Source organism: Methylohalomonas lacus (assembly GCF_024808875.1).
Lineage (GTDB): Bacteria > Pseudomonadota > Gammaproteobacteria > Methylohalomonadales > Methylohalomonadaceae > Methylohalomonas > Methylohalomonas lacus.
Map to the genome: position 1 here is coordinate 1 of NZ_JANUCT010000006.1, position 57671 is coordinate 57671.

A 57671-nucleotide genomic window follows, 5' to 3' on the forward strand; every position below is an offset into this window, starting at 1 on the left:
ATCATGGCCGTGATGAGTTTGTGCGTGACAAAGCCCACATCAATGGCATTGAGGGCTTCTGGGGCTTTGCCAAGTCGCGGCTGACCCGCTTTCGGGGCATGAAAAAAGCAACGTTCTACTTGCATCTCAAAGAATGTGAGTTCAGGTTTAATCATCGGGGCCAAAACCTTTATCCGGTACTGCTGATACTGTGCCGAAAACGGCCTCTTAACTAGTCATGACCCATGTTTAAAACTGCCCCGGCAGTGCAGGAGATTGCGGTGGCGGGCGTTTGCGGCAACAATCAGGCTTACAGGGAGTATGTCTGCATACCGGCGCAAAAAAGTATGCGCAACGCAAACGGCGTGGCGATTCCAGATAGAACACCGGGGGAATATGAAATCATTCCTGAGACAGTTCGGCCAGAACATGATTGAGTACATCATCATCGTGGCACTGATTGCCATCGCGGCCATCGCGGCCTACGGCTTTTTTGGCAACACGCACCCGGGTCAGCATGGTACCGACGTGCGTAAAGCAGCCGATGCTTCTGCCAACACCACCAAACAACAAGGCGAAATAGACAACAAGCTGAACAGCTATACCGGCAACGTCAGCGAGTAATGCCGCGTCGAGCTTTACCCTGGCTGTTCTATTCTCAATCGGTACATACCTTCGGTATACGTTATGCGCTGGATCTGGCGCATCTGCGGCGCGACTGAACCATCCGCAAACTGGTTCACAACCTGGCGCCACGATGTTTGTTGTTCTGTTCGGGTGCAGCCATGGTCATCGCAATGCCTGCTGGCCGGGTAAGGGCACCAGGTTTACAGTCCTATTAGCAGTTACGCCGGAGAATTAACTTGAAGTACGCGTTGACGACAATCAATCGAAACATGGCCCTGATGCTACTGGGTCTGCTGTTGTTGGGCGGTTGCCAGCCACAGAACCTGCGCCCGGACGCCACAGCGAGCGAAACGACGGCGACCAATACCCAGGAACTACGGGAAAAGGCCGTCCAGGCCTACAACAAGGGCGACTGGGAGACGGCCGAGCGCGCCTATGTCCAATTGACCGAACAGGTTCCGAAGGAAGCCGACTCGTGGTTCCGGCTGGGCAACATCTACGCGCGCCAGGGTCGTCCCGCCGACGCGATCGCCGCCTACCAGGAAACCCTGGTACGCAAGCCGAAGCACGCCAAGGCCTGGCACAACATGGGCATCGTCCAGCTGCGCCAGGCAAGCAACAGCTTCATGTACCTTGAAGACGTCACCGAACCGGACGATCCGCTGCATGAACGCGCCACCCTGCTGCTGGATACCATGACCCAACTGCTGGAATCGGATTTCGGCGGCACGGCAACCGCGCCCCCGGCAGAGGCGGCGGCGAACTAGCGTACCGACACGATGCCGGCAATGCGCTTACATAACCGCTTCCCGAGGCGACACCAGCCGGGCCAGAGCATGGTCGAGTTCATCATCGTCACGCCGGTGATGTTTCTGCTGGTATTCGGAGCCATCCAGTTCGCCCTGCTCTACCAGGCCAAGACGACCCTGAACTACGCCACCTTCGAGGCCGCCCGCGCCATGGCAGCCATGTACATGGATATCAGCGAGGATCCCGGCGTCGATCGTACCGCCGCGGCGCGCGATCTTGTCCGTGCCGAGATCACCGGCTCCGACACGGAGCCAGCGTTCGCCGAATTCCAGTTGATCAACCCGAGCGACGATTCCTTCCGCGACCATGGCATCGATGTTGACGGCACCTGCCAGATACCCAGTGACAACCTCATGTACCGTGACGCCGCGGTCAAGGGCGCCTCGCAGCAAACCGTTCAGGACGCCAACCTGCTCAAGCTGCGGGTGGTGTACTGCTACCCGCTGCACGTACCGTTCATCGATCGCATGCTGACGACGATACTCACCCAACTGCCGGACGACATGTGTCCCCACTGCATCGGCACCTATGGCAGCGGCGACAGCATCGAGCGCACCTGCCTGACGAACAACCGTTTTCCGCTCAACGCCCAGGCGATCGTGCGCTTGCAGTCGCCGGCCACCCGCCAGGGTGCCTGTCCGTAATGCATATGGTGGCCCGTCGGCGCTAAACTGATGGCCATGAGCACCACCGGCCAACACACCCCGTCGCACACCCCGGTCATGCAGCAGTACCTCGGTCTCAAGGCCGAGTATCCGGACAAGCTGCTGTTTTTCCACATGGGCGACTTCTACGAACTGTTCTACGACGACGCCCGCAAGGTCGCCCGTCTGCTGGACATCACCCTGACCCGCCGCGGCAGCTCGGCCGGCGAACCGATCCCGATGGCCGGGGTGCCGATCCACGCCGTGGAAAGCTATCTCGCCCGCCTGGTACGGCAGGGCGAATCGGTCGTGATCTGCGACCAGATCGGCGACCCGGCGCAGGCCAAGGGACCGGTCGAGCGCCAGGTCACGCGCATCGTCACGCCCGGCACACTGACCGACGAGGCGCTGCTCGATGCGCGCAGCGACAACCTGCTGGTTGCCGTGCAGCCGCCGCGAAAGGACACGGAAACCTTCGGTCTGGCCACGCTGGAGCTGTCCAGCGGCCGTTTCATGCTGTCCGAGCCGGACAACGCGGCGACGCTGCTGGCCGAACTCGAGCGCTTGCAGCCGGCCGAGCTGCTGTATCCGGACGCCGCCGGTGCAGCCGCCGGCGAGTTGCCCGTCGCCGCGAATGAACGCCCCGGCTGGCAATTCGACAGCCAGCGCGCGCGGCCGCGACTGTGCCGGCAGTACGGTGTCGACAGCCTCGCCGGTTACGGCTGCGACGCGGCCAACCAGGCGCTGGCCGCCGCCGGCGCGTTGCTCCACTACCTGGAAGAAACCCAGCGCAGCGCCCTGCCGCACCTGTTGCCACCGCGGCTGGAACCGGCCAGCGACAGCATCATGCTGGACGCCGCCTGCCGCCGGAACCTGGAAATCGAGCAGGATCTGTCGGGACGCCGTGACCACAGCCTGCTGCGGGTCATGGACACCACCGCCACGCCCATGGGCAGCCGCTGCCTGCGCCGCTGGCTGACACGGCCCCTGCGTGACCGGGATTGCCTGCGCGCGCGCTACCAAGCCGTTGCCCGCCTGCTCGACGACCGCCACTACCGGCCGCTGCGCGAAACCCTGGGCGACATCGGCGACGTCGAACGCATCCTGGCCCGCATCGCGCTCGCCAGCGCGCGGCCACGCGACCTGGTCCAACTGCGCCATGGTCTCGCCTGCCTGCCACCACTGCGCGCGGCGCTTGAGCCGCTGTACAGCCCGCTGCTGGACGAACTCGCCGATCAACTGCAGGTCGATCCCGGCTGGCACGAGCTGCTGGTACGCGCCGTCGCCGACGAGCCCGCGGCTTTCGTGCGCGACGGCGGTGTCATTGCCGACGGCTACGACAGCGAACTCGACGAACTGCGGCGCCTGAGCAGCGACGCCGGCGACTTCATTGCCCGGCTCGAGCAGGCCGAGCGCGAGGCTACCGGCATCGGCACGCTGAAGGTCGGCTTCAACCGCGTCCACGGCTATTACATCGAGGTCAGTCGCGCCCAGGCCGCGGCCGTGCCGGCGCACTACCAGCGCCGCCAGACCCTGAAGGCCGCCGAGCGTTACATCACGCCGGAACTCAAGGAACATGAAGACAAGGTCCTGAGCGCGCGCGAGCGCGCGCTGGCACGCGAGCGCGAACTCTACACCGGTCTGCTGGAACAGCTCGGCAGCGCGCTGACACCGCTACAGACCGCCGCCGCCGCGATCGCCGCGCTGGACGTGCTGGCGACGTTCGCCGAACGCGCCGAAAGCCTCAACCTGGCAGCGCCCGAACTCGGCGATGCGGCCGGCATCGATATTCGCGCCGGCCGCCACCTGGTGGTCGAACAACTGCAGTCGGAAGCGTTCGTGCCGAATGATCTCGTGATCAATGACGAGCGCCGCATGTTGATCATTACCGGACCGAACATGGGCGGAAAATCGACCTATATGCGGCAAACGGCGTTGATCGTGCTGCTTGCGCACGCCGGCAGCTTCGTCCCCGCCGAGACCTGCCGCTGCGGCACCATCGACCGCATTTTCACCCGCATCGGTGCCAGTGACGACCTCGCCGGCGGCCGTTCCACCTTCATGGTGGAAATGACCGAAACGGCCACCATTCTCAACAACGCCACACCGCAAAGCCTGGTACTGCTCGACGAGATCGGCCGCGGCACGAGCACCTTCGACGGCCTGGCGCTGGCCTGGGCGGTGGCCGGCCGGCTGGCCGACGAAACCGGCGCACTGACACTGTTCGCCACGCATTACATGGAGCTGACCACACTGCCGCAGGACCATGCCGGCGTCGACAACGTCCACCTGGACGCGGTCGAACACGGCGACCGCATCGTCTTCCTGCACAGTGTCGAACCGGGGCCGGCGGATCGCAGCTACGGCCTGCAGGTCGCGCTGCTCGCGGGCGTACCGGCAGCGGTGGTCGACCGCGCCCGCGAACGCCTGCAACAGCTGGAATCGCAGGCGCTGCCCGATGAACGCGCCCAGCCCGACCTGTTTCAGCCGACCGCTGAACAGAATACGGCGGACAAAATCACCACGACACTGGCCGCCGTCGACCCGGATACAACCAGCCCGCGTGACGCCCTGCAGCTGCTTTACCAGCTGCGCCGCATGCTGGACGAAGAGCGCTGAAACGACCGTCAACGGGGATTTATTCTTTATTTATGGGCGGCGCGCACGGTATCATTACGCGTTTAGTTGATATTATAAATCTAAGCCATTTTATCGTCAGGATACGCACATGACATTTGTCGTTACTGAAAGCTGCATCAAGTGCAAGTACACCGACTGCGTTGAAGTCTGCCCGGTGGACTGCTTCCATGAAGGTCCGAACATGCTGGTCATCGACCCGGACGAGTGCATCGACTGCACCCTGTGCGAACCGGAGTGCCCGGTCGACGCCATCATGTCCGAGGATGATGTGCCCGAGGATCAGCAGAAATTTCTCGAGCTCAATGCCGAGCTGGCCCAGCAATGGCCGGTCCTCAACGAAATGAAAGACCCGCCGGATGACGCCGACGAATGGAAGGACGTCAAAGACAAACTCGAATATCTCGAACGCTGAATCCGGCCCGCAAGAGCCCCTGCCCTATCAGGGGCTTTTTTGATCCGCCCTCCCAATCCCGCACCGCCATGCAGCGAGCGACCCTGTTCACCCTGCTGTTGCTGTTACCGATCGGCGCCGGCGCCGAAGTCTACAAGTGGGTCGATGAGCAGGGCCAGGTCCATTACGGCGACAAACCGGCCACTGGCAGCGCCCAATCGCTGGACATCGACCGGACACCGGCGGCGCCGGACCCGGAGCGCGAACAGCGCCGGGAAAAACGCGACCGGCTGCTGCAACAGTTCGCTGATGAACGCACGACCGCCCGCCGCAAAGCCGAGGAACAGGCGCGGCAAAAAAAAGAACGTGAACGCCGCTGCGAACAGGCCCGCCAACAGCTGTGGCGCTACGAGCACTCGCAGTACCTGTACGAGGACACCGCCAGCGGCGAGCGCCGCATACTCGATGACGATGAACGTGCCCGACAGGAACAACAGCTGCGCGATTACCTCGATGCCGAGTGTCCCTAGCCGGCGCCCGGTTCGACCGATAGAACCCTGAAAAAAAGCAGTGTAGTATTGTTTCGGGGGCTACCACTCATAACCACAACAAAAGCGAAGCGGCCATGAAAAGGGGATTCTGGCAACGTGACTGGTTTCTGGCACTGGTCATCATCATTGCGTTTTTACTGCTGGCCCGATCGGCGCTGATCGAGGGCTTCGAGCGCAGCGCCTACGATCTCGGCGTCAGACTGTCGCAGCAGTCACCCGGGGACCAGGTCGCCGTGATCGCCATCGATGACGAAAGCATCAGCAATCTCGGCCGCTGGCCGTGGCCGCGTGACCGCCTCGGCAACATGATCGAGAAACTCGCCGACGGCGGCGCCGACGTCATCGGCAACACCATCCTGCTGTCGGAACCCCAGATCGACCCGGGACTGCGTCACATCAACGATCTGGTCAGCACGTTCGAGGAATGGAACCTGACCGAATACAGCTTGCCAGGGCTCGGCGAACTGGAACAGCGCTTGCTGGACGCCCGCCAGTCACTCGACACCGACAGCCAGCTCGCCTCGAGTATGGATCGGGCCGGTAACGTGGTGCTCGGCATGCAGTTCGACCTGTCGCGCAGCGGCGTGGTATTGAGCCGGCCGGAATCCGGGCTGCCCGAGTCCATCCGCCGCAACCAGGTCGCCGCCAGCGGCAATCCGGACGCTGGCAGTCCCTGGCCGGCGGAGTCGGCTACCCCGCCGATCGCGCCGCTGGCCGACACTGCCGACGCCATCGGTCATATGAATACCTGGTGGGACGTCGACGGCGCGGTGCGCTCGGAGCTATTACTGGTGGACTACAACGGCAACTACTATCCGTCCCTGGCCCTGCAGATTGCCGCCCGCAGCCTCAACCTGTCCCCGGAGGACATTCAGGTCGAACTCGGCGAGGCGGTCCGGCTCGGTAACCTGGAAATCCTGACCGACCCGATCAGCCGCATGTACCCGTTCTTCTACCAGGATAACGGCGGGCGCCCGGCGTTCGAGGTCGATTCCTTTTACGATGTCGCCGAAGGCAAAATCCCGGTCGACAAGTATCAGGACCGGATCGTGCTGCTCGGCGCCACGGCATTTGGTGTCGGCACACCGTTCCAGACGCCGATCGCCGAGGGCATGCCACCGGTACTGGTGCTGGCCAACGTCGTTGCCAGCATCCTCAACCAGGACTTCTTCACCCAGCCGCCGTGGGCGGACTGGGCCAGCCTTGGCGCTTTCATGCTTATCGCCCTGTTCCTGCTGCTGGCGTTGCCGCGCATGACTGCCGGCATCGCCGCCATCTCCAGCGTCGTACTGTTGCTGGCGCTGTTCGGCAGTAGCCAGTATCTGCTAATCCAGGAATCATTGTGGCTGCCGCTGATGTGGCCGACGGCGCTGCTGGTCACCGGTTACCTGCTGCTGTTCACCAAGCGCGTACTGGTCACCGAGTGGGGCAAGCGCCGCGCCGACGAATCCTCGGCCGAGAGCAACCGCATGCTGGGGCTCGCCTTCCAGCAACAGGGCCAGCTCGACATGGCCATGGAGAAATTCCGCAAGTGCCCGCTGGACGAGCACATCATGGATCCGTTGTACAACCTGGCACTGGACTACGAGCGCAAGCGGCAGTTCAACAAGGCGGCGTCGGTCTACGAGTACATGGCAACGTTCGACGGCAACTACAAGGACATCAAGGACCGCCTGGCGCGCAGCCGCAACATGCAGGACACCTTCATCATGGGAGCCGGTTCCAGTGGTCCGACGGCGACGCTGATCGCCAGCACCGACGGCGTGTCCAAGCCCATGCTCGGACGCTACGAAGTGGAGAAGGAGCTTGGCAAGGGCGCGATGGGCGTGGTTTACCAGGGCCGCGATCCGAAGATCAACCGCGTCGTCGCCATCAAGACGCTGGCGCTGTCGCAGGAATTCGAGGGCGACGAACTCGACGAGGCCAAGGACCGTTTCTTCCGCGAGGCGGAGACCGCCGGCCGTCTGACCCATCCGAATATTGTCACGATCTACGACGCCGGCGAAGAACACGATCTGGCCTATATCGCCATGGAATTCCTCAAGGGCCACGACATGATGCGTTACACCAAGCCGGATGCACTGTTGCCGGCGCGGCGCGTGCTCGAAATCATGGCCGCTGCCGCCAGTGCGCTCGACTACGCCCACAGCAACCAGGTCGTACACCGCGACATCAAACCGGCCAACATCATGTTCGAACCGGACAGCGGTCAGATCAAGCTGACCGACTTTGGCATCGCCCGCATTACCGACTCCAGCAAAACCAAGACCGGCGTCGTGCTCGGCACACCGTCGTACATGTCACCGGAGCAGCTGGCCGGCAAGAAGGTGGACGGCCGCTCGGACCTGTTTTCGCTCGGCGTCATGCTCTACCAGATGCTGGCCGGCCGCCTGCCGTTCAAGGGCGACTCAATGGCGACATTGATGTACATGATCGCCAACGATCCGCACCCGGACATCGGTCAGGTCAAACCCTCCGTCCTGCAGGAAGCCCCCTGTGTCGCGGCCATCATCGACCGGGTCCTGAACAAGAACCCGGATGAACGTTACCAGCGTGGTAGCGAACTGGCGGCCGATCTGCAACAGTGTCTGGGGACACTGGACTGACATCGCATGGGCATGAGCGGCCGGGTAGAAATCGCAAACTTCTCCGATGTCGGCCAGAAACGGCCGCATAACGAGGACAGCACCGGCAGCGATGAAAGCCTCGGTCTGGCCATCCTCGCCGACGGCATGGGAGGGTACAAGGCCGGCGAGGTCGCCAGCGCCATAGCCGTAACCTCGATCATGCACAATGTCCGCACCGGTTTACCCAGGCTGCGGCGCAGCGGCCAGACCGCCGGTGACAGCGGTTACCGCGACGAGTCGCTGCTGCTGAAACAGGCGATCAGCGACGCCAACCACAGCATCTTCAAAATCGCCCAGAACGAGGCCAGTTGCCGTGGCATGGGCACCACTGTGGTCGTATTGCTGATGCGGGGCGACCAGCTGAGCATCGCCCACGTCGGTGACTCGCGCCTGTACCGCCTGCGCGATGCCCGGCTCGAGCAGATCACCGCCGATCACTCCCTCATCCAGGAGCTGGTCAGCCGCGGTCTGTACACCGAGGAGCAGGCTGTCGCCCACACGCCGAAGAACCTGGTCACCCGGGCCTTGGGTATAGAATCCACGGTCGAGGTGGATATACTGGAAGAGACGGTCCGGGAGGGCGATATCTACCTGCTCTGTTCGGACGGCCTCAATGATATGGTAAATGATGAAGAAATTCGCTTAACCCTAAGAAAATATAGTGCTAATCTTGTACAGTCAGCTCGCGAACTGGTGCAGCTGGCGAACAGCAAGGGCGGTCGGGACAACGTCTCCGTGATCCTGGTCCGTAAACTGGGGGCATCAAACCGGAAAGGGAGCATTACCCGAAGACTGCTGAATTGGTTTAATTAGTACGTCTGGATTGGGTAAAGGATATTGCTATGTCAAAGCTGGTCTTGAGCATGAACGGGGCCGTTCAGGGCGAGTATGAACTCGACAAGGAACGGGTCACCATCGGACGCAAACCCGAGAACGATATCCAGATCGATAATCTGGCGGTCAGTGGCAAACACGCCCTGATCATCACGATTCTCGACGACTCTTTCCTTGAGGACCTGGGCAGCACCAACGGCACCTACGTCAACGGTAAGCTCATCAAGAAACACGCCCTGAAGGATGGTGACGTCGTTGCCATCGGCAAGCACGAGCTCAAGTACATCAACGAGCACGCCTCGGCTGACGACGACGAATTCGAAAAGACCATGATCATCAAGCCGGGCTCGGCCAGTGCCGCCGTAGCCGCGGCGCAGGCCGCGGAAAAGGCCGCCGGCACCGCCGCCGGGGTCAGCACCTCGACCGAAAGCGCGGCGAAAAGCACGACCACGGCACCGGGCAGCATGCCGCTGGGCCGCCTGACGGTGCTGAACGGCCCGATCGCCGGCAAGGAACTGGAACTCTCCAAGGCACTCATTACGCTGGGCAAGCCCGGCACCCAGGTGGCCGTGATCTCGCGCCGGCCACAGGGCTACTTCCTCACCCACATCGAAAGCGACGGCGACGGCAAGCGCTACCCACTGGTCAACGGCGAGGCCATCGGTCCCAAGGCCTACGCGCTGAAGGACAACGACATGATCGAGCTGGCCGGCATCAAGATGGAGTTCTCGTCGGTTCAGTAGGCGGCCGCCCGGGCCGAATGCCCTTTTAACAGCCCATTCGCGGCGGGGTCGCCGCTCCTACGATTCCAGAATCAATCTTCGTAGAAGCCGATTGCGATCGGCGAAACATGATCTAAAGCATTCGCGGATTTTAATCCGCTCCCACCGGAGTCAGGCCAGCCAATCACTCATCACCAATCAACCCGTTAACCAATCCTACTTGCTCGTGTGCGTGAACACGCCGTCCCAGTCGTCGCCCGGCGGCTGCTGGCGGAAAAACTGAATCCGCTCGATATACACCGCGTACAGTTTCAGTGCCGTACGTTGCTGCAAATTCAGTAGCTGCATCTCGGCCAGATCCCAGTCCTGGTTGCGGTATAGCCGCAACGCTTCCTGGTACAGCTTCAACTCATCGCGTACGCCCGGATCGAGTTCGGCTTTCGCTCCCAGCGGCTCGTAGATGGTCAATGGCTCGTCGCGACCCTTGACCCGCACCCGGTCGATCTCGCGGAAGGCATGATCCGGTACGGCCTCGCGGGTGAATTCGCTGACCAGGATGTCGACGCCATAGTTCTTGGTCAGACCCTCCAGCCGCGCCCCCAGATTCACTGCGTCACCCAGCACTGTATAGGCACGACGGAATTCCGAGCCCATGTTGCCGACGCTCATGTCACCGCTGTTGATGCCGACGCCGACCCGGATCGCCGGCCAGCCGCGCGCCTGGAACTCCGCCTGCAATTCATGCATACGCGCAACCATTTGCAGGGCCGCCTCGACGGCATGGCGGGCATGATCCGGATCCGGCAGCGGTGCGCCCCAGAATGCCATGATGGCGTCACCCATATACTTGTCGATGGTACCGCGCTGGCCATGGATCACCCGGGTCATCGGTGTCAGCAGACTGTTCATCAGATCGGCCAGCTCGGCCGGCGCCATTGACTCGGAAATCGTGGTAAAGCCGCGCACGTCGGAAAACAGCACCGACATTTCGCGGTTTTCCGCGGCCAGTGAATAAGCCTGCGGGTTGGCGCTCATCTCGTCGACCAGTTCCGGCGGAATGTACTGGCCGAACAGGCCGCTAAGCTGGCGCTTGTTGCGCTGCTCGAAAAAGAAGCCATAGGTCATGTTGAGCACGAACATGAGCATTATCAGTACCAGCACGCTGCCGATCGGCAGGACCAGGTCGGCGGCATTCCAGACCCACAGGTTGAGGCCGGCCGACGCCAGCAGCAGCGCGGCAAATCCGGTCGTTGCCAGCAACGGCGACAGTAATGGCAGAGCCAGCATGATCAGGCCGGCCAGCAACAGGTGGATGAACTCGGCACCGAGCGTATACGCCGGCCGTTCCATGATACGGTTGTCGAGTATGCCGGCGACCAGGTTGGCATGGATCTCGACACCGGGATACTCGCTTTGCACCGGTGTCGAGCGCAGGTCGAACAGGCCCGGTGCCGAGGTGCCGACCAGGACGATGCGATCGTGCAGGACCTCGTCAGGGACAGCGCCGGACAGCACGTCGGCGGCGGAAACGTAGGGGAAGCTGCCGTAGCGACCGCGGTACGGTACCAGCGCGCGCAGGCGCTCATCGACGGGTATGCGTAAACCGCCCGCCTGCAACCATTCCAGACCGCTGTAACCGCTGTCGCCGAACGGGCCGGACCCGGCATAGCCGGGTTCGACCCGGTCGGCACCGACGATGCGGCGGGCCATGGCCAGTGACAGCGACTCGTAGTAGTCGCCCTCGAACTCGAACAGCATGGGCACCCGCCGAACCACGCCGTCACTGTCGATCTCGGGATTGAAATGGCCGCCGCCGCTGGCGGCTTCCTGGAAAATCGCCAGGTTGGCACCATAACCGTTGGCTTCCAGGGCATGGGCACTGTTCGGCCGGAAATCCGCCGCGCTCAGCACCGGCGGTGGCAAGGCGCCACTGCGGTTGTTGGCCTCGGCTTCGTCGCGCCGGAAGTAATATCCCAGCAACACCGGCCGCCCGCGCAGACTGGCAGCGAAACGCTGATCGTAGTCAAGTTCGTCACGCAGGTTTGCCAGCTCGTCGTGGAACGCCGGTTGATCGGCCAGTTCGTCGGCGGCGAGCCGTTCCAGCACACGCAGACCGGAACTGTCATCCGGCTCGGCAAAGACAACGTCGAAACCGACCAGGCGGGCCTGGTACTGGTCGAACAGCTGTTCGACCATCAGCTCGAGTTTGTCGCGACCCCAGGGCCAGCGCCCGACCTCGGCCAGACTGTCCTCGTCGATGTCGACGATGACGATACGATCGTCCCGGTCCGCTTCCATGGTCAGCAGCATGCGGCTGTCATAGGCCAGGTTTTCGATCGTATCGATGAATGACCAGTGCAATGCGCTGCCCGCGGGGCTCAGTACATGCAGCAGGCCCAGCACCAACACACACAGGTTGATGGCCAGCAGGGGCCAGAGTCGCTTGAGGCGGTTAGGCATGGATCTCGGTTTCGTGGTACTGGACTCAGCCGGTCGCCGGCCGATTATTCCTGCCGTAGCCGTTCACTCGCCACCGGCCGCGCATCGGCGAGGAAACGTTCGTAGACTCGCTCCAGCGCCCGGCCAAAGGCGTTGACCAACGCCGGCATGGCGGCGTCGCTGACCGGCTCACGCTCGCTATAGGTCTTCACCAGTAACGGCCTGGCTTGCGCCCCGTGCCGTAGCTGCAGTTCCAGCGTGACGACAACATATTCCGGACCTGCCTTTCCGAATTGCATGAACTCCCCGAGATAGCCGGCGATCACGAATTCGGCCGGCACATCGGCTGCACGTGTCACCGTGGCTGCCGTCTGGCAGTCACGCAGGTAATTCAACAGATGGTCGCGTACCAGGTCAGCCGGGGCCTGCTGCCACAGATGGTAGTCATGTTTTTTCAATTCCACACTATCGTTGCTATCGCTGTAGACGATTCCCCGTTCGTGCAACAGCCCGTCGGTGCGAAACGCCGCGACACGCAAGGTGTCCGCGGTCAATTGACCGTTACAGTGCCCGGCATCCGCAGCCGGCAGACGGTAAAAGTGGTCCTCGGGTGCCGGCGACGGCGCCGCACACCCCACCAGACCGATCAATAGCGCAAGTGCCGCTTTTTTCACTGACTGTCCTCCTCGGCCGCGTCTTCGGCTGCCGTACCGCGCAGCAGGACACCCGGGTTGGCACGCAACTGACGACTGAATTCATTCATATTGCGGCTGGTCCCCTGCAAGTGGTAGGTGATGGCATCGATATTGGTGGCTATCGTTTCCAGAGCGCTGCGCAGCTGATTGACAGAGGTCTGCAAATCGGCCCTGTTATCAGTCACCAGGCCGTCGACCCCGGCGAGTACACCGTCCATGTGGACGCGGGTCTCATCGATATTGGTCAGCAGCGTATTCAGGCTGACTGAGGCCGACTGCAGGTTGTCAAGTGTGTGCGCCACATGTTGCTGGTTCGAATCGCCAAGCATCTGTTCGAGATTGTCGGCCGAGCGATTCAGCGTTGTGATCAAACGATTGGTTTCATCAATAAACTCGGTCCGGTCAAGTTTATTCTGCAGATCACTGAACAACGGCCGCAGATCCTCGCGGGTCAGGGTCAACAACTCACCGGTCAAGCGGTCGACATCACGCGTCAGGGTGTCCAGCAACGGCCTCAGGCTGTCCTCGGACAGTTGCTGAAACTGGGCCGCGACGTCGTTGACCACCGCAAACAGGCTGGCCGCCTCTCGGCCGGCAATTTCGTTGCCCGGTTCCAGCATGACGTCACTGTCGCCTTCCTCGATCTCGATGGTCATGGATGACAGCAGTCCGGAAGCGACCACCCTGGCGACGCTGTCACTGGGAATATGCCAGTCGCGCTGCACGCTCAGGGTCAGCTCGTAGCGCATGCCGCCGTCGCTTCGCATCGGCTCCAGCGCCTCCACCTGCCCAACCTGATAGCCCTCGTAGAGCACCGGCGTGCCATACTTGATACCGGCGACATTGTCGTAAACCACCGTGTATTGATCACTCGGTCCGCTGCGGCCAGTCAGCTGGTAAACCACGACCAGCAATACGGCAAACAGGCCGAGGACGAAGCAGCCGACGACAAAATAGTTGATGTTGTCACGTTTCATAAATCAGTGTGTCCGCCTCTAACCTGCCGTCAACCGATCCATGTAGGCATCAGCTTCCAGGCGTTCCTTGCTGGGTGTTCGATTGAGCAACGACTGAATGCGCTCGTTATCCGAGGCGCGCAGCGCCGTCACAGTGTCGGTGATCAGTATATGGCCGCGATCCAGCACGGTAATGCGATCGGCGATCTTGAAGGCGCTGTCCAGCTCATGCGTAACCACGACAATGGTCATGCCCATGGCATCACGCAGGCGCAGGATCAGTTCATCCAGTTCGGCCGCAACCACCGGATCCAGTCCGGCCGAGGGTTCGTCGAAGAATAACAGTTTCGGGTCCATGACAATCGCCCGTGCCAGTGCGGCGCGCTTGATCATGCCACCCGACAGTTCCGCCGGCATCATATCCTCATAGCCGCCGAGATTGACCACCTCGAGTTTCATACGCGCCATGATGCGCATGGTCTTTTCGTCGAGCTTGGTGTGTTCGCGCAACGGCAGCATGACGTTCTCGACCACACTCAGCGATGACAATAGTGCACCGCCCTGAAATGCCACGCCCATATTCCGGCGCAGCTGGTACATCGCGTCGGCATCACAGCGCGTGATGTCCTGGCCAAGCAAACGGATACTGCCGCTGGTGGGTATGCCCAGGCCCAGCAGATACCGCAGCAGCGTACTCTTGCCGGAGCCGCTGCCGCCCATGATGATCATGATCTCGCCTTCGTGTACCTCGAGATCGATGCCGTGCAGGATCTCGGTAGTGCCGTAATGCGTAACGAGCTTGTCGATCTCGATAACCGGCTGGTGCAGTGTTGCGTTCATCAGCGATTCAGGAAATAGGTAAAGATCATGTCAGCGATGACGATGTAGGAAATCGACAGCACCACCGCGCGGGTGGTGACGCGACCGACGCCCTCGGCGCCGCCGCTGACCTGGAAACCGTTGCTGACACCGACCAGGGCAATGATCGTGGCAAACACACCGCTCTTCACCAGCCCCTGTGAAAGATCATTCACGCTCAGCGCCGCCAGGCTGCGATCCAGGTACGCCGTATAGCTCAGACCCAGCTCCACCGAGGTGTAGACCGCACCGCCGAACAGCCCGGCCAGATCGGCCAGGAATGTCAGCGTTGGCACCATGACGAGCATCGCCAGCAGGGCCGGCGCAACCAGATAGCGTACCGGGTTGATACCCATCACCCGCAACGCATCGACTTCCTGCGAGACCTGCATGGTGGCAATACGCGCAGCCAGCGCCGAGCCTGAGCGACCGGCCACGAGAATACCGGTGATCAACGGTCCGAACTCACGGGTCACCGACAGCGCGATGCCGACGACCACCTGTGATTCGGCACCGAAGGTCTTCAGTGAATGAATGCCCTGGATGGCCAGCATGACACCGATGGCAAACGACAGAATGAAAATGATGGGTGCCGCGGCAATGCCAATCGACATCATCTGGGCAAACACGGCCGGCACGCTGATCGGCTGGCGCTTGAACGGCCCGATGATTATCCAGTAAAGACTTTCGATCAGTAATGCGCCGGTATAGCCGAGCTCCTCGACCGTGCGCACACTGAGCCGGCCCAGCTGTTCGACGCCGGAGTGGGCTTTCGCCGGCCAACTGGTGGAAGCTTCAGTCATCCTGCTGGAAGTAGGCGTCGACGCTGGCGTAGATCGGAAATACCTGGTCCAGACGTGCCAGGCTGAGTACGCTCATGGCGCTGTTGCTGACCGCAACCAGTGCGAACTGCCGCTGGTTTTTGCGTGCCGCCTGATAGCCCTCGACAAGACTGGCGACCCCGGAGCTGTCGATATAGCTGACCGCAGCCATGTCGACCAGCAGATCCTGGCCGGACTCGATGACGCCGAGAATCTGCTGACGCGCTATCGGTGACTGCGACAGATCGATCTCGCCGCTCAGCTCGATGATACTGACACCTTCGTGCTGGCGCTGGTTGTATGACATGAACCTGACTCTCCCCGTGTCAGAAACGCCGCTATAACTTTTGCATCCCCATGCTATAGCGCTAGCTTGCGTTCTCGCCGCTGATTTTACGACGCATCTCGAGATAGTTGCCATCACCACCCTCAAGATGGCCGATCCGGCATTCATCCATGATTTCACGAATGAAATGCGTTCCCAGACCACCCGGCTTCACATCGCCGAGTGCACGTGGCTTGATCCGCTCCAGATCCACCGGTCGGGCAAAGTCGCGCAGGTGGAAATGTATGCTGTCCCCATTATTGAAAATTTCGAGCACAATTTCACCCGACTCATCGCCCTGGTAGGCGTGCTGCATGATATTCATACAGGCCTCGTTGACGGCAAGCACCAGTTGTTCACTCAGCTGGTCATGGCAACCGGCAAGCTGGGCACTGCGCCTGACCAGCACCCGCACCAGGCACAGCCGGTCCGGGTGCGAGGGAATGCGCAGTTCCAGCAGCTTGTGCATCAGCGCGGTGGACATCCGATCAGCATCAGCGTCGTATCATCATGCGGCGACTGGTCGCGCATAATATCGTTGATCAGGTTCATCAGGCGCTGCGGCAACGACTTGTCGGCGTGCGCGCGGATGATGTCCTTGAAGCCCCGCACCTCCAGCTGCGCACCAAGCAGGTCACGGCTCTCGGTAACGCCATCGGTATACAGATACAGGCAGCCACCGGCCAGCTGCAATGTCTGGGTCGGAAACTCGCTGTCGGCGAGCACACCCAGTGGCGGCACGGCGGCTGCGTACTCGTGGAAATGGCCGTCGGCATCCTGGAACAGCGGCGGCAGGTGGCCGGCATTGGCAAAGCTGACACTGCCATTATGCGGATTGAAAAAACCGCTGACGATAGTGATGAACATGCCGTGCGAGGCGGTCTCGCACAGCGCCTCGTTGGCCAGTCCCAGAATGCGGCCGGGGTCGGTCTCCGTCTTTGCCAGGTAATGCAGCAGGCTGCTGGCCCGGGCCATCAGCAGCGCCGCATTCATGCCCTTGCCGGAGACGTCGGCGAGATTGAAGTAGATGCGGCCGTCCGCGAGCTGGAAATAGTCGTAAAAATCGCCGGACACCGCCTGCGCCGGCAGGTTCACCGCCTGCACGGGAAACGTGTCGCCGGCCGCTGGCGGCAACAGACCGACCTGGATCTCGCGCGCCAGTTCGAGCTCCTTTTGCAGCCGCTGCTGCTCGATCAGCGACTGCGCCATGCGGCTGTTGTGAATCGCCAGCGCCGCCGCCGAGGCCAGCGCCGCGGTCAGATGACGATCGCTGTCGGCAAACAGGCCGTCGCCGGTCTGCTTGTTGAGCAATTCGAGCGCACCGAGGCATTCGCCACGCACCATCAGCGGCGCACACAGGATCGAACGGGTCTGGAAGTCGCTTTGCTGGTCGGCCTGGTGATAGAAGTCCGGATCCTGGCTGACGTCGCGCACCATCTGGCACTCGTGCTGGCTGACGGCGCGGCCGACGATGCCCTGGTTCGGCGTCAGCCGCAGGCCGGTCACATCGACCGGGCCAACACAGCCGCGGCAGACCAGTTCGCGGCCATCCTCCTCAAGCAGGAAGATCGCTGCACCCTCGGCATTCAGGTATTTGAGGAACTGGCTGAGGGCGTTCTGCAGCGCCTCGTCGATATCCAGCGAACTGGCGAACGACTGGCTGATCTCGGCCAGAAACCCCAGCTGACGCTGGATGGAATGGTCGTCACTGCCCTCGAACAGATTGAGTACCGTTGCCCCCATGTCACCAACCGCCACCTGGTAGCGGCCCCCCGGTCAGTTAATCAACTGTATCAGCAGCTTGCTGGCAGTGCAGCATGCCAGTGCCGTAGGCTCCAGTGTAACTGAAACCGCGGCGGCCGGCTGCAGTATCAGCCGGCTGCGGCCATGAACTGGTGCTTGTCCGACCATTCGCACAGGTCGTTGATAACGCATTCGCCGCAAGCCGGGCTGCGCGCCTTGCAGACGTAGCGGCCGTGCAGGATCAGCCAGTGATGGGCGTGCTGCATGAATTCCGCCGGGATAATGCTGACCAGGCCCTTTTCGACCTCCAGCGGCGTCTTGCCGGGCGCCAGACCGGTGCGATTACCGATGCGGAAAATATGCGTGTCGACCGCCATGGTCGGCTGGCCGAAGGCGATGTTCAGCACCACGTTGGCAGTCTTGCGGCCAACGCCGGGCAGCGCTTCCAGCGCCGCCCGATCGGCCGGCACCTCGCCGCCGTGCCGGTCAACCAGCTGGCGGCAGGTCGCCATGATGTTCTTCGCCTTGCTGTTGTACAGACCGATGCTCTTGATATGTTTCTTCAGTCTGGCCAGCCCCAGGTCGAGGATCGCCTCGGGCGTGTTGGCTACCCCGAACAGTTTCGCCGTCGCCTTGTTCACGCCGGCATCGGTCGCCTGCGCCGACAGGATCACGGCAGTCAGCAATTCGAACGGCGACGAGTAGGCCAGCTCGCCCTGCGGCTCGGGCTTTTCCTTGCGCAGGCGTTCGAATATCTGCCGGGCGCGACGCTTGTTCACGCCTGCTTCTCCCCCGCCCGGACAGCGCCACCCGGACCACCGGTAACGCCGGACCGCAACACAGCAAGCGGGCTGGCCGCCGATATCGGCGCCAGGCCCGGCAAACGACATGGTAGTGGTGACGATGAAGTCGACAAGATGGTTCGGGTACAATGATTCAAAAAGACAATAACCGCACAACAGGCTGTAAAACATGAAGCTTATTACATTCCGTAGTGGTGAGACCACCGCCATCGGTGCCGTGGTCGATGATCAGGTCGTCTGTGCCGACAGCAGCCTGCCCGACAACCTGATCGATTTTCTCGCCGCCGGCCCGGCGGCACGCACGGCCCTGGAGAAACTGGCGGTATCAGGTGGCCGGCGCCTATCGCTGGCGGAAGTCGAGCTGCTGGCGCCGGTGCAGAACCCGCAGAAATTCTTCGGTGTCAGTCTCAACTACGAGGACCACGTCCAGGAAACCGGCCTCGAGCGACCGGAATACCCGACCGTGTTCAACAAGCAGTCGAGCTGCATCATCGGCCCCGGTGCCGCCATTCATCGGCCCAGGGTCTCGGAAAAACTCGACTACGAGGGCGAACTCGGCGTGGTCATCGGCAAGCGTTGCCGCCAGGTACCGCGCGAGCGGGCGGCGGACGTGGTCGGCGGTTACCTCGTCGTCAACGACGTGTCGGTGCGCGACTGGCAGATGCGTTCGCACACCTGGACGCTGGGCAAGTCATTCGATACGCACGGCCCGATCGGCCCGTGGCTGGTGACACCGGACGAAGTCGGCAACCCGCATGCGCTCGACCTGAAAACCTGGGTCAACGACGAGCGGCGCCAGTCGACCAATACCCGCCACCTGATCTTCGACTGCTACGACCTCATCGAGTACCTGTCGAGCGTAATGACCCTGATGCCCGGCGACATCATCGCCACTGGCACCTCCAGCGGCGTCGGCGTGAAGATGAAGCCGCGCGGTTACCTGAAACCCGGCGACACCGTCAGCATCGAAATCGACGGCATCGGACGCCTGAGCAACCCGGTGATCGAGGAACCTGATGATATCGCGGTGTACTGAAGAAGAGGACCGCAAATGAACGCGAATTCACGCGAATACTAACTAGAAGCAAACTTTTCTGCAGTGATCTGAAGGCAGAAGGTACCCTTCCCCCATCGGCAGGTTCCTCCTTGCCTACCTATTGGTTAAAGATAGCTAAACGGACTCAAGTGGGTGGTTGCCTCATGAATGCAGCGTGCAAAGGCGTATTCAATTTGCGTGAATTCGCGGTCTTTAAGCGGTCTTTAAAATAATTACTCTCCGGCGTGCTCGTCGACCGCCTGCACCACCGCGGCCAGCGACTGCAGGCGTAGCAGAGGATCCGGTTGCGCCAGCAAGGCCTGGCTCTGCCCGGGCTGCAGGGGCAAACACTCGGCCAGCCGATAGCCGACCCAGGCGGCGTCACTGAAGCGCTCGCCCGCTTCAGCACGGTCCGGCTCGACGCGTTGCAGCAACTGCCACAGGAGATCCGCCAGCGGCGTGTATTCGGCCGGCAGGGCTTCGGGTTCGTCGGCCAGCCATTCGACTTCGCCCAGCAGCAGGTTGTCGGCCTGCGCGCGGCTGCCGGCAATGCGAAAGCGCCGCTCGCCATGCACGGTCAGCGCCAGCAGGCCGTCGTCGTTGCGATCCCAGTCAACGATGCGGGCCTCGGTGCCAATATCATGGGGCAGCGCCGGCGCGCCGGTGTCGCGGCCTTCACGGATCAGGCAGACGCCGAACGTGCCGTCGGTGCGCAGGCATTGGCTGACCAGATCCAGATAGCGCGGCTCAAAAATGCGCAGTCCCAGCCGGCCCTCGGGAAACAGCACTGTGCCCAGCGGAAATAGTGGCAGTTCAGTCATTTTCCATCTCCAGCTGCAGGCGGCTGGCGAGCCGGCCATGCAGACCCTCGAAACCGCCGTTGCTCATGATGACGACGTGATCGCCGGGGCCGGCCAGTTCGGCGGCGGCATCGATCAGTGACTCGGTATCGGTCAGGATTTGGCAGCGATCCGCCAGCGCCGTGGTCACGGCACTCAGATCCCAGTCCAGTCCAGACGGCTGGTATATCAGGATGGCGTCGGCATCGGCCAGGGACGCGGCCAGTTCGTCCTTGTGCACGCCCAGTTTCATGGTGTTCGAACGCGGCTCGAGGATGGCGATGACGCGCGCCGCCCCCACCCGCCGCCGCAGGGCACCGAGCGTCGCGCGGATCGCGGTGGGATGATGGGCGAAGTCGTCATACAGGGTGATGTCGCGAATGCAGGCGTATTGCTCGAGGCGCCGGCGTACGCCCTGAAAACGGCTCAGCGCTTCACAGGCCGCGGCCGGTTCGACGCCGACATGGGCGGCGGCGGCAATGGCGGCCAGGCCATTCTCGACGTTATGACTGCCGAGCAGCGACCAGCAGACGTCGGCCTGTACCTCGCCGGCCCGGCTGACCGCAAAGGCGCTGCCGTCGGCGCTCAACAGGCGCGCCTGCCAGTCGCCCTGCTCGACACCGAAACGCGCCAGCGGCGTCCAGCAACCGCGCTCGAGCACGGCATCGATTTCGGCGTCACCGGCGCGTGCCAGGATCTGCCCACGGCCCGGGACGATCCGGATCAAGTGATTGAACTGGCGCCGGATATCCTCCAGATCGCGGAAGATATCAGCATGATCGAACTCGATATTGTTAATAACCAGCGTATCCGGGCAGTAATGGATGAATTTCGAGCGCTTGTCGAAAAACGCGCTGTCATACTCGTCCGCCTCGATGACGAAATAGCGGCCGCCGCCGGCACGGGCGGAAATGCCGAAATCCTGCGCCACACCGCCGATCAGGAAGCCCGGCGCCAGTCCGGCCGACTCCAGGATCCAGGCCAGCATGCTGGTCGTTGTCGTCTTGCCGTGGGTGCCGGACACGGCCAGCACGTGACGTTCGTGCAGCAGGGTCTGCGCCAGCCACTGCGGCCCGGAAACGTAAGGCAGACCCTGGTCGAGAATGTACTCAACCGCCGGGTTGCCGCGCGACAGGGCATTGCCGACCACGACCAGATCCGGCGCCGGCTGCAGGTGCGCCGGCTCGTAACCTTCCTTCAGCGTAATGCCGGCCGCCTGCAGCTGCGTGCTCATGGGCGGATAGACCTGTGCGTCCGAACCCTCGACCTCGATGCCGAGCTCGCGCGCCAGCAGCGCCAGCCCGCCCATGAACGTACCGCAAATGCCAAGTATATGTATGCGCATCAGTTAGCCGCCGGAATCGGAATCAACCAGTTGATGAACACGACCGAGGCCGAGTAATAGACCAGGGCCGCGAGAATGCCCAAGGGTAGCAAGGTCGACAACGCGTGTCGGAAAATATGGCCGAGCACCATCAGGTTCCAGATGATGATGCCGTAAAATAGCAGAATCGGTAGACCGGCCGCCGCCGACTGCGCCTCGGCGGCCAGGATCCAGGCGAGTAACGGCAACGCCAGCAGGATCAGGATAACGCCGGTGCCGGCAATCGCGGTCACGGTCTGTTGCCAGCGTGCCGCATGACCGCGCGCCCACAGCAGCAGGTAGACAGCCATGCACATGAACAGGGCCTCGGCCACGGCCGACAGCACCGCCATGGACAGCGTCAGGCTGGTTGCGGCGATAACAATACTGCCCACGACGGAGGCCAGCAGACACAGCACCAGCAGCGGGGTCGACGCCGGCAGATCCTGCGGACCGCGCCGGAACAGGCAGATCTGCAGAAATTCACGAAATAATGTAAGCAACAAGTTTCAAGCTCTCCCTGGTGGATCACAAACCCTGCTGGCCGCCACCCGCGCGGCGTGACAGGATACCCGAGCCGCGCCGCTGCTCGCATGCAGCGCTGCAGGCACTGGCACAAGCGGCGCCCGGCCGGCCGTCTTTGCCGGAACATAGAGCTTAACTATCGCTCTAATAAAAACAATCATTTATCGTAATAATAAACAAGCCGTTACTATGACGACAGCATCAAGGCAGTACACGCATGAGGAGAAAGACATGAAGATCGACATTGGCATCAATGAGAAGAACCGCGAACAGATCGCTGAGGGCTTGTCGCGTCTGCTCGCCGATTCTTACACGCTGTATCTGAAAACGCACAACTATCACTGGAACGTGACCGGGCCGATGTTCAGCACCCTGCACAACCTGTTCGAGCAAGAGTATACCGAGCTGGCGACCGCGGTCGACGAAATCGCCGAGCGCATTCGTGCACTGGGCTTTCCGGCGCCGGGTTCGTACAAGGACTTCTCCAGGCTGTCCTCGATCAGCGAGGAGACCGGCGAGCCGCCGGAAGCCAAGGAAATGATCAAGCGCCTGGTGAAGGCACAGGAGCAGGTCGTCAAGACCGCGCGCGAGGCCTTTCCGGCTGCCGAGGAAGCGCACGACGAACCGACTGCCGATCTGCTGACCCAGCGTATGCAGGTGCACGAGAAAAACGCCTGGATGCTGCGCAGCATGCTCGACTAGATGCGCGAGTCAGTGCACCATGCTTCCGCCGGAAGCTGGTGCACTTGGCGGGGGCAGCAGGCACTGCCTCCCTGTACGCAGGTCCCATTTTCAGTTGACCAAGGCGATATTGATGAAAAAAGTACACCGAACGAACGCATCCGCTGCCGGCCTGGCATTCGGCCTGTTGCTGTCATGCACAGGGCTGCCCGTCGCCGCACAGGCGAGCGACGATCAGGCTGAAGACGTCAGCAGCCATCTCGAGATATACAAGGAATTCGATGGTCGCTGTCAGGGCCTGCGACGCGGGGATGCGCGCATGATTCGCAACAACCATCCGGACAAGTCCATCAAGTATCGCATGGTCCGGGTCCTTAACGGCAAACGTCAGGCTAGCATCATTCAGGATACGATAGCGCCGGGCGAGGAGAACGGCCAGAAACTGGGCTGTGAAAAGGTGTCGGATCGCGAGCAGAACTGGCGCGTCATCCGGGCCGAATTCGTCGCCGAATAATAACCGTCCAATACGAGGAGTCCGTTTGTCATGTCGAAATATCTGCTAGCGACCCTGTTACTGCTGCTGTCGGCACCGCTGGCCGCCGAAGAGGATTACAAGACCCCGGCCAACATGTCGCCGGAGGACCGGCGTGACCTGATGGCCGCCAGCGACGCCTACGAAAGCTGCGTCAGGGAAGAACTCAATGAACGCGCCGCCGACATCGACGATCCACGCGCACTGGCCGATGCCGCTATGGCCGCGTGCAGCAAAATGCTCACCACCATGGCCGAGGAAATGGCGGCGGACAACTATCACCCGGACTTCAGCAACTACTACATCGGCAAGGTTAAGAACCGCGTCGCCAATGACGCCGTGCGCCAAGCCATGGTCTTTGCCTCACAGAAACAGTCACAGTCGGCTGAATAACCGCCGGCGCAGACCGCCTGTCAAAACAGGCGCTGGTCCTTGTTGCCGCCCAGCCAAGGCAGCATGAAAGGCGCCAGTTCTTCCAGCGCTTTTCTGTAGACGTCGCGCTTGAAGGCGACGACCTCGCGTACCGGCTTCCAGTAATGCACCCAGACCCAGTGATCGAACTCGGGCTTGGGTGAGTAGGACAGATCAACCTTGGTGTCGTCGGCAGTCAGCAACAGCATGAACCAGATCTGCTTCTGGCCAATACACACCGGTTCGGAATGGTGGCGGATGAACCGCTTCGGCAGCTGGTAGCGCAGCCAGTTCTTGGTGCTGGCCATGATGGTGACATCCTCCGGCGCCAGCCCCAACTCCTCCCGCAGCTCGCGATACATCGCCTCTTCCGGATTTTCATTGCGCCGGATACCGCCCTGCGGAAACTGCCAGGCATCCATGCCGATACGCTTGGCCCAGAGCACCTGGCCAAAGACGTTGCTCAGCACGATACCTACGTTATGGCGGTAACCTTCAGCGTCTATCATGATCCTGACTCAATACCTCTGCGCAATTGGAGAGCACCGACTCTTCGTCACCAATTTTTCCACACACCCGGTAGACCGGCAAATCCGGCCGCTGTTTTACCCGCCGGCCGCCTTGCCCTAGACTACGCGGCTTTCCAGGCAAACAGGATCCGACCGGAATGCAGTTGGCGATTTTCGACCTCGATAACACCCTGATTGGCGGTGACAGTGACTATCTCTGGGGTGAATACCTGTGTGAAAACGGGCTCATCGACAGCGACGGCCACCGCGACGCCCACGAGCAATTCTACGCGGATTATCGTGCCGGCACGCTGGACATTGACGCCTTCCTGCAATTCCAGCTCAAACCCCTGGCCGATAACGACCTGGATGACTTAACACGCTGGCGCGATGCCTACATCCGCACCAAGATCGAACCGATCATGCTGCCGAAGGCACGCCTGCTCGTCGATGACCATCGTCGGCGCGGCCATACACTGATGATCATTACCGCTACCAACCGCTTCATCACCGAGCCGATCGCCGCGGCTCTGGGTATCGAGCACTTGATCGCCACCGAGCCGGAGTTTGTCGACGGCCGTTACAGCGGCCGCGTCAGCGGGGTGCCGTCCTACCGGGACGGCAAGATCACGCGCCTGCACGACTGGCTGGCCGAACGCGACCAGCGGGCCTGCGAGCGCTGGTTCTACAGCGACTCGCACAATGATATCCCGCTGCTCAGGGAAGTCGATCACCCGGTCGCGGTCGATCCGGACGACCCGTTGCGCAGCTTTGCCGAACAGCAGGACTGGCCGGTCATCAGTCTGCGCTGAGCGCGCCGGCAACCGGTACCACGCGACTCAACCGCCCGGCTGCGGGTCATTCAGCAGGCGTACCTCACGCTGCGGGAACGGAATTTCGATACCGTTATCCCTGAGCGCCTGCCAAATCATCAACAGCAGATCGGCACCGACGCGGTTCTTGCCGTCGTCGATACCCTCCATCCAGAACTCGACCAGGATATCGATGCCGGAATCGCCGAAACCGCTGATTTCCGCATCCGCCAGTTCCTCGATGGGCGTGTCCGGTTCGTTGATCACCTGCGGGTGCGAGCGCACGGTCTGTTTCACGATATCCAGCATCTTCGGAATATCGGTGCTGTAGGCCACCTGAAATTCCAGTGAATAGCGCTGCTTTTCGTTGTTCTGGGTCCAGTTGATAAAACGTGTTGTCACGAACTGTTCGTTCGGCACCACGACATCCTTGCCATCGAAAGTCTCGAGAAACGCCGAGCGCATGTTCAGCTTGCGTATCCTGCCCTTGTTGCCGTCATCCAGCTCGATGTAATCACCGACCTTGATGGAGCGATCCAGCAGGATGATGATGCCGGAAATGAAGTTCGAGGCGATGGCCTGCAGACCGAAGCCGAGACCGACACCGAGGGCGCCGCCGAAAACCGCCAGTGCCGTCAGATTCACGCCGAGAATCTGCAGCAGCAGGACGAAGATAACCATGAACAGCAGCACTTCGAACAGCTTGGCAAACACCTCGCGCGTACCCAGATCGAGGGTTTCCTGCTTGCGAATGATCTGCTGGCCGACGTTATTGGAAATGCGCCCGAGCCAGAACAGGATCGAGCCGAAAATGAATACCCGCAGCAGACCGTAGGCGGAAAGCCGGATATTACCCAGTTCGAAGTCGATACCATCGAGAAAGGCTGTCACATCGTCCAGCCAGTCGAAGATGTGCAGTATGGCGATCGGGATCAGGACCCACTTGAACAGGGTCTTGATGAACGGGCTGGGCACGAAGCGCGTGATGATCGAATAGAACAGAAACACCACGGCCAGCCCCTGGCAGACGCGTACCAACCAGACTTGGGCAATGACCTGCTGGCTGATCTCTTCAACAATACCCAGTGCCAGCAGCACCAGTAACGGAAACAGGAGTTCACCGGCCTGGTAGACGAGTTTCTTCAGCGGCAGCCAGGCACCGGTGGTTGGCGCCCGCATCAACAGCGGTGAGTAATTCCTGAGCAGGTGGGCAAGCCAGTAGGCCAGCAGCAGGGCGACGAGCACGAGGCCGAGCTGCACGTAAAACGGCGGACTGGACAGGGCATTCAGCGCCACGACCAGTACCTGATCGAATTGCAGCTCGAGCGTGGTTAAATCCACTGCCAGTCTTCCTCGGTTATGCGCCCGCGGCGCTGTTCAAGACTAGCCGGCGAGCATGCCCTTGACCGCGTCGCGCTCCTCTTCCAGCTCCTTGAGTGACGCCAGCATGCGCGCGCGGCTGAATTCGTCAATGCTCACATTCTGGGCAATGGTGTAATGACCACCGCCAACATGCACCGGAAACGAGTAGACGAGGCCCTCGGGAATATCGTAGCTGCCATCGGAGGGTACGCCCATGCTCAACCAGTCGCTGGATTTGCCAATTGCCCAGTCACGCATGTGCTCGAGCGCGGCATTGGCAGCGGAGGCAGCGCTGGATGCACCGCGCGCTTCGATGATCGCGGCACCACGCTGGGACACCGTAGGGATGAAGTGGTTCTCGACCCAGTCCTGATCCACCAGGTCGCGAAATGGGCGGCCATTGACCGTGGTGTGGCTGACATCCGGATACTGGGTGCTGGAATGATTACCCCAGATGCAGAAATTCTTAATCGTGGTGACCGGCGTGTGCGCCTTGGCGGCAATCTGGGCCAGGGCACGGTTGTGATCCAGGCGGGTCATTGCGGTAATGCGTTTCGGATCGACGTTTGGCGCGCTCTGTGCCGTAATCCAGGCATTGGTATTGGCCGGGTTGCCGACCACCAGCACACGGATATCGCGACCGGCGACCTCATTGAGCGCGCGCCCCTGCTCGATAAATATCTTCGCGTTACCCTGCAGCAGGTCCTTGCGTTCCATGCCCGGTCCGCGCGGCTTGGCACCCACCAGGAAGATGTAGTCCGCACCGTCGAAAGCCTGGCGTGGATCCGAGTTTACCGTTACCCCCGCCAATGTCGGGAAGGCACAGTCCTCCAGCTCCATGACCACGCCCTCGACCGCCTTCACGGCGTCCGGGATTTCCAGTAACTGCAGAATGACCGGTTGCTTCGGCCCCAGCATTTCACCGGCAGCAATACGGAACAGTAAGGCATAACCAATCTGACCGGCGGCACCGGTCACGGCAATCCGAACGGGCTGCTTCATCGCTCCTCGCTCCTTTTTATCTTCAGGTGTGACTTCACTGCAAGATTAACCTGAACGGCGCAGAGCGGGAACCCATCTGCACCGTTATTGTACCTGCGGGTAAAAATTAATTACCGGCGCAATCAGCCGCGCTTGTCGATCGGCACATAGTCACGCTGCTGGGAACCGGTATACAACTGCCGTGGCCGACCGATACGGAAGTCGGCGTCTTCCATCATTTCCAGCCACTGGGAAATCCAACCGGCCGAGCGACCGACCGCAAACAGCACGGTGAACATCGACATCGGGATGCCGAGGGCCTGCAGGATAATGCCGGAATAGAAATCGACGTTTGGGTACAGCTTGCGCTCGATGAAGTATTCGTCCTGGAGCGCGATTTCCTCGAGCCGCATCGCCGTCTCGAACATCGGCTGATTGACCGTATCCATCTCGTTCAGCAGATCGTGGCAGGCCTTGCGGATAATTTTGGCACGCGGATCGTAGTTCTTGTAGACCCGGTGACCAAAACCCATTAGGCGGAACGGGTCATCCTTGTCCTTGGCCTTGGCAATGTACTGGTCGATGTTCTTCGGATCGCCGATCTCGTTGAGCATGTGAATGACCGCCTCGTTGGCGCCGCCATGCGCACGCCCCCACAGCGTGGCGATACCGGCGGAAATGCAGGCGAACGGGTTGGCTTCGGCACTGCCCGCCAGACGCACCGTGGACGTGCTGGCGTTTTGCTCGTGATCGGCATGCAGAATCAGCAGCTGATCCAGCGCGCGGATGGCCACCGGGCTCGGCTGGTACGGCCGGTGCGGCACGGCGAAGATCATGTTCAGCAGATTTTCTACGTAGGTGAGCTCGTAGCGTGGATGCACGAACGGATGGCCCATGGCGTACTTGTAGCAGTGCGCCGCCAGTATCGGCATCTTGGCGATGACGCGGTGCGCGGTCAGGAGGCGGTCTTCCGGATCCTGGATATCCATCGCCTCGTGGTAGTACGACGACAGCGCGCCGGTCACACCGACCATGATCGACATCGGATGGGCGTCATAACGATAGCCGGTGTAGAAACGATCGAGGTGCTCGTGCACCAGCGAACGGCGGTTCAGATTGTCCTTGAAAGTCTCCATTTCCTGCTGGGTTGGCAATTCGCCATTCAGCAGCAGGTAGCAAACCTCCAGGTAGGAGCTGTGCTCGGCGAGCTGCTCAATCGGATAGCCCCGATGCATCAATACGCCCTGCTCACCGTCAAGATAGGTGATCGCGCTGCGACAGGCGGCGGTATTCACATAGCCGGGGTCGAGCGTGAACATGCCCAGCTCTTTGTACAATTCCTTGGTGTCGATAACGGGGGGGCCATACACGCCCCGGACAATGGGGCATTCGACCTTGTTGCCCGTCGTGTTATCGATGATCGTGACGGTATCGGTCATCGAATTTCTCTCCCTATGGGGGGTTGCAAAGAAATGCCTGCAGGGCAGGCTTGATATTGTTATTTTCTGTAGAATACATTTGTCTGGTGCAGTGCGGCAAGACACAGACTCGAGGGATGCCCGGGTTTTCCGCTTAAGTGCATGACAAGTGGGAAAAAATGTTTACATCTACAGCGCGGTCACCGCCCCCTGTCGGCCCCGGTAACCGCAATGTGCGCGTCCCTTGAGCCGTGACCGGCGAACCGGTCGGCCGCAATATCGTCAGACGACATTCATTGAGGGCCCGCGCGCCAAGTTATAGATTATGAAGAAGCTGTCCAACGCCTGTCTCTACAGTGCCAACGCCGATTTCATCGAGCAACTCTATGAAGCCTATCTGTCCGACCCGGACAGCGTAGACGCGGACTGGCGGCAATATTTCGACGCATTACGCGCCGACGATCACCTGCGGCAGGAGATTCCGCACGGCCCGGTACGCGAGAAATTCGCCCGTCTGGCGCGGCAACGCCCGGCCCCGGCAACTACGGCTGGCAGCGCACCGTTATCGCCGCAACAATCGGCACACAAGCAGGTCTCTGTCCTGCAGCTCATCAATGCCTATCGTTTCCGCGGTCACCGTCAGGCGGAACTGGACCCGATCAAGCAGTATCAGCGGCCCAACGTCCCGGAACTGGAACCGGGTTTTCATGGCCTGTCCGAGGCCGACCTGGATACCGAGTTCAACACCGGTTCTCTGGTTGCACCCGATTCACTCAAGCTGCGTGACATTCTCGAGCAGGTTCGTGCCACCTATTGCGGCCCGATCGGCGCGGAATACATGCACATCAACGAAACCGAGCAAAAACGCTGGATCCAGAAACGGCTTGAGGGTTCGCGCGCCACACCACAATACAACCGTGAACAGAAACACCGCATCATCGGCCGCCTGACCGCGGCCAAGGCGCTGGAAGAGTACCTGCACAACAAATATGTCGGCCAGAAACGCTTTTCCCTGGAAGGTGGCGAGAGCTTGATTCCGCTACTCGACAATATTGTCCAGCGCGGTGGTCGCGCTGATTTGCATGAAATTGTCATCGGCATGGCCCACCGCGGTCGCCTCAACGTGCTGGTCAACATTCTCGGCAAGATGCCGAGCGAACTGTTCGGTGAGTTCGAGGGCAAGCAACCGGAAAACAACAACGGTTCCGGTGATGTGAAATACCATCTCGGCTATTCCTCCGATATCGCCGTCGACAATGGCGCCCTGCACCTGACCCTGGCTTTCAACCCGTCACACCTGGAGATCATCGACCCGGTCGTGGAAGGCTCGGTACGTGCACGCCAGGATCGGCGCCGTGATGTCGAACGCAACCAAGTGTTGCCGCTTTTGATACACGGTGACGCGGCTCTGGCCGGCCAGGGTGTGGTGATGGAAACCCTGAACCTGTCACAGACGCGCGGCTATTCGACCGGCGGCACCATCCACGTCGTCATCAACAACCAGATCGGTTTCACCACCTCGGATCCGCTGGACTCACGCTCAACGCTCTACTGCACCGACGTCGCCAAGATGATCCAGGCGCCGATCCTGCACGTTAACGGCGACGACCCGGAGGCGGTCGTATTCGCCGCCGAGTTCGCGCTCGACTACCGTACCGAATTCAACAAGGATGTGGTCATCGACCTGGTCTGCTACCGGCGGCACGGTCACAGCGAGGCCGATGAGCCCGCCGCCACACAGCCCGTGATGTACCGGAAGATCCGCAATCATACCGACGCGCACCGCCAGTACAGTGATCGCCTGATCAGGGAAGGCACCTTCAGCAAGGAAGACATCCAGATGCTCGAGGACGACTATATCAAGGCACTGGAAGAGAACCAGCCGGTTTCGGCACCGCTGATCAGCAAGGCGCAAAGGGAATATCTGGTCAACTTCGAACCGTTCAAGAACCATCGCTGGGATGAACCGGTCGACACTTCGCTGGACCGCGACACCATCGCACGCCTGACCGAGAGCTTTACCCGGGTGCCGGAAGACTTCCAGCTGCACAAGACAGTGGAAAAGATCATCCATGCACGCCGGCAAATGGGCCAGGACGAACAGCCGTTCGACTGGGGCTACGCCGAGATGCTGGCCTACGCCAGCCTGCTCGACGCCGGCTACCCGATCCGCATATCCGGACAGGACAGTGCCCGCGGCACCTTCTTTCACCGGCACAGCGTGATTCACAACCAGGAAAACGGCGACACTTACCTGCCCTTGCAGCATCTCAAGGCGGAGCAGCCGAGCTTTCTGATCATCAATTCCATTCTGTCGGAGGAAGCGGTGCTTGCATTCGAGTACGGCTACTCCAGTTCACAACCGAACGGCCTGGTCATGTGGGAAGCCCAGTTCGGTGACTTCGCCAATGGCGCGCAAGTGGTTATCGACCAGTTCATCAGTTCCTCGGAAGCCAAGTGGGATCGCTATTCCGGCCTGGTCATGCTGCTGCCACATGGCTATGACGGCCAGGGCCCGGAGCATTCCTCGGCCCGACTGGAGCGCTACCTGCAACTGTGCGCCGAGGACAACATGCAGGTATGTTTCCCGAGCACCGCCGCGCAGATGTTTCACATGCTGCGCCGGCAGGTATTGCGTCCCTACCGCAAACCGCTGATCGTCATGAGCCCGAAAAGTCTGCTGCGCCATAAACTGTCGACGTCGACGCTGAGTGACATTACCGATCACGGTTTTCAGCTGGTCATCGATGAAATCGATGATATCGACAAGCACAAGGTCAGGCGACTGCTGATCTGTTCCGGCAAGGTATATTACGATCTGCTCGACGCTCGTCGCGATAACGACATCGACAATATTGCCATCGCCCGTATCGAGCAGCTGTACCCGTTCCCGAAGCGGGAGCTGAGCGAACTCGTTGCCAGCTATCCCAACGTCGAGGACGTCGTCTGGGTACAGGAAGAACCGCGCAACCAGGGCGCCTGCGCCTATCTGCTGGAAAGCCTGAACCTATTCGGTTCACTGAATAACAACCAGCAGTTGCTGATCATCGCCCGGCCCTATTCCGCCTCGCCGGCAGTCGGTTCGCCCAGCCGTCACCTGGAACAGCAGCGTCAGCTGGTGCAGGAGGCGTTGCTGCTCGAAGCACAGGAAAGCAGCGATGACAAAGCCCGGAAATCCGCCTGAACGGCCCCAACCCTTAAAGTAAACACAAACGACACGCATGATTATTGATATCAAAGTACCGCAACTGGCCGAATCGATCGCCGAAGCCACCCTGCTCGCCTGGCAGAAACAGGCCGGTGAGGCGGTCAGCCGCGGCGATAACCTCATCGACATCGAAACCGACAAGGTCACGCTGGAAGTCACCGCCCCGGATGACGGCGTGCTCAAGGAGATCGTCAAGGAAGAAGGGGCCAGTGTCGGCAGCGACGAGGTCATCGCCCGGCTCGACACCGGGGCAACCGCCGACAGCGCTGCCGCGGCTAGCAGCGAGCCGGAACGCACGGCCGAAGCGGCATCCGCGGACGACCGGGCCAGCGCAACAGAAACGGACAGCGAAGCAGCCGACGACGGCAGCGCCCGCAAGCAAAGCCCGGCCGTGCGCCGGTTGCTGGAAGAACACCAGCTCGATGCTGACAGTATCCCGCCGAGCCGCGCCGACGGCCGCCTGACCAAGCAGGACGTGCTCAGCTACATCGAATTGCGCGACAAGGAAGCCGCCGAACCGGAACAACCGCAACCGACGGCGGCCGACGGTACGGAGCAGACCGCCAAAGCACCGCCGGCACAGCCTGCGGGTGAGCGCCCCGAGGAGCGCGTACCGATGACGCGACTGCGCAAGCGCGTCGCGGAGCGACTGCTGTCGGCACAGCACGATCATGCCCTGCTGACGACGTTCAACGAGATCAATATGGCGCCGCTGCAGACATTGCGCGAACGTTACAAGAAGACGTTTGAAGACAGCCACGGTGTCAAGCTCGGCTTCATGTCGTTTTTCACCAAGGCGGCGGTCGAGGCACTGAAACGCTTCCCGGTGATCAATGCATCGATCGATGGCGAGGACATCGTTTATCACGGCTACTTCGACATCGGCATCGCGGTCAGCTCGGAACGGGGCCTGGTCGTACCCATCGTGCGCGATGCCGATCAGTTGTCGTTCGCCGACATCGAAAGCACAATCCGCGACTACGGTGAGCGCGCGCAAAGCGGCAAGCTGAAACTGGAAGAACTGACCGGCGGTACGTTCACTATCACCAATGGCGGCGTATTCGGTTCGCTCATGTCGACACCGATCATCAACCCGCCGCAGAGTGCGATCCTCGGCATGCACGCCATCCAGGACCGGCCGGTGGCGGAAAACGGCGAAATCGTCATCCGGCCGATGATGTACGTCGCGGTATCCTACGATCACCGCATCGTCGACGGCCGCGAGGCGGTGCAGTTCCTGGTCACGATCAAGGAAATGATCGAGGACCCGGCGCGATTATTGTTGGAAGTATGAATATGACCACGAATAAACGCGAATCAACGCAAATATGACAGAAATCCCTGAACAACCCGTTATTGCGGGCACAAACAGGTGTCATTGCCACTATTCAGGTATGACCGATCGCTTCGTCACCTTGGTTACTCAAGGTGACGCTTTATGATTTTATTGGCGTTCATTGGCGTTCATTCGCGGTTCATACATAAATAAGAGATATCCCATGAACAAGTACGATGTTGTTGTCATTGGCGGCGGGCCGGCGGGTTATGTCGCCGCCATCCGCTGCGCACAGCTGGGTCTGAAAACCGCCTGTGTCGAGAGCTGGCAGACGCCAGCCGGCAAGGGCGCGCTCGGCGGCACCTGCCTGAACGTCGGCTGCATACCGTCGAAGGCACTGCTCGATTCGTCGCACCACTTCAGCTTTCTCGGCAAGCAGGCCGCCGAGCACGGCATCCAGGTGGACAATGCCACCATCGACGTCAAGAAAATGATGGCGCGCAAGGACAAGATCGTGAAGGCACTGACCGGTGGCGTCGCCTCGCTGTTCAAGAAGCACAACATCGACTGGCTCCAGGGCCATGGCCACCTGAGCGGCGAGAAGCAGGTGCATATCACGCCCAATGATGGCAGCGACAAGCAGACCGTCGAGGCTGACCAGATCATCATCGCCACCGGCTCGGTCCCAGCCGGTATCGGCCAGGCCGAGGTCGACAACAGCGGTCCGATAGTCGATTCGACCGGAGCACTGGCGCTGGCCGAGGTACCGGCCAAACTCGGCGTCATCGGCGCCGGTGTTATCGGCCTAGAACTCGGCAGTGTCTGGAAGCGGCTTGGTGCCGAGGTCGTTGTGCTCGAGGCGCAGGACAGCTTCCTGCCGGGCGTCGACGCCCAGATTGCCGCCGAGGCGCACAAGAGCCTGAAAAAACAGGGCCTCGATATCCGCCTGGGCGCGCAGGTCAGCGCAACAAAGAAAAACCGCAACGGCGTCAGGGTCAGCTACCAGGACAGCGACGGCGAGCAGACGCTGGATGTCGACAAGCTGATTGTCGCCGTCGGCCGGCGGCCGAACACCGACAGCCTGGGTGCGGAAGCCATTGGCCTGAAGCTCGACCAGAGCGGTTTCATCCAGGTCGACGATCACTGCCGCACCAACGTCAGCGGCATCTGGGCAATCGGCGACGTCGTGCGCGGCCCGATGCTGGCGCACAAGGCCATGGATGAGGGGGTTGCGGTCGCCGAACGCATCGCCGGCCAAACCGCCCACATGGACTACGACACGATTCCCTGGGTCATTTATACCTGGCCGGAGATCGCCTGGGTCGGGCGTACCGAGGAAGCGCTCAAGCAGGACGGCATCGACTACAAGAGCGGCACATTCCCGTTCATGGCCAGTGGCCGGGCCCGCGGCATGGGCGACACCGAGGGTCTGGTCAAGGTGCTGGCCGACGCCGGCAACGACACCATCCTCGGCGTGCACATCTTCGGCCCCAGCGCTTCCGAGCTGATCGCCGAGGCGGTCACCGCCATGAGTTTCGACGCCAGTAGCGAGGATATCGCCCGCACCATCCATGCCCATCCGACGCTCAGCGAAGCCCTGCACGAGGCCGCACTGGCAGTCGACCAGCGCACCCTGCACCTCTGATCCGGTGGTCCCGGCCGGCGCTCGGGGCCGCGCCGGGACGCTGGAGTCGAACTCGTGTTTCTGTTACTATCTTCATAGTTTTGTTGCACTGCAACGAAAAATGGCGGCGCTGCATAAGCTCAGAACAAAGCCAAGCGTGACGCCCTAATTCAAACATCCGGAGAAACACATATGACGGAGAATGTCGTTATTGTGGCTGCCGGCCGTACTGCCATCGGAGCATTCAATGGCAGTTTGGCGAGCCTTTCCGCCAGTACCCTGGGCGCCAGGGTCATAGCCACCCTGCTCAAGGACTCCGGCGTCAGCCCGGACCAGGTCAACGAGGTCATTTTCGGCAACGTGCTTACCGCCGGTGCCGGCATGAACCCGGCACGCCAGGCCGCCATCGGGGCCGGCCTGCCGGACTCCGTACCGGCGATGACCATCAACAAGGTCTGCGGCAGCGGTCTGAAATCGGTCGCGCTGGCCGCCCAGTCGATCCGCGCGGGCGACGCTGACATCGTCGTCGCCGGCGGCCAGGAAAACATGAGCCAGGCCCCGCACGTACTACCGAACTCACGCAACGGCCAGAAGATGGGTGACTGGAAGCTGGTCGACAGCATGATCACCGACGGCCTGTGGGATGCATTCAACAACTACCACATGGGCGTCACCGCCGAGAATATCGTCAAGAAATACGGCATCTCGCGCGAGGAACAGGACCAGTTCGCCGCTGCCTCGCAGAACAAGGCCGAGGCCGCCATCAAGGCCGGTAAATTCAAGGACGAAATCATTCCCATCGAGATTCCGCAGCGCAAGGGCGACCCGCTGGTCTTTGATACCGATGAGTTCCCGCGCGCCGGCGTCACCGCCGAGGGTCTGGGCCAGCTGAAACCGGCTTTCGACAAGGAAGGCACGGTCACCCCCGGCAACGCTTCCGGTATTAACGACGGTGCCGCGGCCTGCATTGTCATGAGCGAGAGCAAGGCCAAGGAACTGGGACTGACGCCAATCGCCCGCATCAGTGCCTACGCCACCGCCGGCGTTGACCCGACCATCATGGGTACCGGCCCGATTCCGGCCAGTCAGCTGTGCCTGAAGCGCGCCGGCTGGAGCGTTGATGATCTGAACCTGATTGAAGCCAACGAAGCCTTCGCCGCCCAGGCGATCTCCGTAAACCGTGACATGGGCTGGGATACCAGCAAGGTCAACGTGAACGGCGGCGCTATCGCGCTGGGCCACCCGATCGGCGCTTCCGGCTGCCGCGTGCTGGTCACGCTGCTGCACGAAATGAAGCGCAGCGGTGGTGGCAAGGGGATCGCGACGCTGTGTATCGGCGGCGGTCAGGGTGTAGCACTGGCAGTGGAGGTTTAAACAATGGAAGTCACATTAAAAGGCAAAGTCGCGCTGGTTACCGGCGGCACCCGCGGTATTGGTTCCGCGATCGTCAAGCAATTCGCCGCCTCCGGTGCCACGGTCGCAACCAACTATCGTAACCAGGAACAGGCCGAGAAATTCCAGGCGGAAATGAAAAAAGCCGGGGTCGATATTCACATCTACCAGGCCGACGTCAGCGATTTCGATGCCTGCAAGCAACTGATCGAGACTGTCGAGAAAGACCTCGGCCCAATCGATATCCTGGTCAACAATGCCGGCGTTACCCAGGATACAACGCTGCGCAAGATGACCAAGGACCAGTGGGACACGGTCATGCGCATCAACCTCGACAGTGTTTACAACATGTCTCGCAACGTTATTGAGGGCATGCTGGAGCGCGGCAGCGGTCGCATCATCAACATCTCCTCGATCAATGGCCAGAAGGGCCAGATGGGCCAGAGCAATTACGCCGCCTCCAAGGCCGGCATGCACGGCTTCACGATGGCACTGGCACAGGAAGTCGCACGCAAGGGTATTACCGTGAATACCGTATCACCCGGCTATATCGGCACTGACATGGTCATGGCTGTACCGGAGGAGACGCGTAACAAGATTATTGCGCAGATTCCGGTATCCCGCCTTGGCAAGCCGGAAGAAGTCGCGGATCTCGTGACCTTCATCGCCTCCGACAAGGCCGGTTTCATCACCGGTGCCGACATATCCGCCAATGGCGGCCAACACATGATGTAAAGCTGGCTGCCCGTACAGTGAGCCAACGGACGAGTTGATGATCCATGAGCGAAACCAGAGTCATAAAAAAATACCCGAACCGTCGCCTCTATGATACCGAGGTCAGCAAATACATCACGCTCGAGGATGTACGCCAGCTGGTACTGGAAGGTGTCGATTTCTGTGTCAGGGACGTGAAATCGAACGAGGACCTGACCCGCGCAATACTGTTGCAGATTATTTCGGAGCAGGAGCACGGTGGCGAACCGATGTTTTCCACCGACATGCTGACCCATATCATTCGTTTCTATGGGGACTCCATGCAGAGCGTGGCTTCCGACTACCTGCGCCAGTCGCTGGAAATGTTTGTCCAGCAGCAAAAGGACTTCCAGAAGAACCTGACCGATGCGGTTACGTCCAATCCGATCAATACCATGACGGAAATGACCGAGCGAAACCTGAAGCTGTGGCGCGAGGTCCAGGACAACTTCTTCCAGGCGGCCAGCAATAAATCCAAAAAGAATACTGGCGAGTGATAAGCCCAGTGTGTGAATTTCAAGCGACTTCTTAGGGAGCCTCCTTATGGCCAAGTCCAAAGCAACACAAAAACCGGCGGTCAATGAGTCTGCCGAAGCCATGCAGAGCATGCATGAACACTTGTTCAATCAGTGGCAGCAATCGTTGGACATGACTTTCAACTCTTTCATGCGCATGACCGAAGCAGCCAGCGAGGCAATGGAGACCGCCTCGCGTCAGCAAAGCCAGGCCATGAGCATGGTCATCGACCCCTACGTTAACCAATTCAACATGGTCTCGCAGCTGTTCGGTGAACCGAACATCCAGCCGCGCCTGGGCCAGCGCGTGGCGCTGGTCACCGGCGGGATCGGCGGTATCGGTAGTGCCATTTGCCGACGCCTGGCTGATGACCATCATTACGTGGTCGCTTCGTATATACCGGCCGAGGCGGAACTGGCAAGGGAGTGGCAGCGGCAACAGCGTGCCGATGGCTATGACTTTGGCATTGTCGAATGCAATGTTGCCGATTACGATTCATGCACGGCCATGGCTGAACAGCTGGACAAGGAATGTGGCCGCGTCGACGTACTGGTGAATGCTGCCGGTATCACCCGGGACTCGACCCTGCGCAAGATGGATCCGGAAAACTGGCACGCGGTCATGGATACCAACCTCGACAGCATCTTCAACGTCACCCGGCAGCTGGTCGACATGATGGTCGAGCGTGAATACGGTCGCGTGATCAACATCTCCTCGGTCAACGGTCAGAAGGGTCAGCTGGGTCAGACCAACTATTCTGCGGCCAAGGCCGGCATGGTTGGTTTCACAAAATCACTGGCGCTGGAACTGGCCGAAACCGGCGTTACCGTAAACACGGTCTCGCCCGGTTACGTCGCCACGAAAATGGTTGAGGCCATTCCCGACGAGGTCAAACAGCAAATCATCAGCAAGATCCCGGCCGGGCGACTTGGCAAGCCGGAAGAGATCGCCGCGGCGGTTGCCTACCTGGCGCGTGAGGACAGCGGCTATATCACCGGTTCCGATCTCGCCGTCAATGGCGGCCTGTATACCGGTTATCGCTAGACTCAGCCGGCAGGTAGCGTTCACGAAAACCGCGACGGCCAAACCGTCGCGGTTTTTTTATGGCCGGCCGTCACTGCGCCGTATCCGCTTTACCAGGCATGTCGCGAGTTGCATCGCCGGGAACTTCCAGACTGTAAATCAGTGCTGCCAGTTCACCGGGGTTGGCGCGGGCAACAAGCTTCAGGTCACTGTCAAAAATCAGAAAGCCCAGCTCTTCCAGGTCATCGTATTCCACAGCCAGCGGGCGCAGCATGTTGCCGTGCGCCGACATCACGACATTGCTGTCGGCGCGCAGCTGCTCGCGAAAGAACTGCCGCAGACGCTTGCCGTGGCGTTCGATATCTGCCTCGTCGCCGTAGTTGTGATGGACGAAAGAGAGTACCTCGACACGCTCGTCGACCCGGTCAAATGCCAGCCTGGCCGTCTGTACGGCGCGGCAGATGGGACTCGAGTAAACCGCACCGATCGGAATGTCCAGCTTGGCAAACAGCTGCCCGAGTATCTTGGCGCTTTCCTTGCCGGCTTCGGTCAGACAGTGACCGGGCATATCATCCGGTGGCTTGTCGACGCCCGGCACGTGTTCCGCCAGGTCGATCAGCTCCATGGCCGGGATACCGAGCTCGCGTTCGCCGTGGCGTAGAAAGAGGAGATATCCGCCCTCGCGCAGGGCCTCGATATGTGCTTCTTCCAGTGGCAGCGGCCGGTGTTCCGCGTCATCCCCGGCGCTTTCCCCGGCCAGGCTGACCGGCACGGGCGAAAACGCCACCAGGGCCAATGCCATGGTCATAACTCTATGAAGTTTAGATGATAATTTGTACTTCATGGGGGCTGGTATTGCACTCCCGATGTTTTCCGACTGACTTATTTTCGACCGGTGACGCAGCCGTAGGTTGCGTCCGTGACTCAAACATAAGTTAGCACTCACTATTATTTTTGATCGAAACGCAAATATCCTCCACCACCACTTGACACACACCGTGGCGAGAACTATGCTGCACAGCAACAATGTTGCAATGCACAAATGGATCCCGAAGGAGGAAACCATGAACACGAATGACTACATCAAGACCGTAACCGAGTACAACAAGAAGTCCTACGAGAGCATGAAAGAACTGGCTTCCATCAATAAGAAGTCGCTGGAGCAGATCGCCGAGCAGCAGATGGCCCTGTTCAGCCTGATTATGGACAGCAACACCAAGTTCCTCGAGACCGTCGGCAAGGCCAAGGGCTACAGCGAAGTTCTGAATGCCCAGTCCGAACTGAGTGCTGATTTCAGTGGCAAGGCGCTGGGCATTGCCCGCAACACCGCTGACATTCTGAGCGAGTCGAAGGACGAGGTCAGCTCCTGGGTCGAAAAGCAGGCCAAGAACATCCCGGCTGCCACGTCGTTCACCAAAGCGGCTGCATAAGGGTTCTGTCGCCGCGGCCCTAACACGGCTGTTGTAGACTGATAAAACGACCCACCCTGCTCAGGCAGGGTGGGTTTTTTATTGTCTGCGTCAGCCACCGGCTAGTGTCACAAAGCGGTCAGAATAATTAGCACGGCATGGCTCCCGTCCGGCGTTTGCATTAAAATTCGTAACCCATAACCGTCAATGTGAATACCTTGAAAGACCATACACAGACAGCCAGCCTTTTCCAGCGCCTGCTACCAGGCCTGCTCCTCGTCGCTTTAAGCATCCTGACTCCGCCAGCCGTTGCTGAATCCGACGCCTCGGCACCGACACTGGAAGTCTTCCGTAGCCCGGACTGCAGCTGCTGTCATCGCTGGATAGAACATCTGCGCGACAACGGTTTCGAGGTCAGGGACAACAAACGCAGTGATCTTGCGGTTATCAAGCAACAGCTTGGCGTACCAAAGCAACTCGCCTCCTGCCATACAGCAAAAGTCGGCAATTACGTTATTGAAGGCCATGTGCCGGCGAACGACATCAGACGGCTACTGGATCAACGACCTGCCGTCAGCGGACTGAGTGTGCCAAATATGCCCATCGGTTCGCCCGGAATGGAAATGGGCACGCGGCGCGATGCCTATGACGTACTGACATTCGACAGCGCTGGCAATCTTGACCACTTCAACCATTATCCTGCGCGCTAGAGTACTGCGAGTATATCGTTCCAGGCACTGAACCTTGCCGACACCAGACTTTCAAATTCCTTAACCTCTAACTAGACAGCTTCGTTTCGAATAGTAGACGTCTATCTGTAATGAACCTGGAATCCCTCATTTCCGAATATGGCTACCTGGCCATATTTATCGGCACCTTTTTTGAAGGTGAATCCATCATGATCCTCGGCGGCTTTTTCGCCCAACGCGGCTACCTGGACATGCCCTGGATCTATTTTTATGGCTTTCTCGGCACCTATATCAGCGAATCCTTCTTCTACTATCTTGGCCGTACCCGGGGCGCCGATTTCATCAAGCGCAAACCAAACTGGAAACGCAAATCCAGGCGCGTGATAATCATGTTGCATCGGCACAAATACAAATTCATTATCGGCCACCGGTTTGTCTATGGCATGCGCAGTATTACGCCATTCATCATCGGTGCCAGCGGCATCAAGCCGTTCGCGTTTGCGGTTTTGAATGCCGTCGGTTCCTTTTTATGGACCATGATTCTGGGCACCGCCGGTTTTTTCTTTGGTCGAACACTGGAATCCTATATAAAAAAGTTCGATGAATATCAGCACTGGGTTCTGTTGAGTGTCTTTGGTCTCATATTTATTCTCTGGCTGATTTCGTACGGTCTGGGTCGATATGTCGCTCGCCCGGAGTAACAACCAAAAACACGGCATAATTCAAAAACCCGAGAAATAACGGTAGGCTTGTTCTCAATCTGTTGCTACCGTATTCCATCGTGTAAATGGAACGATGAGCCTGAAATCAAACCCCAACGATACATTCGAGAACGCCTTCCAGTACGCTGCGATTGGCATGGCGCTGGTTTCCCCGCAGGGACAGTGGCTACGGGTCAATCGCGCGCTATGTGAAATCACCGGATACAGCGAGCAGGAGCTGCTCAAACTGAGCTTTCAGGATATAACCCATCCCGATGATCTGAACATGGATCTGGACTATCTCAGACAGCTGCTCGATGGTGAGCTGGAAAGTTATACTCTCGAAAAACGCTATTTTCATAAAAACGGCAATATCGTCTGGATCCTGTTAAGCGTGTCGCTGATGCGGGATGAAGACGGTCAACCCCACTTTTTCATAGCACAGATTCAGGATATAACCGATCGCATCATGGCGCTGCGTGAAATGCGCGAAAGCGAGCAGCGCCTGGAACTGGCAATCGAGGGTGCAGAACTCGGCACCTGGGACTGGAATATCCGCACCGGCCATGTCACCTTCAATGATCGCTGGGCAAAAATGCTTGGCTATTCACTCGAGGAGATTGATACACATATCTCAAGCTGGGAAAAGCGGGTGCACCCGGATGATGCAGAGGAAACCCGGGAGATTCTGGCCCGGCATCTTCGTGGCGATATTGAAATCTATGAAAGCCGCCATCGGCTTCGGCACAAGGATGGCCATTGGATATGGGTGCTTGACAAGGGTAAGGTTATCGAACGCAATGAGGTAGGCGATCCGGTACGCGCCTGTGGCACACACCTGGATATCAGCAGCCGCAAGGAATACGAGCAGCAAATCGAGCAGCAGTCCGAACAGCTGCGCATCGCCAATGAGCAGCTGGATCGCCTGGCCCATATCGATTCACTGACCAATCTCTATAATCGCCGTGCATTCACAGCCCGCTTGCGCGAGGAAATACAGCGCGCCAACCGCAACCTGACCTCGCTATCTCTGATGATGCTCGATATCGACGAATTCAAGGCCTACAACGATACCTACGGACATCCCGAGGGTGATATTCTTCTACAGCAACTGGCCAACGTGCTCCAGAATAGTATCCGCGCCAGTGATGTGGCGGCACGTATAGGTGGCGAGGAATTTGCGGTAATACTGCCGGAAACCAACGTTGACGATGCCAGGCGGGTGGCAGAAAAGCTCTGTCGTTCTATAGCCGGCTATCCATGGGATCTGCGTTCAATCACCGTCAGTATCGGTGTTACGACCAAAGCCGTTGAGCACAGCATGACCACCGATTCCAGCGTACTGCTGTCACGCGTGGATGCCGCCCTTTATTATTCCAAGAGCCACGGTAAAAACCGGGCGACACACAGCAACTCAATTGACAAAGTACAGAAATGAACAGGCCGGCACATGGCCGGCCTGACAGTACTGGTTAAGCTGCCAGTAATCAGATTTTCCCATCCAGCCCCATCTGGTAATACTTGTGAGTGATCTGATCCTGGTTTTCAAGCAACCAGTCAATGCTCGGCTCGTGTTTCATCGCCTTGTGAATGGCTTGGGCCATGGCACGGCGATGAATATCGAACAATATCTTGTGATCGAGATCATCCTGTTCGGCGACAACCGGATTCAACCAGACCGAGCAGATAATCCCCAGGTCGTTGGCCTTATCCTTGGGAATATCACCGGCGCGGACGGCGTCGAGCACGCCATTGGCAATCGCGGCCTGGACAGTGCCCATGAGAATATTGGTGTAGCGGCTATTATTTACGGTGACCTTGCTGACCATCAACGTTACCGGCCGGACCATAATATCCGTGTTCAGAATGGCGAAAACCTTGCTGTGCCCTTTGACCTGATCACCGTTCAGGGTTGCCAGTGCGGTGCCAACCGGACCGTCGAGTTCACCGATGACCACTTCTGGCTCGGCGGCCGTTCCCGGCGGGCCACCACCAATCAATGTTTCACCAGTACGTAAAACAATGCGTTCACTCATTGCTCGTAGTCTCCTGTCGTTGAATAATTTGCCGCGCAATGGTAACACATCCCTCCGGGCCGGGATTTTCACTGGCATGGCGGCTGAACAACTACAGCCGGGCCAGGTAAATCGTTAGAATGGTGCCCCATGAACGGCGCGGTACCGCGCCGACTGTTCCGCCAGCCAACGAAGGAATCCTGACTTGAAAAGTAAAAATCGGACTGACAGCCAGCGCCGGACCAACAGCCTGGACTTTTTTCGTGGCTTTCTGCGCGAACCGGGCATTGTCGGCTCGATCATACCCAGCTCGCGCTACCTGGAGCAGCGCATTATCAATGCCGCCGATCTTGCCAACGCCCGGCTGGTGGTTGAACTCGGCCCCGGCACAGGCGGGACGACCCGCAGCCTTCTGAACCATCTGCCGGCCAATGCACAGTTGCTGACCATTGAAGTCAGCGCTGCGTTCGTCGAGGTGCTTGACGGCATCGACGATCCACGCCTGATCAATCACTGCGGCAGCGCCGCGGACCTGGAAGACATTCTCAGCCAGCACCAGCTGCCGGGCGCCGATGCGGTCATCTCCGGTATCCCGTTCTCGACCATGCCCGACGCAGTCGGCCGCCAGGTCATCGACGCGGTATGGCGCAGCCTTGCCCCCGGCGGGCATTTCGTCGCCTACCAGTTTCGTGACCATGTCGCGACACTGGCCCGGCCCCTGATCGGCGTCCCCGAGATACGCATGGAGATGCGCAATATTCCACCGATGCGGGTATTTCGCTGGCAACGGCCCGGCAACAACAAAGCTGCCAGCGATCCGGCCTGAGGCGGCGGAACCATACGTGGGCCGGCCGGGTCACAAGGCAGGTCGTATATGCGGTGACAGGGGCGCCGCATCATCCCGCCCTGTTCAAGACTTACAACCAAGATAATCCTGTTATGCCGAATATCGGTCTGCTAAAGCCCGCCGCAAGCCTGTGGGCCCTGTTATTGATGGTCCTGGTACTCGCCAGCCCGCCGGGGGGCGCCGATGAGGCCGCACCGGTAGCCGTCACAACGGCCGCCGAGGCGCAATTGAGCGAACAGCTGGCGTTGAGCGGCACGGTCACCGCCGAGCGTAACAGCGCGCTGTCGGTACGGGTCAGCGGCCTGGTTGCCCAAGTCGAGGTCGATGCCGGCGACCGAGTCAGCGCTGGCGATCGACTGCTGCAGCTGGACACTGAGCTTGCCGAGCTGGCTCTGGCGCGCGCCGATGCCGCCGTCGCGGAAGCCCGGGCACAGCTTGCCGAGGCGCAACGCCTGCGCGACGAAGCACGCCAGCTGGAGGATTCACGCACCATTCCCGAAACCCAGGTGCGCGCCGCCGAAGCACAGGTGGCCATTCGCCAGGCGGCGGTCACGCGCCTGCGGGCCGAACGTGACGAGCAGGCCGAGCGCCTGCGCCGCCACGAGGTGGTGGCGCCCTTCGCCGGCGTCATCGCACGCAAGCTGACAGAAACCGGCGAATGGGTCGACACCGGTACGGCGGTGCTGGAACTGGTGGAAACCGACCGGCTGCGTCTGGACGTACGCGCGCCGCAGCGACTCTATCAGTCAATCAGAGAAGCCATGCCGGTCACTATTCGCAGCGAAGCACTGCCTGATCGTGAACTCGACGGCCGGGTACATGCACGGGTCCCGGTCAATGATCCGACCGCGCGCACCTTCCTGGTGCGTGTGCATATCAATGATGACAACCATAGTCTGTTGCCGGGCATGTCGGCCCAGGCACAGTTCACGGTAGGCACCGGCGAGCGTGGCATCGTCATTCCGCGCGATGCCGTCATCCGCCTGCCCAACGGTACGACCAACGTCTGGGTTATCAAGCAGGACGACGACAAGCGCATTGCCAACCGCCGTCAGATCAAGCTCGGTCGCATGATGGCCGACCGCGTCGAAGTCAGCGACGGCCTCGATGAAGGCCAGACCGTGGTCGTGCGCGGCAATGAGGTGCTGAACGAGGGTCAGACCGTCCGTATCGTCGAAACCGATGACTAAGCCATGCACTACGGAATGCATCCACCGGCGAGGATAAAGTCGCGGCATGTTTGAAGGCATACTAAAACGCGGCACCCTGGTCGGCATCGCCGTATTGATCATCTGTACCTTTGGCATACTTGCCATCGACCGGGTGCCGGTCCAGATGATCCCGGATCTGGACGTGCGCACGATTACCGTACAGACCATATGGCCCGGCGCCACGCCCCAGGATGTTGAGAAGGAAATCATCATCGAGCAGGAAGAATACCTGCGCAATATTCCCAGCCTGCAACGCATGATCTCCAGGGCCAGTACAGGCCAGGCGGAAATCGAACTCGAATTTCCCTTCGGCACCGATATCAACGAGGCCCTGATCCGCACCAACAACGCCCTGAGCCAGGTGCCCGACTACCCGGAAAATGTCGACGAACCGCGCCTGTTCGCCACATCGTTTTCGGAAAACTCGTTCATGTATTTCTACATCAGGCCGTTGCCGGGCAATCCCAACGGCGTCGACATGGATTTCATGCGCGACTTCATCGACGACAATGTGCGCACACGCATGGAACGGGTCGAGGGTGTGTCCCAGGTCGAGGTGCGCGGCGGCGCCGAACGCCAGGTGCAGATCCTGGTCGACCCCGATGCCCTGGCACAGCGCGATATCACCATCGGTCAATTGCGCGAGACATTGCGCGCCCGCAACCAGGATGTTTCCGGCGGCGACATCGACAGTGGCAAGCGCCGCTACCTGCTGCGTACGGTTGGCCGTTTTCGCGAGGTTGATGACATCCAGAACATGATCGTCAGCCGTGAAGGCGATTCGATCACTCGGCTGGGCGATATTGCCGAAGTCCGCCTGGATCACTTCGAACTGCGCAACAAGGCGTTTGTTAACGGCGACCCGATCATCTCACTGGCCTTGCGCCGGGTCACCGGTTCCAACGTCATCGAGATCAAGGATCGCATGATGCCGGTCATGGATCAGATCAACGAGGAAGTGCTCAACGATGCCGGCATGGAAATGGGCCTGATCAGTGATGACGTGCGTTATGTCGAAGCTGCGGTCGCCAATGTCTGGAAGAACCTGATCATCGGCGCCATACTGGCGACACTGGTCATGTTCCTGTTCCTGCGCTCGTTCACGGCGACCATGGTCGGCGTTGTCGGCATTCCCATTTGTACCATTGCCGCCTTCCTGGGACTGCTGATCGCCGGACGCACCATCAATGTCGTATCGCTGGCCGGCGTCGCCTTCGCCATCGGCATGACCCTGGACAACAGCATTGTGGTGCTGGAAAGCATCGAGCGCGAATGCCGCCGCGGCCTGGATCGCTTCTCGGCAGCGCTCGAGGGCGTGCGCCGGGTCTGGCCGGCAGTGCTGGCCTCAACCCTGACGACGGTACTGGTCTTCGCCCCGATCCTGTTCATTCAGCAGGAAGCCGGGCAGCTGTATTCGGATATCGCCATTGCGATCTCGGCCTCGATCCTGACCTCCATGCTGGTCGCCATCACCGTCATTCCGTCACTGGCCGCACGCGTGCATCTGAACGAGGAACCACCCCGCCAGGCGATTGGTGCATTCATGAAACGCCAGGTACTGGCGCTGATCGGTTGGCTCAATGCCGGCCTGCTGCGACGCCTGGGCTGGGTCGTGGGCACGCTCGCACTGACCGCGGTCATCATTTTCAAGCTGACACCGCCGGCTTCCTATCTGCCCGAAGGTGAGGAAGCCAAGAGCTTTTCCACCATGATTGCCCCTGCCGGTTACAGCCTGACGGAGATGTCGAAAATTGCCGAGCAAATCAACAGCGAATTCATCAAGCACGTCGATGCCGACCGGGGTGCGTTCGAGCAGGGTGAAACCGAGATCCCGCCGCTGGACTATTTCAGTCTTACCGTCATGCCACAAAGCATGCGTATCATCGCCGAGACCAGTGATCCGGCCGATATCGAACTGCTGATGGATGGTATCGACAAGCGCTTTGCATCGTTCCCCGGCATGCGCGCGTTCTCGACCCGCGGCTCGATCATCACCAGCAACGACGGCGGTACGCGCAGCGTCAACCTGGAAATCAGCGGTGCCAGTCTGGCCGAAATCTATCAGGTCGTGGGCACGGCTTATGAACGTGCCTTCGATGTTTTCGACGGGCCGTCAGTGAACCCCGATCCGCCCGTCCTGACACTCGGCCAGCCCCTGCTGGAGGTGGTGCCGAAATGGGAACGCGCCGCCGAAATGGGACTGAATGCCGACGACTTCGGTTACACCATCTCGGCGCTCATTGACGGTGCCTTTGTCGACGAATTCTTCCTCGCCGATGACAAAATCGACATGTTCCTCTACAGCAGCGCAGGCACAACACCGAATCTTGAAAATCTCGGCCAGCTGAACATCTACACACCCGCCGGCGGTGTCGTCCCCATCAATGCCGTGGCCGATATTCGCGAGACCGTCGATACGGAAACGATCCGGCGCGTGGACGGCCAGCGCACCGTCACCCTGAATATCATTCCGCCGCAGAATGTCGCCCTGGAAACCGCGGTCACACGGGTCAAACAGGACGTCATGCAGTACCTGAAAGACAGTGGTGAAGTACCGGCCGGGGTGAACCTGGATATCTCCGGTGCCAGCGATCAGCTCAGCGCCACCCGCGAGGCCCTGTCGGGCAACTTTGTCGTCTCGGTCATACTCTGCTACCTGCTGCTGGTGGCAATCTTTACCCACTGGGGCTATCCCCTCCTGATCATGACGACAGTGCCACTGGGGATTGCCGGCGGTATCGTCGGACTGTGGCTCGTCAACCAGGTCGGCGCTCAGCTGCCGGCGTTCGGCATGGCGGCCATCCAGCAGCCGTTCGACATGATCACGATGATGGGCTTTCTGATCCTGCTCGGCACCGTGGTCAACAACCCGATTCTGATTATCGATCAGACGCTTTATAACCTCCGTCAGAAGGGGATGCGGGTTTACGATGCCGTACAAGAGGCAATGGAGTCGCGCATACGGCCGATCATGATGTCGATGATCACTACGGTGTTCGGCTTGTCGCCCCTGGTATTGCTACCCGGCGCCGGTTCCGAGCTCTACCGTGGTGTCGGCGCCATCGTCCTGTTCGGGCTGATGTTCGCGACCCTCGTGACGCTGACCTTCCTGCCGACGCTGTTAGTCACTATACTGAATTGGCGGGAAAGGCGGCATGAGGCCGTCAGCAACTGACTCAACAGAGGCGAATAACCGACGGTGACGGGATTGCAGAACAGCCAGTGCCCCTTGTGCGGCGGCCGCGAGGCCGGCCTATTTTCCCGGGACAAGCATCATTGCTACCAGCTCTGCCCCCACTGCGATCTGGTTTACGTGCCAACGGCTGAACGGCCGGATCCGCTGGCGGAGAAATCCAGCTACGACCGCCACGACAAGAACACCGCTGACGGCGATTACGGCAAGGTCCTGTCGCGGCTGACCGGCCCGTTGCTGGCAAGGCTCGCACCGGGGTCCGTCGGCCTCGATTTTGGTTCCGGGCCCGGGCCATTGCTGGCCGGCCAGATGCGCGAAGCCGGCATGCGGGTACGCACCTTCGACGTGTTTTATGATCCCGACGCCAGTGTGTGGTACCAAAGCTACGATTTCATTACCTGCAGCGACGTGCTCGAACACCTGCACAGCCCCGGCCGCGAACTCGACCGGTTGTTCAGTGTGCTCAAGCCCGGCGGCTGGCTGGGTATAATGACGCAGCGTTACGACCATGACACGGGCCCGGCGCACGCCAGTGCCCACGTTACACAAGTCTGCTTTTTTAGCGACGCCAGTCTGCACTGGCTTGCCCGGCGGCAGCAGGCCGAGCTCATGCTGCTCGAAGACGACGTCGCCCTGCTGCAAAAGTCCGGCAATTGAATGGCGAATCGTATTAGCGGCTGGTGGCGGGGAACTTTATCGCCGGTCCCGCACCCAATTCCTACAACTCAACACGCGGCCGAAAGGAGGCAGTGATGAGCAGCAAAGACGAGTATATCGAAAAATTACAGTCCCAGATGGACGAATGGAATGCCCAGCTCAAACAGCTCTATGCCGAGGCAGAAAAGCAGGAAGCCAGTGCCAAAATCGAATATCAGAAGCAGATCGATAAAATCAAGGAACAGCAGGAACAGGTTCAGAAGCAGATGGAAGAACTCCAGCAGGCGGGCGAACAGGCCTGGCAGGACGTAAGAAAACAGATGGAGAAAAACTGGGAAGACATGAACCAGTCGATTCGTACCATGATGGATCGTATGAAGGGATAAAGCCTCATCTGACAATCAGCATAAAAAACCGGGCGAGGCCCGGTTTTTTTATGGCATGGAAACTAGCTATGCGAGGCTGGCATACGGATACGGACATTCGATGTCTATTACGACACCGACGCCAGCGTCAGGTATCAAGAATACGATTTCATTACCTGCACGGAATTGGCGCACATCTGCTTCTTATCGCCAACCACCTCAGACGGGCTGGCCGATCGATGTGGTGACCTGCTGGCGAAACCTGACGACAATATCGCCTTTTTACAAAAGCCTGTCTGCGGCCATAGGCCCGATTATCTCGTCCGGCAAACAGAGCCTGCCCATTCAGTTTCAAATCATCTCGTTGTACTATTCTTTGCAAAATTGGGTAATAACGCATGAAGGGTTGCGATGATACGCGATGGGGTTACCGTGGTAACGATATTGATACCGACGATCATGGTATCACCACCGGTAGCGGCCACAACTGATCGACCGTCACAGTCTGAACCAAGCTGTCAGACCGTATTCTGTCTGACGGACACCAGGAACGACCTACGTCTTGAAGGCAATCTGCGGCTGCAACTGGATGCCGCTGCCTATCGCGATGATGGCGCGGCACGGCTGGACGGCGGAACCAACGTTCGCCGGGCCCGGTTCAGTGCTAGAGCCCAGCTTGGTGACGCCTGGACGGCGAAATTCACCTATGATGTTTCCAAGGACGGCGTGAGCGGCATACGCGACGCATTCGTCAGCTACACTCACCCGAAGGGCAGATTGGAACGTCTGCGTATCAAGGCTGGCCATTTCAAGGAACCGTTCGGCATGGAGAGACTCACCAGTGTCCGCGACCTGGCTTTCATGGAACGTTCTTTAGCCAGCACCCTGACACCGAATCGCAATATGGGCATTGAACTACATCGTCATGACCGCCAGTGGACTGCAACGGCAGGCGTATTTGTGCCTGGCACCAGTGATGACAACGACAATATCCGCCACTCCGCCTCGGCACGCGCGACACTAGCACCTGACCATAGCGACGGCCGCATCCTGCACTTCGGAGCGGCCATTGCATACCGATCGCTCGACAGCAGCCGCAGCACGCGTTTTTCCCAGCAACCGGAATCGCGAGTAACCGATCTCAAGCTGGTCGATACGGGGGCTTTCGCGGCACGCGACTACGTATTCTACGGTCTGGAAACCGCATGGGCCCAGGGTCCTTGGTCGCTACAGGCGGACTATATTCACGCCCATATAAACCGGCCTGACTCATTTGCCGATGTCGGTTTCCAGGGCTGGCATATCGACGCGGGCTGGATATTGACCGGCGAGGCCCAGCCCTACAACAGTACGAAGGGTACGTTCGGCCGCCTGCGCCCAGCACCTGGCGCACCAGGCATCTGGCAACTGGGTCTGCGGTTAAGTGAACTGGATCTGAACGATGCTGGCATCAATGGTGGGCGCCAGCGCAACGCCTCCCTGGGGCTGACTTGGTACAGCAATCATTACCTTACCTTATCGACCGAGTACGTTCAGGTTCTCAATATCGACGGCGGCGCCTTCGACGGCGCCCGGCCATCCGCGCTACAGGCACGTGTACAACTGATCTACTGAAAGCAGTCCACACCGGCGCTACGCGCGCCGGCAGCGTCAGCTGCGCTCGGCCAGCCAGTCACCCACCGCCGGCGGGATCATTTTCTGCGCCTTGCCGCTGACGTAGATACCGATATGGCCGCCGGGGAATTCCAGCTCGGAATAGTCGTCGGTACCGATGCAACCGCCCAGCGCCTTGGAAGAGTCCGGCGGCACCAGGTGGTCCGCGGCGGCATAAATATTCAGGATCGGCGTCTTGATATTCTGCAGGTCGACGGTCTTGTCACCAAGACGCACGGTAGCCTTGACCAGGCCGTTTTGCTGGTAGAACTGCTTGGTGAACTGACGGAAGGCTTCGCCGGCCTGATCCGGGCTGTCGAATATCCATTTCTCCATGCGCATGAAGTTGCGCGCCTTGTCGGTATCATCGAGCAGGTTGACCAGATCAATATACTTTTGCCCCATCAGCTGGAACGGCTTCAGGCCGAGATAGGTCCAGTTGAGCAGTTCGCCGGGGATATTGCCAAGCGTATCGACCAGCTGGTCAACATCGATGTTGCGCACCAGGTTGCTGAGCAGATCGTTTTCCGTGTGAAAATCAACCGGCGTAACCGTAGTGATCAGGTTTTTCACCTTGTCCTGATGCAGGGCGGTATAACAGAGACTGAATGTGCCGCCCTGGCAAATGCCGAGCATATTGATCTGCTTCTGGTTATGCTTCTTGCGGATGACATCGACACAACGGTCGATGTAACCATTGATATAATCATTCAGATCCAGGAAGCGGTCGGCATCGTCCGGATAGCCCCAGTCAATCAGGTAGACATCCTGACCGGCATCGAGCAGCCCCTGTATCATCGAACGACCATCCTGAAGGTCGGCCATATAGGGCCGGTTAACCAGTGCATACACGATCAACAACGGCACCTTGTTGGGGTTTTCGACGCGTGGCTTGAAATGATAGAGCACCAGCTTGTCTTCGGTATAGACCGGTTCTTTTTCCGAGATACCAACTTCAATCTCACCCAGATCACTGAGGGTCTTGAACCCCTGCGCGAGCTTGGTATTGAATTCGTTGATCTCACGCGTAATCTCGTCAGGTCTCATCTGGAACGGAAACACGTTATTCACTCCTTACGTTAGTAGCTGTCTGGCCGGTATTCAGCCGGTTTTCTTGCTGGATGTCTTTTTCTTACCGGTTTTCTTCTTGCCGGCTTTCTTCTTGCTGACCTTTTTCTTACTGGTCGCAGTCGCATTGCTACCGGCACTTGCCCGACCGCCTTTCAGTGACTGAACCTCACGCTCAAGCGCATCAACCCTGTCGAGCTTGTCCTCAAGCTCCTCAATGCGATCCTTCGAGGCGATCAGATCGCGGCGCAGCTGCTGCTGGCGCTTCTGCATGGTCACAACGGATTTGCGCGTCGGCATGCCCATGGCGTTGGCAGTTTCATCGATGAAGCCCTGACCATGGTGCTTCAGTGCCATGAGATCGTTGGTCAGGCGACCGTAGAGTTCCGAATATTCATCCGTGAACACATATTCAGCGTAGGCTGCTTCATTACTGTCGACCCAGAGATCGTAGATTTCGCGCAGCGTGGTAATCTGCTCGTCGTTCTCGGCCATCTTGAGGATACGCTGTTTCATAATATCCAGCGCAGCCATCGATATCTTGTTCATCTCCAGCTGGTATTCCTGTGCGGTACGCTGGTAGCGCGCCCACAGCCGCAAACCTTCCTGAACCTGCTCTTGCGATTCGCGTGTATAGCCGACACCCGGAACGGACAGGAACTTGTCGGTGACCTCTCCCATGGCCTCGGGTTTCATGCCCTGCAGGAAATCGCCCGGAAATAGCGAGCCACTGGAAAAAGTCCGCTGCAGCGTATCCATGGGCAGCTGCCAGGCACCGAACATGCCATTCAGGACCTGACTGGCTTCGCTGTTCTGACGGCCCAGGTAATCCTTCATTTCCCGGAACTGTTGTTCGAGCTTCTCCTGCCAGTCCTCGGGACTCTGGCTGATCTCGGCGAGTCCCTGCATGAAGCGGCTTAACTGATCGGTGACGAAATAGAAAGCCTGCGTCTGGTCGATAATCTTGCTGTAAAAGTCCTGGGTTTCGCCGGGCGCGGTCTGCGCCATCGACTGCCACCAGAACTCCAGCGCCTTCTGCCAGGGATTGGCATCCTCGCCATTGCCGGTCGAGGTCGAACCGGACTTGCCACCGGCGTCGGCACCGCTCAGCGCCGACCAGGCTTCCATGTATTTGCGCTGGGCGTCGACCCAGTCGGTATTCCAGAAAGGAAACGGGTTCTTGTCACTCATTTTGCGTCTAAATCTCTTGGCTTGTTCGTTCGTTAATAATCATTAATCAGCAACATACCAGCATGCTGTCCCAACCGCACGCCGGCCGGCTAACCATGGATTTCGGCCAGCTGCCGATACGCTTCCAAGGTCAGGAATTCCGGCAGTTCCTGCGCCGTGATCATGTGATCCAGCAATTCCGCCGCCGCCTGGTAATGACGCCGGGCAAAAAACTGCTCGCCGTACACGATCCGGATCGACTCAATCTCGTGGGCAAGCACACGCCGGAACAGTTCCTCGTTGACCGCGCGGCTGTCTGCCAGCATGCCCTTCGGATACTGGATCCATTGCCAGACCTGGGCGCGCGCGATTTCGGCGGTCGCCGCATCCTCCATCAGATTATAGATGGGCACGGCGCCGAGACCACCGAGCCAGGCCTCAGTATAGCGCAACGCCGCGCTGACATTGCTCATCAGGCCGTGGATAGTGATCGAACCCTCCGGCAGTCTGAGCAGATCGGCGGCGCTGACCTCAACATCATCGCGCTGCTTGCTGATCTGGTTGTCTTCCGGCATGTACTGGTTGAAGACGTCCTCGCAAATCGGCACCAGTGCCGGATGGCCCACCCAGGAGCCGTCGTGACCGTCGCGCGCCTCGCGCTCCTTGTCACGCCGCACCTTGAGCATCGCCATCTCGTTCAGGTCTGGGTCGTCGCGCACCGGCAGCTGTGCCGCCATGCCGCCCATGGCGTGCACGCCGCGCTTGTGACAGGTCTTGATCAGCAACTGCGAATAGGCGCGCATGAACGGCGTGGTCATGGTCACCTGACTGCGATCCGGCAGCACGACATTCGGGTGATTGCGGAAGCACTTGATGAAACTGAAGATGTAGTCCCAGCGGCCGCAGTTCAGGCCGGCCGAGTGCTCGCGCAGTTCGTACAGGATCTCGTCCATCTCGAAGGCGGCGAGCACGGTTTCGATCAGCACCGTGGCCTTGATGGTGCCGCGCGGTATGGCGAGCGCATCCTGGGCATAATTGAAGACGTCGTTCCACAGCCGTGCTTCAAGGTGCGACTGCATCTTCGGCAGGTAGAAATACGGCCCGCTGCCGTGCTCCAGCAGCGCATGCGCGTTGTGATAGAGGTACAGACCGAAATCCCACAGACCGGCCGGCACCGGCCGGCCGTCGACGAGTACATGGCCTTCTTCCATGTGCCAGCCGCGCGGGCGTACCAGCAGCGTGGCCACCTGGTCGTTAAGCCTGTAGTCCTTGCCGTTGTCGGCGGTGAAGTCGATTTGACGCCGAATCGCGTCATAAAGATTGACCTGGCCATCGATCATGGCCTGCCAGGTCGGACTCGAGGCATCCTCGAAGTCGGCCATGAACAGACGCGCACCGGAGTTCAGCGCGTTGACCACCATGCGGCGATCGACCGGGCCGGTGATCTCGACACGCCGGTCCTGCAGATCCGCAGGCAGCGGCGCGACCTGCCAGTCGGCGTTTCGAATGTCGGCCGTTGCATCGAGAAAGTCCGGCAGCTCACCGGCATCAAGCCGCGCCTGGCGCTCGTGGCGCGCCTCGAGCAACGCGTCTACGCGCGGCCGGAATTCACGCACCAGGCCTTCGACGAAGGCCAGCGCCTCCGGCGACAGAATACGCTCGTGTTCGGCGGCGGGTGCCGGTGTCAGAATTTCCAGCCCAGCCACCTTCTGCGCATGGGATGCATCATTCATCGACGTTTCCTCGACAATCTAACGGTTTGTCCCGGCGCAATCCGGGATTACAAGTTGTATCTGCTGCAGTGAACCCCGCCACAGGTAAAAAAACCCGTACCCCTTGCGGGGAACGGGTTTCTTGACCGGGACACAAGGGCCAATGAAAGCTCGATTAGGCAGCCTTCTTGGTGCTGCTGGTGGCCGTGGTCGTCGCCTTCTTGGCAGTCGACTTGGCGGTCTCACCAAAGCTTTCCGCGCTCTTTTCGAACCAGGCAGCGATTTCCTCGCCGGATTCGTTCAGCACTTCAGCGGTCTGCTTGCTGAGATCCATCATCTTGCTGCTATAGGTGTTAGCCAGCTCGGATTCGGCCGAGATCAGATCCTTGTAATTGGTGGTGCTGGACAGCAGCTTGGCCTGCTCGACACCGCTTTCGATGCCCATCGTCGCCATCGAGAACTGCAGCTCGGTCAGTTTCTGCACGGCCTTGGTGTTGATGGCACCCAGCTGCTGCAGGTTTTCGTAAGAGGCTTTGCCGGCGTTGACGAATTGTTCAAAGATATCGTTTTGCATGTTACTCACTCCGTGGAATCATTCAGTTGTTCATTGCTCTACATCGAACATTGTGCATTGCACAATTGCTGCATCGCACAATATAACAACCCCACCCCTCTGTCAACAGGGTTTCGCGTAAATTATTCATGAGCGCGCCGAGCCTAAAAAAAACCCGTAACCGGCCGGTTACGGGTTTTATAAAATAACAATAAAAACAGATAGTTAATCAGTAATGGGGCTTATCCGGCTCGTCCGAGTAGCGAGCCAGCGAGTCGGTGATTTCCTTGCGCGCGGCATCGATACCCTGCCAGCCCCGGATCTTGACCCACTTGTTCGGCTCCAGGTCCTTGTAGTGCTCGAAGAAATGCGAGATCTGGTCCAGCAGCGCCGGCTGCAGGTCCTCGTGGGTATCGACGTTCTGGTGGAACTTGGACACCTTGCTGATCGGTACGACCAGAACCTTGCTGTCGTCACCGGCCTCATCCTCCATCTCCAGCACGCCGATCGGCCGGCAGCGGATCACCGAGCCATGGATCAGCGGCATGGGCGTGGCGACGATGATGTCCACCGGGTCGCCGTCCAGCGACAGGGTCCGCGGGATATAGCCGTAGTTGCACGGATAGCGCATGGACGTGTTGAGGAAGCGATCGACGAACATGGCGCCGGTGTCCTTGTCGAGTTCGTACTTGACCGGCTCGCTGTAGATCGGGATTTCCACAACCACGTTAATTTCATCGGGCGGATTGTCGCCCGGTCCGACTCTGTCCAGATTCATAACGTATTCAGATTTCCTTGGTGTTGGGCTTGATTACTTGTTTGCTCGTGCGTCGATTAGCGTATCGACCACTGAAGGGTCGGCTAGTGTACTGGTATCACCGAGGTTGTCCAGTTCATTGGCCGCGATCTTGCGCAGAATGCGGCGCATGATCTTGCCCGAGCGGGTCTTCGGCAGGCCCGGCGCCCACTGAATGACATCCGGCGCGGCGATGGCGCCGATCTCGTTGCGCACGTGCTTGACCAGCGCCTGGCGCAGTTCGTCGCTGGGCTCGTGGCCGGCTATCAGGGTCACGTAGGCGTAGATGCCCTGGCCCTTGACGTCATGCGGAAAGCCCACCACGGCGGCCTCGGCCACCGCCTCGTGCAGCACCAGCGCGCTCTCGACCTCGGCCGTGCCCATGCGATGACCGGAGACGTTGATGACATCGTCGATGCGGCCGGTAATCCAGTAGTAGCCATCGGCGTCGCGGCGCGCACCGTCGCCGCTAAAGTACTTGCCGGGGAACATCTTGAAATAGGTGTCTATGAAACGCTCGTGGTCGCCATAGACCGTACGCATGATGCCCGGCCAGGGCCGCTTGATGCACAGCGCACCCTCGCCGGCCCCCTCGATCTCGTTGCCCTTGTCATCGACCAGGCACGGCTCGACACCGAAGAACGGCAGGGTCGCCGAACCCGGCTTGAGGTCAGTCGCCCCCGGCAGCGGCGTGATCAGGTGGCCGCCGGTCTCGGTCTGCCACCAGGTGTCGACGATCGGGCAGCGGCCGTCGCCGACGACGTTGTAATACCATTCCCAGGCTTCTGGGTTGATCGGCTCGCCGACCGTGCCAAGGATACGCAAGCTCGCGCGGCTGGTCTTGCTGACCAGCTCGTTACCCTGGCCCATGAGCGCGCGGATCGCCGTCGGCGCCGTATAGAAAGT

Annotated in this window: 56 protein-coding genes and 1 pseudogene (1 of these 57 running past the window's edge); 33 read left to right on the forward strand and 24 right to left on the reverse strand. The window is 59.9% G+C overall.

The annotated features are described in order from the left end of the window. The 11 genes and pseudogenes from J2T55_RS05080 to J2T55_RS05130 form a co-directional block, all read left to right on the forward strand. Positions 1–215 (forward strand): annotated as a pseudogene (locus J2T55_RS05080) (IS1595 family transposase); the annotation flags it as partial. A gap of 9 nt (positions 216–224) precedes the next feature. Next, positions 225–416, forward strand: a complete 192-nt coding sequence (locus J2T55_RS05085) for a hypothetical protein (RefSeq protein ID WP_259054826.1) — start codon at positions 225–227, stop codon at positions 414–416. Further along, positions 409–603, forward strand: coding sequence for a hypothetical protein (locus J2T55_RS05090; protein WP_407660040.1), 195 nt, complete (start codon positions 409–411; stop codon positions 601–603). The genes J2T55_RS05085 and J2T55_RS05090 overlap by 8 nt, the downstream gene beginning before the upstream one ends. A gap of 239 nt (positions 604–842) precedes the next feature. Then, complete coding sequence (locus tag J2T55_RS05095; protein WP_259054630.1) at positions 843–1373, forward strand: tetratricopeptide repeat protein; 531 nt, start codon at positions 843–845, stop codon at positions 1371–1373. Positions 1374–1394: 21 nt separating this feature from the next. Further along, a complete protein-coding gene (locus J2T55_RS05100) occupies positions 1395–2060 on the forward strand; it encodes a TadE family protein (protein ID WP_259054631.1) in 666 nt (221 codons plus the stop codon). Between the two features lie 30 nt (positions 2061–2090). Beyond that, positions 2091–4679 carry a DNA mismatch repair protein MutS gene (gene mutS / locus J2T55_RS05105; RefSeq protein WP_259054633.1) on the forward strand — a complete coding sequence of 863 codons (2589 nt, stop codon included), beginning with the start codon at positions 2091–2093 and terminating at the stop codon, positions 4677–4679. Between the two features lie 109 nt (positions 4680–4788). Further along, entirely contained in the window at positions 4789–5112 is a 324-nt protein-coding gene (gene fdxA / locus J2T55_RS05110) for a ferredoxin FdxA (protein WP_259054634.1), read from the forward strand. A 68-nt stretch (positions 5113–5180) separates the two neighbouring features. Beyond that, positions 5181–5621 carry a DUF4124 domain-containing protein gene (locus J2T55_RS05115; protein WP_259054635.1) on the forward strand — a complete coding sequence of 147 codons (441 nt, stop codon included), beginning with the start codon at positions 5181–5183 and terminating at the stop codon, positions 5619–5621. Positions 5622–5716: 95 nt separating this feature from the next. Next, on the forward strand, positions 5717–8248 hold the full coding sequence (locus J2T55_RS05120) for a CHASE2 domain-containing serine/threonine-protein kinase (RefSeq protein ID WP_259054636.1): 2532 nt from the start codon (positions 5717–5719) through the stop codon (positions 8246–8248). A 6-nt stretch (positions 8249–8254) separates the two neighbouring features. Next, positions 8255–9082, forward strand: a complete 828-nt coding sequence (locus J2T55_RS05125; protein ID WP_259054637.1) for a Stp1/IreP family PP2C-type Ser/Thr phosphatase — start codon at positions 8255–8257, stop codon at positions 9080–9082. Positions 9083–9111: 29 nt separating this feature from the next. Beyond that, the gene (locus J2T55_RS05130) at positions 9112–9846 is read left to right on the forward strand and encodes an FHA domain-containing protein (protein WP_259054638.1); all 735 of its coding nucleotides are present in this window, start codon (positions 9112–9114) and stop codon (positions 9844–9846) included. A gap of 195 nt (positions 9847–10041) precedes the next feature. On the opposite strand, the gene J2T55_RS05135 is transcribed toward J2T55_RS05130, so the two are convergent. From J2T55_RS05135 to nth, 9 genes are all read right to left on the reverse strand, one after another. After that, positions 10042–12285 (reverse strand): CHASE2 domain-containing protein, encoded by a 2244-nt coding sequence (locus J2T55_RS05135; RefSeq protein WP_259054639.1) that lies wholly within the window; start codon positions 12283–12285, stop codon positions 10042–10044. Between the two features lie 44 nt (positions 12286–12329). Continuing rightward, positions 12330–12938 carry an ABC-type transport auxiliary lipoprotein family protein gene (locus J2T55_RS05140; protein WP_259054640.1) on the reverse strand — a complete coding sequence of 203 codons (609 nt, stop codon included), beginning with the start codon at positions 12936–12938 and terminating at the stop codon, positions 12330–12332. Further along, on the reverse strand, positions 12935–13936 hold the full coding sequence (locus J2T55_RS05145) for an MlaD family protein (RefSeq protein WP_259054641.1): 1002 nt from the start codon (positions 13934–13936) through the stop codon (positions 12935–12937). Before J2T55_RS05145 ends, J2T55_RS05140 begins: the two co-directional genes overlap by 4 nt. 18 nt (positions 13937–13954) lie before the next feature. Beyond that, positions 13955–14755, reverse strand: a complete 801-nt coding sequence (locus tag J2T55_RS05150; RefSeq protein WP_259054642.1) for an ABC transporter ATP-binding protein — start codon at positions 14753–14755, stop codon at positions 13955–13957. Continuing rightward, complete coding sequence (locus tag J2T55_RS05155) at positions 14755–15576, reverse strand: MlaE family ABC transporter permease (RefSeq protein ID WP_259054643.1); 822 nt, start codon at positions 15574–15576, stop codon at positions 14755–14757. The genes J2T55_RS05150 and J2T55_RS05155 overlap by 1 nt, the downstream gene beginning before the upstream one ends. Beyond that, entirely contained in the window at positions 15569–15901 is a 333-nt protein-coding gene (locus tag J2T55_RS05160; RefSeq protein ID WP_259054644.1) for an STAS domain-containing protein, read from the reverse strand. Before J2T55_RS05160 ends, J2T55_RS05155 begins: the two co-directional genes overlap by 8 nt. 61 nt (positions 15902–15962) lie before the next feature. Beyond that, positions 15963–16403, reverse strand: coding sequence for an ATP-binding protein (locus J2T55_RS05165; protein WP_259054645.1), 441 nt, complete (start codon positions 16401–16403; stop codon positions 15963–15965). Next, positions 16388–17662: a PP2C family protein-serine/threonine phosphatase gene (locus tag J2T55_RS05170; protein ID WP_259054646.1), complete on the reverse strand. Its 1275-nt coding sequence runs from the start codon at positions 17660–17662 to the stop codon at positions 16388–16390. The genes J2T55_RS05165 and J2T55_RS05170 overlap by 16 nt, the downstream gene beginning before the upstream one ends. 128 nt (positions 17663–17790) lie before the next feature. Continuing rightward, the gene (gene nth / locus J2T55_RS05175; RefSeq protein WP_259054647.1) at positions 17791–18441 is read right to left on the reverse strand and encodes an endonuclease III; all 651 of its coding nucleotides are present in this window, start codon (positions 18439–18441) and stop codon (positions 17791–17793) included. A gap of 193 nt (positions 18442–18634) precedes the next feature. On the opposite strand from nth, the gene J2T55_RS05180 reads away from it, so the two are divergent. Next, entirely contained in the window at positions 18635–19501 is an 867-nt protein-coding gene (locus J2T55_RS05180; protein ID WP_259054648.1) for a fumarylacetoacetate hydrolase family protein, read from the forward strand. A 233-nt stretch (positions 19502–19734) separates the two neighbouring features. On the opposite strand, the gene J2T55_RS05185 is transcribed toward J2T55_RS05180, so the two are convergent. Genes J2T55_RS05185 through J2T55_RS05195 form a run of 3 tightly spaced genes read right to left on the reverse strand, consistent with a single transcriptional unit; the run spans position 19735 to position 22209 of the window. Further along, positions 19735–20322 carry an LON peptidase substrate-binding domain-containing protein gene (locus tag J2T55_RS05185; RefSeq protein WP_259054649.1) on the reverse strand — a complete coding sequence of 196 codons (588 nt, stop codon included), beginning with the start codon at positions 20320–20322 and terminating at the stop codon, positions 19735–19737. After that, positions 20315–21685 carry a UDP-N-acetylmuramate:L-alanyl-gamma-D-glutamyl-meso-diaminopimelate ligase gene (gene mpl, locus J2T55_RS05190; protein WP_259054650.1) on the reverse strand — a complete coding sequence of 457 codons (1371 nt, stop codon included), beginning with the start codon at positions 21683–21685 and terminating at the stop codon, positions 20315–20317. Before mpl ends, J2T55_RS05185 begins: the two co-directional genes overlap by 8 nt. Then, positions 21685–22209, reverse strand: a complete 525-nt coding sequence (locus J2T55_RS05195; protein WP_259054651.1) for a hypothetical protein — start codon at positions 22207–22209, stop codon at positions 21685–21687. Before J2T55_RS05195 ends, mpl begins: the two co-directional genes overlap by 1 nt. Before the next feature lie 250 nt (positions 22210–22459). On the opposite strand from J2T55_RS05195, the gene J2T55_RS05200 reads away from it, so the two are divergent. From J2T55_RS05200 to J2T55_RS05210, 3 genes are all read left to right on the forward strand, one after another. Further along, the gene (locus J2T55_RS05200; protein ID WP_259054652.1) at positions 22460–22930 is read left to right on the forward strand and encodes a Dps family protein; all 471 of its coding nucleotides are present in this window, start codon (positions 22460–22462) and stop codon (positions 22928–22930) included. A 112-nt stretch (positions 22931–23042) separates the two neighbouring features. Further along, positions 23043–23423, forward strand: a complete 381-nt coding sequence (locus tag J2T55_RS05205; protein WP_259054653.1) for a hypothetical protein — start codon at positions 23043–23045, stop codon at positions 23421–23423. A gap of 30 nt (positions 23424–23453) precedes the next feature. Next, positions 23454–23834 carry a hypothetical protein gene (locus J2T55_RS05210; RefSeq protein WP_259054654.1) on the forward strand — a complete coding sequence of 127 codons (381 nt, stop codon included), beginning with the start codon at positions 23454–23456 and terminating at the stop codon, positions 23832–23834. Between the two features lie 20 nt (positions 23835–23854). On the opposite strand, the gene J2T55_RS05215 is transcribed toward J2T55_RS05210, so the two are convergent. Beyond that, entirely contained in the window at positions 23855–24361 is a 507-nt protein-coding gene (locus J2T55_RS05215; RefSeq protein WP_259054655.1) for an RNA pyrophosphohydrolase, read from the reverse strand. Positions 24362–24519: 158 nt separating this feature from the next. Between J2T55_RS05215 and J2T55_RS05220 the strand changes: the two genes are divergently transcribed. Continuing rightward, the gene (locus J2T55_RS05220) at positions 24520–25173 is read left to right on the forward strand and encodes a histidinol-phosphatase (protein ID WP_259054656.1); all 654 of its coding nucleotides are present in this window, start codon (positions 24520–24522) and stop codon (positions 25171–25173) included. 27 nt (positions 25174–25200) lie between these two features. Here J2T55_RS05220 and J2T55_RS05225 read toward each other — a convergent pair whose 3' ends face one another. From J2T55_RS05225 to J2T55_RS05235, 3 genes are all read right to left on the reverse strand, one after another. Beyond that, positions 25201–26514, reverse strand: a complete 1314-nt coding sequence (locus J2T55_RS05225) for a mechanosensitive ion channel family protein (RefSeq protein ID WP_259054657.1) — start codon at positions 26512–26514, stop codon at positions 25201–25203. Between the two features lie 42 nt (positions 26515–26556). Next, a complete protein-coding gene (locus J2T55_RS05230) occupies positions 26557–27537 on the reverse strand; it encodes a malate dehydrogenase (RefSeq protein ID WP_259054658.1) in 981 nt (326 codons plus the stop codon). Positions 27538–27659: 122 nt separating this feature from the next. After that, positions 27660–28955 (reverse strand): citrate synthase, encoded by a 1296-nt coding sequence (locus tag J2T55_RS05235; protein ID WP_259054659.1) that lies wholly within the window; start codon positions 28953–28955, stop codon positions 27660–27662. A 304-nt stretch (positions 28956–29259) separates the two neighbouring features. Here J2T55_RS05235 and J2T55_RS05240 point away from each other — a divergent pair, with 304 nt between their 5' ends. The 7 genes from J2T55_RS05240 to phbB (J2T55_RS05270) all read left to right on the forward strand — a co-directional run bounded on the left by J2T55_RS05240 (position 29260) and on the right by phbB (J2T55_RS05270) (position 38747). After that, positions 29260–32118 carry a 2-oxoglutarate dehydrogenase E1 component gene (locus tag J2T55_RS05240; protein ID WP_259054660.1) on the forward strand — a complete coding sequence of 953 codons (2859 nt, stop codon included), beginning with the start codon at positions 29260–29262 and terminating at the stop codon, positions 32116–32118. Positions 32119–32155: 37 nt separating this feature from the next. Next, a complete protein-coding gene (gene odhB / locus J2T55_RS05245) occupies positions 32156–33436 on the forward strand; it encodes a 2-oxoglutarate dehydrogenase complex dihydrolipoyllysine-residue succinyltransferase (protein ID WP_259054661.1) in 1281 nt (426 codons plus the stop codon). Positions 33437–33641: 205 nt separating this feature from the next. Next, a complete protein-coding gene (gene lpdA, locus J2T55_RS05250) occupies positions 33642–35063 on the forward strand; it encodes a dihydrolipoyl dehydrogenase (protein ID WP_259054662.1) in 1422 nt (473 codons plus the stop codon). A 171-nt stretch (positions 35064–35234) separates the two neighbouring features. After that, positions 35235–36416, forward strand: coding sequence for an acetyl-CoA C-acetyltransferase (locus tag J2T55_RS05255; RefSeq protein ID WP_259054663.1), 1182 nt, complete (start codon positions 35235–35237; stop codon positions 36414–36416). Between the two features lie 3 nt (positions 36417–36419). Further along, the gene (gene phbB, locus J2T55_RS05260; RefSeq protein ID WP_259054664.1) at positions 36420–37169 is read left to right on the forward strand and encodes an acetoacetyl-CoA reductase; all 750 of its coding nucleotides are present in this window, start codon (positions 36420–36422) and stop codon (positions 37167–37169) included. Positions 37170–37213: 44 nt separating this feature from the next. After that, complete coding sequence (gene phaR, locus J2T55_RS05265; RefSeq protein ID WP_259054665.1) at positions 37214–37684, forward strand: polyhydroxyalkanoate synthesis repressor PhaR; 471 nt, start codon at positions 37214–37216, stop codon at positions 37682–37684. 46 nt (positions 37685–37730) lie between these two features. Then, positions 37731–38747, forward strand: coding sequence for an acetoacetyl-CoA reductase (phbB, locus tag J2T55_RS05270; RefSeq protein ID WP_310521976.1), 1017 nt, complete (start codon positions 37731–37733; stop codon positions 38745–38747). A gap of 70 nt (positions 38748–38817) precedes the next feature. Here phbB (J2T55_RS05270) and J2T55_RS05275 read toward each other — a convergent pair whose 3' ends face one another. Next, entirely contained in the window at positions 38818–39528 is a 711-nt protein-coding gene (locus J2T55_RS05275; RefSeq protein ID WP_259054666.1) for a histidine phosphatase family protein, read from the reverse strand. Between the two features lie 262 nt (positions 39529–39790). On the opposite strand from J2T55_RS05275, the gene J2T55_RS05280 reads away from it, so the two are divergent. From J2T55_RS05280 to J2T55_RS05295, 4 genes are all read left to right on the forward strand, one after another. Beyond that, positions 39791–40156 carry a phasin family protein gene (locus J2T55_RS05280; RefSeq protein WP_259054667.1) on the forward strand — a complete coding sequence of 122 codons (366 nt, stop codon included), beginning with the start codon at positions 39791–39793 and terminating at the stop codon, positions 40154–40156. Between the two features lie 197 nt (positions 40157–40353). Further along, positions 40354–40845, forward strand: coding sequence for a DUF411 domain-containing protein (locus J2T55_RS05285; RefSeq protein ID WP_259054668.1), 492 nt, complete (start codon positions 40354–40356; stop codon positions 40843–40845). Positions 40846–40955: 110 nt separating this feature from the next. Next, entirely contained in the window at positions 40956–41525 is a 570-nt protein-coding gene (locus J2T55_RS05290; protein WP_259054669.1) for a DedA family protein, read from the forward strand. 94 nt (positions 41526–41619) lie between these two features. After that, on the forward strand, positions 41620–42963 hold the full coding sequence (locus tag J2T55_RS05295; RefSeq protein ID WP_259054670.1) for a PAS domain S-box protein: 1344 nt from the start codon (positions 41620–41622) through the stop codon (positions 42961–42963). 49 nt (positions 42964–43012) lie between these two features. Here J2T55_RS05295 and fae read toward each other — a convergent pair whose 3' ends face one another. Then, entirely contained in the window at positions 43013–43561 is a 549-nt protein-coding gene (gene fae / locus J2T55_RS05300; RefSeq protein WP_259054671.1) for a formaldehyde-activating enzyme, read from the reverse strand. 184 nt (positions 43562–43745) lie between these two features. Here fae and J2T55_RS05305 point away from each other — a divergent pair, with 184 nt between their 5' ends. The 6 genes from J2T55_RS05305 (at position 43746) to J2T55_RS05330 (ending at position 51427) form a co-directional block, all read left to right on the forward strand. Beyond that, positions 43746–44366, forward strand: a complete 621-nt coding sequence (locus J2T55_RS05305) for a class I SAM-dependent methyltransferase (protein WP_259054672.1) — start codon at positions 43746–43748, stop codon at positions 44364–44366. Between the two features lie 113 nt (positions 44367–44479). Further along, positions 44480–45577: an efflux RND transporter periplasmic adaptor subunit gene (locus tag J2T55_RS05310; RefSeq protein WP_259054673.1), complete on the forward strand. Its 1098-nt coding sequence runs from the start codon at positions 44480–44482 to the stop codon at positions 45575–45577. Positions 45578–45623: 46 nt separating this feature from the next. Then, the gene (locus tag J2T55_RS05315) at positions 45624–48773 is read left to right on the forward strand and encodes an efflux RND transporter permease subunit (protein ID WP_259054674.1); all 3150 of its coding nucleotides are present in this window, start codon (positions 45624–45626) and stop codon (positions 48771–48773) included. Between the two features lie 24 nt (positions 48774–48797). Next, the gene (locus J2T55_RS05320) at positions 48798–49448 is read left to right on the forward strand and encodes a class I SAM-dependent methyltransferase (protein ID WP_259054675.1); all 651 of its coding nucleotides are present in this window, start codon (positions 48798–48800) and stop codon (positions 49446–49448) included. A 95-nt stretch (positions 49449–49543) separates the two neighbouring features. Then, complete coding sequence (locus J2T55_RS05325; RefSeq protein WP_259054676.1) at positions 49544–49834, forward strand: sll1863 family stress response protein; 291 nt, start codon at positions 49544–49546, stop codon at positions 49832–49834. A 390-nt stretch (positions 49835–50224) separates the two neighbouring features. After that, complete coding sequence (locus J2T55_RS05330) at positions 50225–51427, forward strand: OprO/OprP family phosphate-selective porin (RefSeq protein WP_259054677.1); 1203 nt, start codon at positions 50225–50227, stop codon at positions 51425–51427. A 36-nt stretch (positions 51428–51463) separates the two neighbouring features. On the opposite strand, the gene J2T55_RS05335 is transcribed toward J2T55_RS05330, so the two are convergent. The 6 genes from J2T55_RS05335 to acs all read right to left on the reverse strand — a co-directional run. Further along, complete coding sequence (locus tag J2T55_RS05335) at positions 51464–52528, reverse strand: class III poly(R)-hydroxyalkanoic acid synthase subunit PhaC (protein ID WP_259054678.1); 1065 nt, start codon at positions 52526–52528, stop codon at positions 51464–51466. 39 nt (positions 52529–52567) lie between these two features. After that, entirely contained in the window at positions 52568–53725 is a 1158-nt protein-coding gene (phaE, locus tag J2T55_RS05340; RefSeq protein WP_259054679.1) for a class III poly(R)-hydroxyalkanoic acid synthase subunit PhaE, read from the reverse strand. 89 nt (positions 53726–53814) lie between these two features. After that, positions 53815–55437, reverse strand: a complete 1623-nt coding sequence (gene aceB / locus J2T55_RS05345; RefSeq protein ID WP_259054680.1) for a malate synthase A — start codon at positions 55435–55437, stop codon at positions 53815–53817. Between the two features lie 154 nt (positions 55438–55591). Next, positions 55592–55990 carry a phasin family protein gene (locus tag J2T55_RS05350; RefSeq protein ID WP_259054681.1) on the reverse strand — a complete coding sequence of 133 codons (399 nt, stop codon included), beginning with the start codon at positions 55988–55990 and terminating at the stop codon, positions 55592–55594. Between the two features lie 208 nt (positions 55991–56198). Next, positions 56199–56747: an inorganic diphosphatase gene (gene ppa, locus J2T55_RS05355; protein ID WP_259054682.1), complete on the reverse strand. Its 549-nt coding sequence runs from the start codon at positions 56745–56747 to the stop codon at positions 56199–56201. A 33-nt stretch (positions 56748–56780) separates the two neighbouring features. Next, positions 56781–57671: the final stretch of an acetate--CoA ligase gene (gene acs, locus J2T55_RS05360; protein ID WP_259054683.1), read on the reverse strand. Its footprint extends 1047 nt past the window's final position; only the last 891 of its 1938 coding nucleotides appear in the window; its start codon lies off the right edge, out of view — the gene reads right to left on this strand; the stop codon is at positions 56781–56783.

Coding starts and splice junctions, on each gene's coding strand:
- fdxA (WP_259054634.1), top strand. CDS start 4,789: ATGACATTTGTCGTTACTGAAAGCTGCATCAAGTGCAAGTACACCGAC.
- J2T55_RS05090 (WP_407660040.1), top strand. CDS start 409: ATGATTGAGTACATCATCATCGTGGCACTGATTGCCATCGCGGCCATC.
- J2T55_RS05310 (WP_259054673.1), top strand. CDS start 44,480: ATGCCGAATATCGGTCTGCTAAAGCCCGCCGCAAGCCTGTGGGCCCTG.
- J2T55_RS05130 (WP_259054638.1), top strand. CDS start 9,112: ATGTCAAAGCTGGTCTTGAGCATGAACGGGGCCGTTCAGGGCGAGTAT.
- J2T55_RS05215 (WP_259054655.1), bottom strand. CDS start 24,361: ATGATAGACGCTGAAGGTTACCGCCATAACGTAGGTATCGTGCTGAGC.
- J2T55_RS05255 (WP_259054663.1), top strand. CDS start 35,235: ATGACGGAGAATGTCGTTATTGTGGCTGCCGGCCGTACTGCCATCGGA.
- phbB (WP_310521976.1), top strand. CDS start 37,731: ATGGCCAAGTCCAAAGCAACACAAAAACCGGCGGTCAATGAGTCTGCC.
- ppa (WP_259054682.1), bottom strand. CDS start 56,747: ATGAATCTGGACAGAGTCGGACCGGGCGACAATCCGCCCGATGAAATT.
- J2T55_RS05120 (WP_259054636.1), top strand. CDS start 5,717: ATGAAAAGGGGATTCTGGCAACGTGACTGGTTTCTGGCACTGGTCATC.
- J2T55_RS05155 (WP_259054643.1), bottom strand. CDS start 15,576: ATGACTGAAGCTTCCACCAGTTGGCCGGCGAAAGCCCACTCCGGCGTC.
- mpl (WP_259054650.1), bottom strand. CDS start 21,685: ATGCGCATACATATACTTGGCATTTGCGGTACGTTCATGGGCGGGCTG.
- aceB (WP_259054680.1), bottom strand. CDS start 55,437: ATGAATGATGCATCCCATGCGCAGAAGGTGGCTGGGCTGGAAATTCTG.
- mutS (WP_259054633.1), top strand. CDS start 2,091: ATGGCCATGAGCACCACCGGCCAACACACCCCGTCGCACACCCCGGTC.
- fae (WP_259054671.1), bottom strand. CDS start 43,561: ATGAGTGAACGCATTGTTTTACGTACTGGTGAAACATTGATTGGTGGT.
- J2T55_RS05295 (WP_259054670.1), top strand. CDS start 41,620: ATGAGCCTGAAATCAAACCCCAACGATACATTCGAGAACGCCTTCCAG.
- J2T55_RS05235 (WP_259054659.1), bottom strand. CDS start 28,955: ATGACCGATACCGTCACGATCATCGATAACACGACGGGCAACAAGGTC.
- J2T55_RS05200 (WP_259054652.1), top strand. CDS start 22,460: ATGAAGATCGACATTGGCATCAATGAGAAGAACCGCGAACAGATCGCT.
- J2T55_RS05160 (WP_259054644.1), bottom strand. CDS start 15,901: ATGTCATACAACCAGCGCCAGCACGAAGGTGTCAGTATCATCGAGCTG.
- lpdA (WP_259054662.1), top strand. CDS start 33,642: ATGAACAAGTACGATGTTGTTGTCATTGGCGGCGGGCCGGCGGGTTAT.
- J2T55_RS05145 (WP_259054641.1), bottom strand. CDS start 13,936: ATGAAACGTGACAACATCAACTATTTTGTCGTCGGCTGCTTCGTCCTC.
- J2T55_RS05280 (WP_259054667.1), top strand. CDS start 39,791: ATGAACACGAATGACTACATCAAGACCGTAACCGAGTACAACAAGAAG.
- J2T55_RS05325 (WP_259054676.1), top strand. CDS start 49,544: ATGAGCAGCAAAGACGAGTATATCGAAAAATTACAGTCCCAGATGGAC.
- J2T55_RS05185 (WP_259054649.1), bottom strand. CDS start 20,322: ATGACTGAACTGCCACTATTTCCGCTGGGCACAGTGCTGTTTCCCGAG.
- J2T55_RS05210 (WP_259054654.1), top strand. CDS start 23,454: ATGTCGAAATATCTGCTAGCGACCCTGTTACTGCTGCTGTCGGCACCG.
- J2T55_RS05125 (WP_259054637.1), top strand. CDS start 8,255: ATGGGCATGAGCGGCCGGGTAGAAATCGCAAACTTCTCCGATGTCGGC.
- J2T55_RS05135 (WP_259054639.1), bottom strand. CDS start 12,285: ATGCCTAACCGCCTCAAGCGACTCTGGCCCCTGCTGGCCATCAACCTG.
- phbB (WP_259054664.1), top strand. CDS start 36,420: ATGGAAGTCACATTAAAAGGCAAAGTCGCGCTGGTTACCGGCGGCACC.
- J2T55_RS05205 (WP_259054653.1), top strand. CDS start 23,043: ATGAAAAAAGTACACCGAACGAACGCATCCGCTGCCGGCCTGGCATTC.
- J2T55_RS05170 (WP_259054646.1), bottom strand. CDS start 17,662: ATGGGGGCAACGGTACTCAATCTGTTCGAGGGCAGTGACGACCATTCC.
- J2T55_RS05220 (WP_259054656.1), top strand. CDS start 24,520: ATGCAGTTGGCGATTTTCGACCTCGATAACACCCTGATTGGCGGTGAC.
- J2T55_RS05230 (WP_259054658.1), bottom strand. CDS start 27,537: ATGAAGCAGCCCGTTCGGATTGCCGTGACCGGTGCCGCCGGTCAGATT.
- J2T55_RS05330 (WP_259054677.1), top strand. CDS start 50,225: ATGATACGCGATGGGGTTACCGTGGTAACGATATTGATACCGACGATC.
- J2T55_RS05165 (WP_259054645.1), bottom strand. CDS start 16,403: ATGTCCACCGCGCTGATGCACAAGCTGCTGGAACTGCGCATTCCCTCG.
- J2T55_RS05350 (WP_259054681.1), bottom strand. CDS start 55,990: ATGCAAAACGATATCTTTGAACAATTCGTCAACGCCGGCAAAGCCTCT.
- J2T55_RS05275 (WP_259054666.1), bottom strand. CDS start 39,528: ATGGCATTGGCCCTGGTGGCGTTTTCGCCCGTGCCGGTCAGCCTGGCC.
- J2T55_RS05115 (WP_259054635.1), top strand. CDS start 5,181: ATGCAGCGAGCGACCCTGTTCACCCTGCTGTTGCTGTTACCGATCGGC.
- J2T55_RS05085 (WP_259054826.1), top strand. CDS start 225: ATGTTTAAAACTGCCCCGGCAGTGCAGGAGATTGCGGTGGCGGGCGTT.
- J2T55_RS05180 (WP_259054648.1), top strand. CDS start 18,635: ATGAAGCTTATTACATTCCGTAGTGGTGAGACCACCGCCATCGGTGCC.
- J2T55_RS05315 (WP_259054674.1), top strand. CDS start 45,624: ATGTTTGAAGGCATACTAAAACGCGGCACCCTGGTCGGCATCGCCGTA.
- odhB (WP_259054661.1), top strand. CDS start 32,156: ATGATTATTGATATCAAAGTACCGCAACTGGCCGAATCGATCGCCGAA.
- phaE (WP_259054679.1), bottom strand. CDS start 53,725: ATGAGTGACAAGAACCCGTTTCCTTTCTGGAATACCGACTGGGTCGAC.
- phaR (WP_259054665.1), top strand. CDS start 37,214: ATGAGCGAAACCAGAGTCATAAAAAAATACCCGAACCGTCGCCTCTAT.
- J2T55_RS05240 (WP_259054660.1), top strand. CDS start 29,260: ATGAAGAAGCTGTCCAACGCCTGTCTCTACAGTGCCAACGCCGATTTC.
- J2T55_RS05150 (WP_259054642.1), bottom strand. CDS start 14,755: ATGAACGCAACACTGCACCAGCCGGTTATCGAGATCGACAAGCTCGTT.
- J2T55_RS05290 (WP_259054669.1), top strand. CDS start 40,956: ATGAACCTGGAATCCCTCATTTCCGAATATGGCTACCTGGCCATATTT.
- J2T55_RS05100 (WP_259054631.1), top strand. CDS start 1,395: ATGCGCTTACATAACCGCTTCCCGAGGCGACACCAGCCGGGCCAGAGC.